Annotated in this window: 52 protein-coding genes (1 of these 52 only partly in view); 30 read left to right on the top strand and 22 right to left on the bottom strand. The window is 71.7% G+C overall.

Translation table 11 applies throughout. The features are described from left to right. From acpS to AAC134_RS11070, 6 genes are all read left to right on the top strand, one after another. Positions 1-165 carry the end of a holo-ACP synthase gene (acpS, locus tag AAC134_RS11095; protein ID WP_339949154.1) on the top strand. Its footprint begins 267 nt before the window's first position, so 165 of the gene's 432 nt are visible here — the last part of the coding sequence; its start codon lies beyond the left edge, outside the window; its stop codon occupies positions 163-165. A gap of 307 nt (positions 166-472) precedes the next feature. Continuing rightward, positions 473-1,237: a signal peptidase I gene (gene lepB, locus AAC134_RS11090; RefSeq protein ID WP_339949153.1), complete on the top strand. Its 765-nt coding sequence runs from the start codon at positions 473-475 to the stop codon at positions 1,235-1,237. Positions 1,238-1,301: 64 nt separating this feature from the next. Beyond that, a complete protein-coding gene (gene rnc, locus AAC134_RS11085) occupies positions 1,302-1,961 on the top strand; it encodes a ribonuclease III (RefSeq protein WP_339949169.1) in 660 nt (219 codons plus the stop codon). Continuing rightward, positions 1,958-3,007: a GTPase Era gene (era, locus tag AAC134_RS11080; protein WP_339949152.1), complete on the top strand. Its 1,050-nt coding sequence runs from the start codon at positions 1,958-1,960 to the stop codon at positions 3,005-3,007. The genes rnc and era overlap by 4 nt, the downstream gene beginning before the upstream one ends. 3 nt (positions 3,008-3,010) lie before the next feature. After that, positions 3,011-3,337 carry a DUF1491 family protein gene (locus AAC134_RS11075; protein ID WP_339949151.1) on the top strand — a complete coding sequence of 109 codons (327 nt, stop codon included), beginning with the start codon at positions 3,011-3,013 and terminating at the stop codon, positions 3,335-3,337. Then, positions 3,334-3,858 (top strand): hypothetical protein, encoded by a 525-nt coding sequence (locus AAC134_RS11070; RefSeq protein ID WP_339949150.1) that lies wholly within the window; start codon positions 3,334-3,336, stop codon positions 3,856-3,858. The genes AAC134_RS11075 and AAC134_RS11070 overlap by 4 nt, the downstream gene beginning before the upstream one ends. A gap of 190 nt (positions 3,859-4,048) precedes the next feature. Here AAC134_RS11070 and AAC134_RS11065 read toward each other — a convergent pair whose 3' ends face one another. Both AAC134_RS11065 and hemA read right to left on the bottom strand, forming a co-directional pair. Next, complete coding sequence (locus tag AAC134_RS11065; RefSeq protein ID WP_339949149.1) at positions 4,049-4,477, bottom strand: cytochrome C; 429 nt, start codon at positions 4,475-4,477, stop codon at positions 4,049-4,051. Positions 4,478-4,674: 197 nt separating this feature from the next. After that, complete coding sequence (hemA, locus tag AAC134_RS11060; protein WP_339949148.1) at positions 4,675-5,904, bottom strand: 5-aminolevulinate synthase; 1,230 nt, start codon at positions 5,902-5,904, stop codon at positions 4,675-4,677. Positions 5,905-6,439: 535 nt separating this feature from the next. Between hemA and AAC134_RS11055 the strand changes: the two genes are divergently transcribed. Beyond that, a complete protein-coding gene (locus tag AAC134_RS11055) occupies positions 6,440-6,736 on the top strand; it encodes a metalloregulator ArsR/SmtB family transcription factor (RefSeq protein WP_339949168.1) in 297 nt (98 codons plus the stop codon). Positions 6,737-7,008: 272 nt separating this feature from the next. Further along, positions 7,009-8,280 carry an AI-2E family transporter gene (locus tag AAC134_RS11050; RefSeq protein WP_339949147.1) on the top strand — a complete coding sequence of 424 codons (1,272 nt, stop codon included), beginning with the start codon at positions 7,009-7,011 and terminating at the stop codon, positions 8,278-8,280. Positions 8,281-8,331: 51 nt separating this feature from the next. Here the strand turns inward: AAC134_RS11050 and AAC134_RS11045 are convergent, their stop codons facing one another. The 6 genes from AAC134_RS11045 to AAC134_RS11020 all read right to left on the bottom strand — a co-directional run bounded on the left by AAC134_RS11045 (position 8,332) and on the right by AAC134_RS11020 (position 14,805). Continuing rightward, entirely contained in the window at positions 8,332-8,883 is a 552-nt protein-coding gene (locus tag AAC134_RS11045) for a 2OG-Fe(II) oxygenase (RefSeq protein ID WP_339949146.1), read from the bottom strand. A gap of 310 nt (positions 8,884-9,193) precedes the next feature. Then, positions 9,194-9,613 (bottom strand): CAP domain-containing protein, encoded by a 420-nt coding sequence (locus AAC134_RS11040; protein ID WP_339949145.1) that lies wholly within the window; start codon positions 9,611-9,613, stop codon positions 9,194-9,196. 170 nt (positions 9,614-9,783) lie between these two features. Further along, a complete protein-coding gene (locus AAC134_RS11035) occupies positions 9,784-10,536 on the bottom strand; it encodes a sulfite exporter TauE/SafE family protein (protein WP_339949144.1) in 753 nt (250 codons plus the stop codon). A 542-nt stretch (positions 10,537-11,078) separates the two neighbouring features. Then, positions 11,079-12,152, bottom strand: a complete 1,074-nt coding sequence (locus AAC134_RS11030; protein ID WP_339949143.1) for a DUF1513 domain-containing protein — start codon at positions 12,150-12,152, stop codon at positions 11,079-11,081. A gap of 11 nt (positions 12,153-12,163) precedes the next feature. Then, on the bottom strand, positions 12,164-13,267 hold the full coding sequence (locus tag AAC134_RS11025) for an imelysin family protein (protein ID WP_339949142.1): 1,104 nt from the start codon (positions 13,265-13,267) through the stop codon (positions 12,164-12,166). Then, on the bottom strand, positions 13,267-14,805 hold the full coding sequence (locus AAC134_RS11020; RefSeq protein WP_339949141.1) for a di-heme oxidoredictase family protein: 1,539 nt from the start codon (positions 14,803-14,805) through the stop codon (positions 13,267-13,269). Before AAC134_RS11020 ends, AAC134_RS11025 begins: the two co-directional genes overlap by 1 nt. Before the next feature lie 520 nt (positions 14,806-15,325). On the opposite strand from AAC134_RS11020, the gene AAC134_RS11015 reads away from it, so the two are divergent. Next, positions 15,326-16,669 carry a hypothetical protein gene (locus tag AAC134_RS11015; RefSeq protein ID WP_339949140.1) on the top strand — a complete coding sequence of 448 codons (1,344 nt, stop codon included), beginning with the start codon at positions 15,326-15,328 and terminating at the stop codon, positions 16,667-16,669. Between the two features lie 87 nt (positions 16,670-16,756). Here the strand turns inward: AAC134_RS11015 and AAC134_RS11010 are convergent, their stop codons facing one another. Next, the gene (locus AAC134_RS11010; protein ID WP_339949139.1) at positions 16,757-18,031 is read right to left on the bottom strand and encodes an imelysin family protein; all 1,275 of its coding nucleotides are present in this window, start codon (positions 18,029-18,031) and stop codon (positions 16,757-16,759) included. A gap of 333 nt (positions 18,032-18,364) precedes the next feature. Here AAC134_RS11010 and AAC134_RS11005 point away from each other — a divergent pair, with 333 nt between their 5' ends. From AAC134_RS11005 to AAC134_RS10970, 8 genes are all read left to right on the top strand, one after another. Further along, positions 18,365-19,543, top strand: coding sequence for a substrate-binding domain-containing protein (locus AAC134_RS11005; protein WP_339949138.1), 1,179 nt, complete (start codon positions 18,365-18,367; stop codon positions 19,541-19,543). 330 nt (positions 19,544-19,873) lie between these two features. Next, positions 19,874-20,638: an ABC transporter ATP-binding protein gene (locus tag AAC134_RS11000; protein WP_339949137.1), complete on the top strand. Its 765-nt coding sequence runs from the start codon at positions 19,874-19,876 to the stop codon at positions 20,636-20,638. Beyond that, positions 20,631-21,359, top strand: coding sequence for an ABC transporter ATP-binding protein (locus AAC134_RS10995; RefSeq protein WP_339949136.1), 729 nt, complete (start codon positions 20,631-20,633; stop codon positions 21,357-21,359). Before AAC134_RS11000 ends, AAC134_RS10995 begins: the two co-directional genes overlap by 8 nt. After that, a complete protein-coding gene (locus tag AAC134_RS10990; protein ID WP_339949135.1) occupies positions 21,356-22,390 on the top strand; it encodes a branched-chain amino acid ABC transporter permease in 1,035 nt (344 codons plus the stop codon). The genes AAC134_RS10995 and AAC134_RS10990 overlap by 4 nt, the downstream gene beginning before the upstream one ends. Before the next feature lie 7 nt (positions 22,391-22,397). Continuing rightward, on the top strand, positions 22,398-23,480 hold the full coding sequence (locus tag AAC134_RS10985) for a branched-chain amino acid ABC transporter permease (protein WP_339949134.1): 1,083 nt from the start codon (positions 22,398-22,400) through the stop codon (positions 23,478-23,480). 89 nt (positions 23,481-23,569) lie between these two features. Next, complete coding sequence (locus AAC134_RS10980; RefSeq protein ID WP_339949133.1) at positions 23,570-24,112, top strand: molybdopterin-dependent oxidoreductase; 543 nt, start codon at positions 23,570-23,572, stop codon at positions 24,110-24,112. A 437-nt stretch (positions 24,113-24,549) separates the two neighbouring features. Continuing rightward, entirely contained in the window at positions 24,550-26,739 is a 2,190-nt protein-coding gene (locus tag AAC134_RS10975) for an ATP-binding protein (RefSeq protein WP_339949132.1), read from the top strand. Then, a complete protein-coding gene (locus AAC134_RS10970; protein WP_339949131.1) occupies positions 26,736-27,158 on the top strand; it encodes a hypothetical protein in 423 nt (140 codons plus the stop codon). Before AAC134_RS10975 ends, AAC134_RS10970 begins: the two co-directional genes overlap by 4 nt. Positions 27,159-27,193: 35 nt before the next feature. Here the strand turns inward: AAC134_RS10970 and AAC134_RS10965 are convergent, their stop codons facing one another. After that, positions 27,194-27,727, bottom strand: a complete 534-nt coding sequence (locus tag AAC134_RS10965) for a MarR family transcriptional regulator (RefSeq protein ID WP_339949130.1) — start codon at positions 27,725-27,727, stop codon at positions 27,194-27,196. Positions 27,728-28,046: 319 nt separating this feature from the next. Here AAC134_RS10965 and ectA point away from each other — a divergent pair, with 319 nt between their 5' ends. The 4 genes from ectA to AAC134_RS10945 all read left to right on the top strand — a co-directional run bounded on the left by ectA (position 28,047) and on the right by AAC134_RS10945 (position 31,986). Then, positions 28,047-28,574 (top strand): diaminobutyrate acetyltransferase, encoded by a 528-nt coding sequence (ectA, locus tag AAC134_RS10960; RefSeq protein WP_339949129.1) that lies wholly within the window; start codon positions 28,047-28,049, stop codon positions 28,572-28,574. A 98-nt stretch (positions 28,575-28,672) separates the two neighbouring features. Beyond that, on the top strand, positions 28,673-29,980 hold the full coding sequence (gene ectB / locus AAC134_RS10955) for a diaminobutyrate--2-oxoglutarate transaminase (RefSeq protein ID WP_339949128.1): 1,308 nt from the start codon (positions 28,673-28,675) through the stop codon (positions 29,978-29,980). A gap of 10 nt (positions 29,981-29,990) precedes the next feature. After that, positions 29,991-30,389 (top strand): ectoine synthase, encoded by a 399-nt coding sequence (locus AAC134_RS10950; protein WP_339949127.1) that lies wholly within the window; start codon positions 29,991-29,993, stop codon positions 30,387-30,389. 100 nt (positions 30,390-30,489) lie between these two features. Next, entirely contained in the window at positions 30,490-31,986 is a 1,497-nt protein-coding gene (locus AAC134_RS10945) for an aspartate kinase (RefSeq protein ID WP_339949126.1), read from the top strand. 270 nt (positions 31,987-32,256) lie between these two features. On the opposite strand, the gene AAC134_RS10940 is transcribed toward AAC134_RS10945, so the two are convergent. The 9 genes from AAC134_RS10940 to AAC134_RS10900 form a co-directional block, all read right to left on the bottom strand. After that, positions 32,257-33,084: a metallophosphoesterase gene (locus tag AAC134_RS10940; protein WP_339949125.1), complete on the bottom strand. Its 828-nt coding sequence runs from the start codon at positions 33,082-33,084 to the stop codon at positions 32,257-32,259. 9 nt (positions 33,085-33,093) lie between these two features. Beyond that, on the bottom strand, positions 33,094-34,059 hold the full coding sequence (locus AAC134_RS10935; protein WP_339949124.1) for a diacylglycerol kinase family protein: 966 nt from the start codon (positions 34,057-34,059) through the stop codon (positions 33,094-33,096). Between the two features lie 180 nt (positions 34,060-34,239). Further along, positions 34,240-35,433 carry an ABC transporter substrate-binding protein gene (locus tag AAC134_RS10930; protein WP_339949123.1) on the bottom strand — a complete coding sequence of 398 codons (1,194 nt, stop codon included), beginning with the start codon at positions 35,431-35,433 and terminating at the stop codon, positions 34,240-34,242. Between the two features lie 190 nt (positions 35,434-35,623). Then, entirely contained in the window at positions 35,624-36,808 is a 1,185-nt protein-coding gene (locus AAC134_RS10925; RefSeq protein ID WP_339949122.1) for an ABC transporter substrate-binding protein, read from the bottom strand. Positions 36,809-37,021: 213 nt separating this feature from the next. After that, positions 37,022-38,215 carry an ABC transporter substrate-binding protein gene (locus tag AAC134_RS10920; RefSeq protein ID WP_339949121.1) on the bottom strand — a complete coding sequence of 398 codons (1,194 nt, stop codon included), beginning with the start codon at positions 38,213-38,215 and terminating at the stop codon, positions 37,022-37,024. Positions 38,216-38,499: 284 nt separating this feature from the next. Then, positions 38,500-39,537 carry a branched-chain amino acid ABC transporter permease gene (locus AAC134_RS10915; RefSeq protein WP_339949120.1) on the bottom strand — a complete coding sequence of 346 codons (1,038 nt, stop codon included), beginning with the start codon at positions 39,535-39,537 and terminating at the stop codon, positions 38,500-38,502. Positions 39,538-39,544: 7 nt separating this feature from the next. After that, entirely contained in the window at positions 39,545-40,423 is an 879-nt protein-coding gene (locus AAC134_RS10910; RefSeq protein ID WP_339949119.1) for a branched-chain amino acid ABC transporter permease, read from the bottom strand. A gap of 3 nt (positions 40,424-40,426) precedes the next feature. Then, complete coding sequence (locus AAC134_RS10905) at positions 40,427-41,140, bottom strand: ABC transporter ATP-binding protein (RefSeq protein ID WP_339949118.1); 714 nt, start codon at positions 41,138-41,140, stop codon at positions 40,427-40,429. Further along, positions 41,137-41,937 (bottom strand): ABC transporter ATP-binding protein, encoded by an 801-nt coding sequence (locus AAC134_RS10900; protein ID WP_339949117.1) that lies wholly within the window; start codon positions 41,935-41,937, stop codon positions 41,137-41,139. The genes AAC134_RS10905 and AAC134_RS10900 overlap by 4 nt, the downstream gene beginning before the upstream one ends. 467 nt (positions 41,938-42,404) lie before the next feature. On the opposite strand from AAC134_RS10900, the gene AAC134_RS10895 reads away from it, so the two are divergent. The 3 genes from AAC134_RS10895 (at position 42,405) to AAC134_RS10885 (ending at position 46,683) form a co-directional block, all read left to right on the top strand. Beyond that, the gene (locus AAC134_RS10895; protein ID WP_339949116.1) at positions 42,405-43,130 is read left to right on the top strand and encodes a helix-turn-helix domain-containing protein; all 726 of its coding nucleotides are present in this window, start codon (positions 42,405-42,407) and stop codon (positions 43,128-43,130) included. 156 nt (positions 43,131-43,286) lie between these two features. Beyond that, positions 43,287-44,438: an acyl-CoA dehydrogenase family protein gene (locus tag AAC134_RS10890; RefSeq protein ID WP_339949115.1), complete on the top strand. Its 1,152-nt coding sequence runs from the start codon at positions 43,287-43,289 to the stop codon at positions 44,436-44,438. Positions 44,439-44,709: 271 nt separating this feature from the next. After that, positions 44,710-46,683 carry a bifunctional 2',3'-cyclic-nucleotide 2'-phosphodiesterase/3'-nucleotidase gene (locus AAC134_RS10885; RefSeq protein ID WP_339949114.1) on the top strand — a complete coding sequence of 658 codons (1,974 nt, stop codon included), beginning with the start codon at positions 44,710-44,712 and terminating at the stop codon, positions 46,681-46,683. A 90-nt stretch (positions 46,684-46,773) separates the two neighbouring features. Here the strand turns inward: AAC134_RS10885 and AAC134_RS10880 are convergent, their stop codons facing one another. Beyond that, the gene (locus AAC134_RS10880) at positions 46,774-47,721 is read right to left on the bottom strand and encodes a leishmanolysin-related zinc metalloendopeptidase (RefSeq protein ID WP_339949113.1); all 948 of its coding nucleotides are present in this window, start codon (positions 47,719-47,721) and stop codon (positions 46,774-46,776) included. A 367-nt stretch (positions 47,722-48,088) separates the two neighbouring features. Here AAC134_RS10880 and AAC134_RS10875 point away from each other — a divergent pair, with 367 nt between their 5' ends. Further along, positions 48,089-48,634: a carboxymuconolactone decarboxylase family protein gene (locus AAC134_RS10875; protein ID WP_339949112.1), complete on the top strand. Its 546-nt coding sequence runs from the start codon at positions 48,089-48,091 to the stop codon at positions 48,632-48,634. A gap of 200 nt (positions 48,635-48,834) precedes the next feature. Here AAC134_RS10875 and AAC134_RS10870 read toward each other — a convergent pair whose 3' ends face one another. Continuing rightward, positions 48,835-49,227, bottom strand: a complete 393-nt coding sequence (locus AAC134_RS10870) for an HIT domain-containing protein (protein ID WP_339949111.1) — start codon at positions 49,225-49,227, stop codon at positions 48,835-48,837. Between the two features lie 322 nt (positions 49,228-49,549). Then, positions 49,550-51,388 carry an extracellular solute-binding protein gene (locus AAC134_RS10865; protein WP_339949110.1) on the bottom strand — a complete coding sequence of 613 codons (1,839 nt, stop codon included), beginning with the start codon at positions 51,386-51,388 and terminating at the stop codon, positions 49,550-49,552. A gap of 346 nt (positions 51,389-51,734) precedes the next feature. Between AAC134_RS10865 and AAC134_RS10860 the strand changes: the two genes are divergently transcribed. From AAC134_RS10860 to AAC134_RS10840, 5 genes are all read left to right on the top strand, one after another. Next, entirely contained in the window at positions 51,735-52,520 is a 786-nt protein-coding gene (locus AAC134_RS10860; RefSeq protein ID WP_339949109.1) for a 3-hydroxybutyrate dehydrogenase, read from the top strand. Between the two features lie 223 nt (positions 52,521-52,743). Then, a complete protein-coding gene (locus AAC134_RS10855; protein ID WP_339949108.1) occupies positions 52,744-53,805 on the top strand; it encodes a patatin-like phospholipase family protein in 1,062 nt (353 codons plus the stop codon). Between the two features lie 5 nt (positions 53,806-53,810). Next, a complete protein-coding gene (locus AAC134_RS10850; protein WP_339949107.1) occupies positions 53,811-54,515 on the top strand; it encodes a type 1 glutamine amidotransferase in 705 nt (234 codons plus the stop codon). Between the two features lie 84 nt (positions 54,516-54,599). Next, positions 54,600-55,322 carry a DsbA family oxidoreductase gene (locus AAC134_RS10845; protein WP_339949106.1) on the top strand — a complete coding sequence of 241 codons (723 nt, stop codon included), beginning with the start codon at positions 54,600-54,602 and terminating at the stop codon, positions 55,320-55,322. Positions 55,323-55,395: 73 nt separating this feature from the next. Next, positions 55,396-55,920, top strand: a complete 525-nt coding sequence (locus AAC134_RS10840; RefSeq protein WP_339949105.1) for a hypothetical protein — start codon at positions 55,396-55,398, stop codon at positions 55,918-55,920. The last annotated feature ends 246 nt before the right edge of the window (positions 55,921-56,166 follow it).

The following is a 56,166-nucleotide window of genomic DNA, read 5'->3' as shown; positions in this document are numbered from 1 at the left end:
CTGCTGGGCGGCGCGAGGGAGCGGTTCCTGTCCCTGGTCCCGACGGGGTGGGAGGGCCGCATCCACGTGACCATGACCGACGACATGCCCTACGCCCAGGCCTTCGTGGTGATCGAGGCCCTGCCCCCCGATCACCCGCCCCTGGCCTACCCCGCCCGCGGCTGAGCGCTCCCCCGCCCGCCCCGGCCATCGCCCCGACCCGCCGCGCGCCCCCTATCGCCGCGCGCCCCTATCGCCGCACCATGCCCGAACCCCTTCCTCCCGCACGCGCCCGCCTCCCCGCGCGGTCCCCCCGAGGCGTGTGTCCGAGGCGCCTCTCGCCCACGCCCTGGCCTCCCCGTTTCGTCGCCTTGACTTGGCCCGATCCCACGGCGACAACGGCGCGCCCCGCCGGCGCCGGTCCTGACCGGCCCTTCCGACGGGTCCCGGGCATCGGACGGACGTCGAAGGCATGGTGGGCAGGACGAAGCGCATGGCGAAAGCGCAGAAGAAGGACGGCCTCTGGGAGCTGGTCAAGACCGTCGTCTACGCGCTGCTGATCGCGGGCGTGTTCCGGTCGCTGCTGTTCCAACCGTTCTGGATCCCCTCGGGCTCGATGAAGTCGACGCTTCTGATCGGCGACTTCCTGTTCGTCTCGAAGTACGCCTACGGATACTCGTCCCACTCCTTCCCCTTCGGCCTCGCCCCGATCTCGGGGCGCATCTTCGCCTCCCAGCCCGAGCGCGGCGACGTCATCGTGTTCAAGCATCCCCGCTCGAACGAAGACTACGTCAAGCGCCTCATCGGCCTGCCCGGCGACACCATCCGCGTCCAGGACGGCATCCTCTACATCAACGGCGAGGCCGCCCCCCAGCGCCCCGACGGCGAGTTCCTCGAGCCGGTGATCCGCGGCCACTCCCTGCAGTGCAAGGACTACCCCCGCATCGACGGCGAGGTGATGTGCCTCAAGGAGCGCTTCATCGAGACGCTGCCGAACGGGCGCGAGCACATCGTGCTGAACGCCGACGACAATTCCTCTCCGCTGACCGACAACACCCGCGCGTTCAACGTCCCCGAGGGCCACTACTTCTTCATGGGCGACAACCGCGACAACTCCAACGACAGCCGCCAGTCCGTGGGCATGGTGCCCTTCGAGAACCTGGTGGGCCGCGCCGACCTGATCGCGCTCAGCTTCGGCGGCGAATTCTGGGAGGTCTGGAACTGGCGCGCCGACCGTTTCTTCGTCTCGATCGACTGATCGCACGCCCCGCGCCGGAGGCAGGACGGTGAGCCGTCGAGAGCTCGCCCGCCACGCCGCGGACCTGTCTGCGCGCCTGGGCGTGAACGTGCACGCCTCGATCACCCTCGAGGAGGCGCTGACCCACCCGTCCGCGTCGTCCTCGGTGCGCCCCGACAACCAGCGGCTGGAGTTCCTGGGCGACCGCGTCCTGGGCCTGGTCATCGCCCAGGCGGTGTTCGAGGCCTTCCCCGACGCCCCCGAAGGCCGCCTCGCCCCCCGCTTCAACGCGCTGGTGCGCAAGGAGACCTGCGCCGAGGTGGCCGAGACGCTGGACCTCGGCGGCATGCTGCGGCTCGGCCGCTCCGAGACGCTGGCCGGCGGACGCCGCCGCCCCGCCGTGCTGGGCGACGCGATGGAGGCGCTGATCGCGGCCATCTACCTCGACAACGGCATGGACGACGCCCGGACCGCGATCCTCGCGGCCTGGGGCGAGCGGATCGCCAAGGCCGAGCGCACCCGCGCCGACGCCAAGACCGCGGTGCAGGAGTGGGCCCAGGCCCGCGGCCTGACGCCGCCCGCCTACGTGGAACGCGGCCGCTCTGGCCCCGACCACGCCCCTGTCTTCACCATCGCGGCCCGCATGGCCGACGGCGCCGAGGCCGAGGGCGCCGCCTCCTCCAAGCGCGCCGCCCAGCAGGAAGCCGCCAAGGCCCTGCTCGCCCTTCTGGAATCCCGCGAATGACCCCCGAGTCGAACGACCCCTCCAACGATCCGACCCACGATCTATCCGGCTCGCCCGCCGGCGAGCCTCGGGGCGAGCCCTCGCCCGACCTTCCCGAGGCCCTGCTCCGCGAAGACGGGACCGCGCCGCATGAGGGCCCGACCCGCTGCGGCTTCGTCGCCCTGATCGGCGAGCCCAACGCCGGCAAGTCGACGCTGCTCAACCGCATGGTCGGCGCCAAGGTCTCGATCGTCACCCACAAGGTACAGACCACCCGCACCCGGATCCGGGGCCTGGCGCTGGAGGGCGCCTCGCAGATCGTGTTCATCGACACGCCCGGCCTGTTCCGCCCCCGCCGCCGGCTGGACCGCGCCATGGTCGCCGCCGCCTGGACCGGCGCCGACGACGCCGACGTCATCTGCCTGCTGGTCGAGGCCCACCGCGGCCTGACCGAGGGCGTCGAGGAGATCCTCAAGGCGCTGGACGAGCGCGCCCCCCGCGCCCCCGTGGCCCTGCTGATCAACAAGATCGACCGGGTCCGCCCCGAGGCGCTGCTGACCCTGGCCGAGACGCTCAACGCCCGCCGCGACTTCGCGCGCACCTTCATGATCTCGGCCGAGAAGGGCCAGGGCTGCGCCGACCTCAAGCGCTGGCTCGCCGCCGAGGTCCCCGTCGGCCCCTGGCACTACCCCGAGGACCAGATCGCCGACCTGCCGCTGCGCGTCATCGCCGCCGAATTCACCCGCGAGAAGCTGACCCAGCGCCTCCACCAGGAGCTGCCCTACCAGCTCACCGTCGAGACCGAGGCCTGGGAGGACCGCAAGGACGGCTCCACCGTGATCCGCCAGATCGTCTACGTGGGCCGTGAGGGCCATCGCGGCATCGTGCTGGGCAAGAAGGGCGAGACGATCAAGGCCGTCGGCTCGGCCGCCCGCGCCGACCTGCGCACCTTCCTCGACCGCGACGTGCACCTGTTTCTCGAGGTGAAGGTCCGCCCCGAGTGGGAGAACGAGCGCGAGCGCTACGATCAGATGGGCCTCGACTACGACGGCCGGAAGGGGCGCTAGGCGATGACCCCGCGGCTCACAGCCGGGTTCTGGGTTCACGCCTACCGGACGCGCCTCGAGATGGCGATGATCCCCTGCTACGTGACCCACCGCGGCGACGACACCGCCGGCGCCGTGTTGGTCAAGGTCGCCACCCTCGACGGAAACGCGACCGCCTATGAGCGTCGCACCACCCTCGAGGGCCGCGAATGGATGGTGCTGGCCGAAGGCCCCGAGCGCGACGTCGACGCCGCCGTCGCCCGCCAGCGCGGCTTCGACCCCGACCTGTGGGTGATCGAGCTCGAGGACGCCCGCGGCCGCACCCTGCTCGACGAGCCGGGCCTCGAATGACCCGGGCGCATCTCCTCCTGGCGCTGGCCCCGCTGGTCGCCCCCCTGTCCGCGGCCGCGGACTGCGTCGGCGAGACCCTCGTCTCCTGTCCCGTCGACGACCGCCGACGGCTCGAGGTCTGCCTCGATCCCGGCGCGCCCGCCTCCGAGCCCGCCTTCACCTACGCCTTCGGCCCGCCCGGCGCCCCCGAACTGACCCTGCGCGCGCCCCTGTCGGACGGCACGGTCACCCCCTGGAACGGCGTCGGCCGCAGCCTGTGGGAAAGCGTCGCCTTCAACAGCGGCGCCCATGTCTACGAAGTCTGGCACGCCTTTGACCGCCTGACGCCGGACGCCCCACTCGAGGCCGGCGTGAACGTCCTGCGCGGCGACGACCTGCTGGCCTCGCTGACCTGTCGCCCGGGCCCGGAGACGCAGATCGCCCCGATCTTCGCCCTGTCGGACGCGATGACCGACGCCGGCTGGCGCCGCGACCTCGACGCGGGCGTCTGGCGCCCGACCGACCAAGCCCCCGCCGACTGACCCGCCCCCCGCGCAGACGACAGCCCCGCACGAGACCTCGCCCCGCGCCGCCCGTGCATGAACCGCTCCGCGCCCGGTTTCCGCGCAACGGCGGCGCCGGGCGGCAGGGGGATCCCGGCGCAGCCGGGGGCGGGCGGGCCGACGGCGCCCGCAGGGCGCCGAGGTCCGATACGCCCCCGCGCGTCGATCCTTACGGCGAGACGGACGCCAGGTAGGCCGCCACATCCTCGCCGCCCTTGCGCAGCTTGAAGGTCATCGAGGACTTCGCCGACGGGTCGTCGAGATACGCCTGCAGGAACGCCCGCGGATCGACCACATACTCGGCGATCTCGGCCTCGGTCCAGGCCAGGCCCTTCTCGCCCGCCGCCGTCAGGTCCGCGCCATAGCGGAAGCCGTCCACGCTCCCCGCCTTGCGCCCGATCACGCCGTAAAGGTCAGGCCCCGTCCGGCCGCCCTTCTGGATCACCTCATCGCCGTTCGAGATCGCGTGGCAGGCCTTGCAGCGGGCGAACATCTTCTCCCCCGCCGCCGCGTCGCCGGCCAGCGCCGGCGCCGCGGCGCCCAGCCCGATGATCCCGAAAACCGTCCCGATGGCGGCCCACGTCGCGACCCGTTTCATGCCCTGCCTCCCTGGCTGTCTCGCGACGGCGCATCCTGCCCCGCCGCATCCGCCGCTTTCCGCGGTCGAACGCCCCGGTCGCGACCCTGCGCGCCGAGGCTTGAACTCTCCTGCCCACGCCCTCCGGCGCGCCAAGTGCCCCCGCCCTCCGGCGCGCCAAGGATCGCCGGCGCCCGGCGACCCCGCTCGCCCGGCCGTCAGGCCGCCGCGCGGGCCAGCGCGCACTGGCTCCACAGCGCATGCAGCGCCTGGGCGAGCTTCTCGATCTCGGTGTGCGTGTGCAGGGGCGAGGGCGTGAAGCGCAGCCGCTCGGTCCCCTTGGGCACCGTGGGATAGTTGATCGGCTGCACGTAGATGCCGTAGTCGTCCAGCAGGATGTCCGAGAGCATCTTGCACTTCACCGGGTCCTTCACCATCACCGGCACGATGTGCGAGGGATTGGGCATGTGCGGGATCCCCAGCTGGTCCAGCCGCGCCCGCAGCAGCGCCACGTTGCGCCGCTGGGCCAGCCGCTCGGCGTCGCTCGCCTTGAGATGCCGGATCGAGGCGCAGGCCCCCGCCGCCACCGCCGGCGGCAGCGCCGTGGTGAAGATGAAGCCCGAGGCGAAGCTGCGCACCCAGTCGCACATCGCGGCAGAGCCGGCGATGTAGCCGCCCATCACCCCGAACGCCTTGCCCAGCGTGCCCTCGATCAGGGTCACCCGGTCCATCAGCCCCTCGCGCTCGGCCACCCCGCCGCCGCGCGGGCCGTAGAGCCCGACCGCGTGCACCTCGTCGAGGTAGGTCATCGCGCCGTATTCCTCGGCGACGTCGCAGATCTCCCGGATCGGCGCGATGTCCCCGTCCATAGAATAGACGCTCTCGAAGGCCACCACCTTCGGCCGCCCCGGCTCGATCTCGGAGAGCTTGCGCGCCAGGTCCTCGACGTCGTTGTGCTTCCAGATCTTCCGCTCGGCGCGCGAGTGGCGCATCCCCTCGATCATCGAGGCGTGGTTGAGCGCGTCCGACACGATCACGCAGCCCGGCAGCCGCGCCCCCAGCGTGCCCAGGCTCGCCCAGTTCGAGACGTAGCCCGAGGTGAAGATCAGCGAGGCCTCCTTGCCGTGCAGGTCGGCGAGCTCGCGCTCCAGTTCGACATGATGCACGTTGGTGCCCGAGATGTTGCGGGTGCCGCCCGCGCCCGCGCCGCAGGTCTCGATCGCCTCGACCATGGCCGCGCGCACCGCCGGGTGCTGGCCCATGCCGAGATAGTCGTTCGAGCACCACACGGTCACGTCGTGGCGGTCGTCGTTGGCCGCCGCGCCCTCGCGCCGGCGCGTGGCGCGCGGGAACTCGCCCACGTGCCGTTCAAGGTTCGCAAAGACGCGATAGTTGCCTTCCGCGCGAAGGTCGTCCAGCTCGCCGCGGAAAAACGCCTCGTAGTCCATCCGCCGGTCCTCCGTTGCGCGAGAGGCCGCGGCGAGGCCGGCCCGCATGGCCCGGTCGCCCGACCCGATCCGCGCGCGTACGTCAGCGATCGTCATCGGGGCGCCACGTTTGCCATAGCCGGGGGCGCCGCGTCTTCCCCCAAAATGCGCGGCATTTGGATGCTGCGCCGCGCGGCCGTTCCCGCGCCCCGACCCGCCCTCCACCGGGCCCGGCCAGCGCGCCCAGGCGGCGCGCCCCGCCGGCGCCCGGTCGCGCCCCGCCCCGCCGCGCGGCCCGGGACTTCGCCTAACCTCTCGCCCTGCCGGGCGAATACCGCCTCGGCGCCGCTGGGTCGCCAATATCCCGCCGTCTTCGGACGCCACTCATGCAATTCGAGGATGCGTCCCGACCGCCTCTGTTCACCCCCGGACGCATCGAATATATTCATTGACGCTTGACCGCCGGGGTTTCCGGCGCGGGCAGAGACAGCGAGTGATCATGAAGAGCGCGCTCGACACCCGACCCGATCCCGGGGACGCCGCAGACCTGCATGGAATGGAAGCCCGCGCGGACGAGGCGACGGCCTTCCTCAAGGCGCTCGCCCACGAGGGCCGCCTGCGCATCCTCTGCGCCCTGGTCGAGGGGGAGAAGTCGGTCACCGAGCTCGAGCGGCTGTTGTCCGCGCGCCAGTCGGCCGTGTCGCAGCAGCTGGCGCGGCTGCGCCTTGAGGGTCTCGTGGACAACCGGCGCGAGGGGAAGATCATCTTCTACCGCATCGCCGACGATCGCGCCGGGCGCCTGCTGCAGGTCCTGCACGACATCTTCTGCGAGGACGACCGCGCCGAGGCCTGATCTCGCCGCCCGCCTCGCCCGAACGACCCGCGCTCGCCCGCCCGCCCCCCACCGGCGACGGGGCCGAGCGCGATCTGCCCGACCGCAGACCGCCTCGCGCAGTCTGACCGGCCCGAAGCCGCCGCGGCCCGCCGACCGCGGCGGCGTTTCCCATCCGGGGCCCCAGGGCGCCGGCCAGACGTCGCGTCGCCCGTCCCGCCCGACGACGCCCCGCACCGACCGCCCCCTCCGCCGCCTCGCCCGCGCGGCGCCGCCCGAGACGTACCGAGCCCATGTTCCGCCTAGGTCAGACCCTCGCCGCCGGCCCGTTCTTCGTGCTCGGCTTCACCGTGCTTGCCGTGTGGACCCTCGGGGCCACCAGCGAATACGCCGCCCCCGTCGCGCTGGCGATCCTGGCGTGGTTCCTGGTCAACGGGCTGACCACCGCGATGATGCGCATCGGCTTTGTCGGCCGGCTCCGCCGCAGCGTGGTGCGGGTGGCGGCGGTGGTGATCCTGTTCGCCGCCCTGCTGGCCGCCGTGCAGGGGGTGGTGCTGTCGGTCTCGGGGCTGACCGACGACCTGACGCTCTACGGCAACCCGCTGTTCCTGCGCTTCTGGTACTGGCTCAACGGCCAGGGCCTGAGCGATCACCTGACCCGCGAGGCGCTGTTCGAGCGCTTCGCCGGCGAGGGCGGGCTGACCGCGGTCCTCGACATGGCCCGCTCGGCCGTCTCGGACGCCTCGCTGATCTTCCTCTACACGCTGTTCCTGCTGACCGACGACCGCTACTTCCAGGCCAAGCTGCGCAACCTCGTCCAGGACGGCACCAACCTCGCCCGGCTGCGCGCGATCATGGACGAGATCGGTCACGAGACCGGCCGCTATCTGTGGCTGATGACGCTGGTCAGCGCCGGCGTGGGGGTGACCACCTCGGCCACCTGCTGGGCGCTGGGGATCGAGGGGGCGGCGCTGTGGGGCTTCACCGCCTTCGCGCTGAACTACATCCCCACCATCGGCTCGCTGCTGGGGGTGGCGGTGCCCACCGCCTTCGCGATGCTGATCACCGGCGATCCCGGCACGGTCCTGCTGATGGCCGCGTGCCTGGGCGTGATCCAGTTCCTCGCCGGCAACGTGGTGGTGCCGCGGCTGATGGGCGACCAGCTCAACCTCTCGACCTTCGTGATCCTCTTGTCGCTGGTCGCGTGGGGGGCGCTCTGGGGGGCCACGGGGATGTTCCTCGCGGTGCCGATCATGGTGGTCATGGTGATGATCTTCGCCAAGTTCGAGACCACCCGCCCGATCGCCATCCTGCTCTCCAAGACCGGCGAGGTTCCCCGGCCCGAGTGGCTCGCCCCCGACCGCGAGCTGCACGTCGACCCGGTCTCGGGCGAGGTGGTGCGGCGCGAGGTGGTGTTGCCCGCCTCGGGCGCCGACACCCGGAACTTCCACACCGGCGAGCCGAGCCACGGCGCGCCGCCCCCCTCGCAGAAGCCGAACGGCGAGAAGGACCAGGGGCGCGGCGGCTACGACGACGACGCCCACGCCTCCCGCCGCACGGGCTGAGGGCGCGGGCGGCGCAGGGGGCAGGGCGTCTGTCTGCCCCGCCCCCTCTGCTCAGCGGAACGTCGGGCCGTGCGCCCACAGCGTCAGCGACCAGCGTCGCCCGCGGGTGACCGGCGCCACCCGGTGCAGGGCGAAGGCCGGGAAGGCCACCGCCGCGCCCTGCGCCCGGTCGGCGACGCGGGGCCGGCCGTCGCCGTTGAGCTCGAGCTCTCCCCCCTCGTAATCGTCCGGCGCCGAGAGCTGCACCACCACGGTCAGCTTGCGCCGGCGCGCCAGCGGCCCCTCGCCCACGTCCGAGTGCCAGTCGAACCCGCCCTGCTCCGACCCGTCGTAGAGCGCCACCTGGGCGCGCTCCTCGAAGGACTCGACGGCGAAGTCGAAGGCGGCGCGGTTGGCCTCGGCAAAGGCGCGCGCGAGGCGGGAGGAAATCCAGTCGGTCTCGGGCAGATCCTCGATCCAGGCGATCCGCGCGCGGCGGATCTCGGACTGGCGGCGCCCCCCGACCAGGCGCGCCTCGGCGAGCGAGGCGTCATCGGCGAGGGCCACCACCTGGGCGCAGTCCTCGGGCGAGAACAGCGCGGGCAGCGCATGGGGCGTGAGCATGGGACTGGAACCGGACATGCGCCGGGAAGCGGCGCGCCCGGGCCGGTCTAGCGCAAGGGCGCCGGGGGTCTCGCCCGTTGGCGACGCGGAAGAGGTCGCGTTTCGCGCATCGCGCGGAGACGCGCTTCACTGGAAGCGCGCGGCGGCGCGCGTCACTGGAAGCGCGCGGAGGCGCGCGTCACTGGGAGCGCGTGGGGACGCGCGTCACGGATCACACGGGGGACGCGCGTTGCCTGGGGTTGCGCGCGGGGGTGTCGCAGGCCTCGCGCATCGGCCGGGCGTCGCGCGCGGGTTCGGCCAGACCCTGCGGTCAGGGCCCCGCCAGCGCCAGCGCGGCGACCACGTCGCCATCCGGACGGCAGGCGATCCCGAGGCCTGCGCGCGAGAGGTCCTCGGCCGCCAGGTTGCGCCGGTGCGCGGGGCTGCCCTCCCACAGCGCCAGCAGCGCCCGCGGATCGGCGAGGGGACCGGCCGCGAGGTTCTCGGCCGCCCGCCGCCAGGGCACGCCCGCCGCGCTCAACCGGTCGCCCACGCCGGCGCCGTCGGGGGCGCGATGGGCGAGGCGCCCCTCGGCCGCCAGCCGCTCGGCCCAGCGCTGGGCGGCGGTCTCGACGCCCGCATCGGGGCGCAGCCGCGCCAGGCCCCGCGCCGCGCGCCAGTCCCCCAGCGCCTGCGCGAACGCGTGGCGGTAGGCGGCGCGCGCGGGCCCCGCGTCCGGACAGCCGGCCACGGACGGTTCCGGGGGGGGAGCGGTCTCGGCAGGCGCAACGGGCGCGATTGGGGCGACTGGCGCGACGGGGGCGGAGGCCGTGGGCGGCGAGGTCGGTTGCGCCCCGCGCGGCGGCGGTGCGACCGCGCAGGCGGCCAGCGCCATCGCCGCCGCGGCCATCGCCGCCCGCCTCATCCCAGGCCCCGCACGATCAGCGCCGCGCCCGCAAGGCTCAGCACCGCCAGCACCCCGGCGCGGAAGGTCTTTTCCGGCAGCCGCCGCCGCAGCGCCGCGCCCGAGCGCACGCCCGCCACCGACAGCACGATCCCGCACAGCGAGATCGTCGCCGTCTCGACCGTCATGATCCCCAGCCGGGTCAGCGCCGCCCCCATCGCCAGCGTCGAGAGGGTGAACGAGAGATTGAGCGTGTGCAGGAACGTGCCGCGCGGCATCTCCAGCGACATCAGGAAGGGGGTGATCGGCAGCACCTGGCTCCCGGTCAGCCCGTTGATCACCCCGGTGACCAGCCCGACGCCGGGGGCGAGCGGCCGCTCGAGCTCCGGGCGCAGGCGCCAGTGGGGGGTGGCATAGGCGAAGGCGCACCAGGCGACCAGCGCGCAGCCCAGCGCCGCGCCGGCCATGTCGCCGTCGACCCGCCCCAGCAGCGCGGCGCCGGCCAGCACGCCCACCGGCGCCACGACCAGCATCGGCCAGAAGCGCCGGATCGCGGGCGCCATCGGCCCCGCCCCCAGCATCACCGTGACGTTGGAGGCGAGCGAGGGCGCCAGCACCAGCGGCAGGCTCGCCTTCAGCCCCAGCGACAGCGCCAGGATCGGCAGACAGGAGGTCGAGTACCCCAGCCCCGTGGCGCCCTTGACGAAGCCCGCGAACAGCATCGCGAAGACGATCACCGCCAGTTCGCCGCCGGTGTAGGAAAGCGTCATGCGGCCCCCTCGGCCCCTCGTCGCGCCAGGCCGCGCCGCGCGGCGAGGCCTCGGCCCTCATGCGCCGCGCCCGCCGCATTGTCCAGACCATCCCCGGCGGAGGCGTCCATCGCGGCAAGCCGGCGCCGCCTCCGCCGCCCCGGGCCCACGCGGTCGCTCAAGCGCGCTGCGCCGAGCGCCCCTCCGTCGCCCCCAGCGCCCGCTCGCGACATCAGTCCGTGCAGCCAGACGGCAGGCTCCATGCGCGCCCCGGGCCTGACCCGGGGCCTCGCGCGGCCGGCCCCCAGCGCACACCTGCTCCGGCAGCGCCCTGCCCCCGCCGCCCGCGCGACGCCCCTGGCGCCGCGGGGCGATCCTCTCTCCGGCAGAGGTCCGAGCCGCCCGTTGCAACGCGCGCCCTCGACATCCGCCCCGGGCGCCCCCGTGCGAGGCCGGGCGCCAAGCCGCCCTTTCTCCGCCCCGTGGCGGAGAAACCCGGCCGCCTGCGGCCGGGCGCGGGCCCTGGCCCGCGCGGGCGGCGCCCCTGCCCCCGGAGCGACGGCTCAGGCCGCCACGCGCACCAGGTGGTTGTCCCAGGCGAGGCCAGGCGTCTCGCGCCGGCGAACCTCCGCCCCATCGGAACCGATCCAGCGCAGCCAGCCCATGCCGTCCGACAGCAACAGCCCAGGCCCCGCCGGCGCGGCGCCGCAGACGTCGGGCTGCTCGATCTGCGCCGCGAAAGCCCCGCTGGCCACGTCGAACAGGTGCGCCACCCCGCCCCGCGGCGAGGTCACGACCGCCAGCCCGCCGTCGCCCGAAAAAGCGACCGAGCCGCCATACCCCTTCAGCCGCGCCTGCGCGTCCCCCGGCGCGCTCAGCGGCCGCAACGCCTCGCCCCGGCGGTGCAGGGCCAGCACGGCGGGGGCGCGGGCCGCCTCGCCCTCCCACTGCATCGCCGCCGCGATCGTGCCGTCGGCGCGCATCGCGATATGGCGCAGCGAGGCCTGGCGCGCCTCGGGCGCGACGGCTTCCAGCACCCGGCCGGCGTCAGGATCGAGATAGACGAGGTTCGGCCGCATCGAGCCGAGGTTCAGCTTCTGCCGCTCCATCGCCGGATCGGTGAAGATGCCGCCGTTGGCCACCGCCAGCACGCCATCGGCCATCTCGATCACGTCGTGCGGTCCCAGCCCCCCCGAGGGAACCTCGCCCAGCCGCCGCCAGTCCGCGGCGTCCCAGACCCCCAGGATGCCGCGCCCGCGCCCGTAGTCGTTCTCGGGCGTGTAGAGCCGCGCGCCGTCGGCCGAGATGCAGCCGTGGCCCATGAAATGCACGCCCTGGGGCGTCTCCAGCCGGGCGACCTCGCGGCCCTCGAGGCAGTCGACCACGAGGCCAAAGGTCCCTGGCCGCCGCGCGAAGGCCACCGCCAGCGGGCGCGAGGGGTGGACCGCCGCCGCATGACCCCGGTCGGGCAAGGGCAGGCGGAAGCGCTCCCCCCCGTCCGCGGCCAGCCCCACCAGCACGAACCCGCCCGAGGGCGTGCGCGCCGCGCCCAGGTGCGCCGGCGCGCCCGCCGCGCCCCAGCCCGAGCCCGAACCCAGGCTCTCAGGGGCGGCAGCTTCCCGGAAGTTCCCGTCCATCCCCGCCTCCCTCAGTCGCCGTCCAGCGCGTTGAACCCCGGCGAGATGCCCACCGCGGGCGCGGCCAGATGCTCGAACCGCTCGCGCGCCGTGGCCACCGAGGACTGCACCGCCTCGATGGCGAAGCGGCGGCCCGGGTCCTCGACCGCCTGGTCGAGCGGCGCGGGCGCGCGGCGGGTCATCTGCAGCGCCCGCTCCCAGCCCGAGCGCTGGTCCTTGAGCGCCTTGGCCTCCAGCGCCGGGGCGAAGCACTCGGCCAGCTGGCTCAGCGCCTGCAACGACAGTTCGACGTTGCGCAGGCTGCGGGCGGAGCGCCAGGCCTCGGCCTTGCGCGGCCAGGACCGCTCCCAGGTGCCCAGCGGCTCGCCCAGGCGCTTCTCCAGCGTCATCCGCGCGCCGCCCATCAGGGCGGTGTAGAAGGCGCGCGGCGGCTCCTCGACGCTGCGGTAGATGGCGCCTTCGCCGCGGGCGGCCCGGCGCATGTCGGGGGCGTGGCTGTCGCGCCAGTCGACCTGCAGCGCCTGCGCGGTGCGCGCCAGGTCCCCCGCGATCGCGGCCAGCAGACGGCAGGGGTAGCCTTTGGTCACGTCCGGCGCGCCCGCCTCGAAGATCAGCCGCTCGATCGCCATCAGGCCGCGGGCGGCGACCGAGACCTCGCGGAAGCCCTCCGGGTCGTCGACCACCGGGTCCTCGTCGGCCAGCAGCCCCTCGACCGCGCGGCGCACGAAGCCGCGGGGGTCGGGCCAGAACTCGATCGCCAGCGCCCGGCCCTCGGCCTCGGCCGGGCCGAAGCGCAGGTGGCTGATCCCCATCCAGTCGTCGAAGGCGCGGTGATAGGCGGCCCGCAGCACCGAGGGCCTGGCGCAGCCCTCGGCCGCCTCGGCGAGCGCGGCGGTCGCGATCGCGAAGCGCTTGTGCCCGGGCAGCACTTGCTTTTCGAGCGCCAGCTCGGTGATCTTGGCCAGCACCTCGGTCGAGGTCGCGGCCGAGGTGCGGCGCGAGCCCACGAAGGGCGAGGCGACCATCGCCGCCCCCAGCGCCATGAACCCGCGCCGGGCGGGGCCGCGCGGGGGGCGGGGCGCGCGGGGGGCGAGGTCGTCGCGGTCGTCGGACATCACAGGGACTCCAGGAAGCGCAGCAGGGCGGCGCGGTCGGCGGGCGGCATCGCGACCACGCGGTCGCGGGCGGGCTGCGCCTCGCCCCCATGCCACAGGATCGCCTCGAGCAGGGAGCGCGCGCGGCCGTCGTGCAGGAACTCGGTATGGCCGCTGACCGTCTGCGTCAGGCCGACGCCCCACAGCGGCGGGGTGCGCCATTCGCGCCCCGTGGCGCGGGCCTCGGGGCGGCGGTCGGCCAGGCCCTCGCCCATGTCGTGCAGCAGCAGGTCGGTGTAGGGCCAGATCAGCTGGAAGGACTGCTCGGGACGGTCCGAGAGGCGCTGGGTGACGAAGCGGGGGCGATGGCAGGCGGCGCAGCCGGCCGCGTGGAACGCGCGCTTGCCGGCCAGCACCTGCGGCGCGTCCCAGTCGCGCCGCGCGGGAACCGCGAGGTTGCGGGCGTAGAAGGTCACCAGACGCAAGGCCTCGGCGTCCGCCTCCAGGCCCCCGCGCTCGGGGTCGTCGCCGTGGGGGGCCTCTCGGCATTCGGTCTGGGCCGCCGTGCACTCGCCCCAGGGGTCGGGGTGCAGCGGGGTCGAGATGCCGATGTCGCCCGAAAAGGCGGCGGCCGACTGCTCCTCGACCGTGGCCTTGCCCGCCTTCAGGCCGAAGCGGCCGAGCAGCGGGCGCCGGTGGCGGGCCGACCAGACCACGTTGGCCCGCCCCGAGATGCCGTCGCCGTCGGCGTCCTGCGGATCGGCGTTGGCGAGGATATCCTCGACCGCGATCGCCTCCAGCAGCCCCAGGCCGATCATCTGGGGCGCGATGCGGGGCGAGAGCATCGCGCCCTCGGCGAGCGGTCCGTGACCCAGATCCTCGGCGCGCCAGTCCGGGCGGCGCAGCTCGGCGGTCTCGCCGCCCGAAAGCGCCACGGTCTCGGCCCGCCAGGTCACGCCCAGGCGGTACTCGGGCGTCATGCCGGGCAGCGCGAAGTCCTGCAGCTGCTCGCCATAGACCGGGTCGGGGAGGGTCGCGAGGTAGCCCTCGACCGCGCGCAGCCCCTCGGGCAGGTCGGCGGGCCCGGCGGGGACCGAGACGCGCAGGAAGATCGTGTTCGCCACGCCCGCCCCCGCCCCCGGCGCCGGCACGTGGCCGCGCCCGTCCTTGAGGTGGCAGCGCTGGCAGGAGCGGGCGTTGTAATAGGGCCCCAGCCCGTCCGAGGCCCGCGTGGACGAGGGCGCCGACACCCACAGCTTGCGGAACAGCCCGTTGCCGAGCTTGAAGTCCAGCTCCCGCTCGAACGGCATGTTGGCCGAGGATTGCGAAAAGGCGTCCCGGTTGACCTGCTTGCGCGAGGTGGCGCCGCCGCCGGGCATCGCCTCGAACGGCTCTGGCGCGGAGAAATCCGCGGGCGGGGCCAGCACGGCCTCGATCCGCTCGCGTTCTTCCCTGGTGCGGGGGATCACGGGCAGCGCGGGATCCTGCAGGGCCGCGGCCGGCAGCCCCCCGGCCGAGAGCGCGGGCCCAGCGGCGGCGGGGGCGACCCAGAGGATCATGGCGGCGAGGCCCGCTGCGCAGAGAGCCGCCGCCAGCGCGCCAGGGGCCGGGCGCCGGTGCGGGGTGGGACGGGGCAGCGGGCGGGAACGGGCGGCGAGGACCATGACGACTCGGCTCCGGATTCAGCCTGAGCGGTATGGTCGGAAGTTCCGGCGCCCCGCAAGGCGTCGGCCGGTCACAGCCGCGCGCGCGCCGGCCGAAACCGGGCAAGGGCCCGACGACGCGGGGCCGAGGCGGCAGCCGGCCCGAGGCCCGAGGCCATGGGCGAAACGAGGCGATGGCGAGTCCCAGACCCGGGGCCCAGACACAAGACCCGGGGCCCGGGGGCCAGACCGGTCAGGCGGCACGGAGCCGAGGCGACAGAGGACCGAGGCGACGCGGCGCCCATGCGACACAGGGGCAAGGCCGCGCCCGAGGCAGGCGACGCGCGGCGCCGGGCGCGCTAGGGTGCCGGCGTTCGCCCCTGCCGCCCCGATCCGGGGCGCGCGCCCCGTCCCGACGCCCCCTCTTCGCGAGACGATGCCGACGCCCCCTGCCCCTCCCCCCGCCGCCGCCCTCCGCGCCACTCCGCTTGCAGATGACCGCCTCGCGGCAGGCCGGCCCTCGGCGGGGCGCCCGGCAGTCGCCAAGTCGCCGGTCGACCGCCCCCTCGACGCCTCGACGCCCGCGCCGCGCCGGGGCCTTCGTCGGCGGCTGCGGGCGGCGGCGGCGTGCGGGGCGCTCGCCCTCGCGCTGGGCGCGCCGGACACCCCGGCGCGCGCCGACGAAGTCGCCGACGGTCTGCCGCGCACCGCCGTGCGGGTGGGCGAGGGCGGGGTGCTGCGCCTCTACGGTCATGTGAACCGGGGCTTCCTGGTCTATGACGACGGCGGCGCGCACAAGCTGTTCCCGCTGATCGACAACGGCAACTCCCAGTCGCGCGTCGGCCTGCACTACCTGCGCGCGGGCGAGACCACCTTCGAGGGGCGCGCCGAGATCGGCTACGCGCCCTACGCCTCCGACCGCGCCAGCTTCGCCGCCGACCGCCCCGCGCGCGACGACTTCGACCTGACCAAGAACAACATCCGCAAGCTCGAGGTCTCGGCCGCCCGGCCCGCGCTCGGCCAGCTCAGCCTCGGCCAGGGGTCGATGGCCACCGACGGGATCACCGAGATCGACTTCTCCGAGACCTCGGTGGTGGCCTATTCCTCGGTCGGCGCCTCGGCGGGCGGGCAGCTGTTCCGCGAGGACGGCAACGGGGGGGCGCTCACCGACATCCGCGTCGGCGACGCCTTCGCGAGCTTCGACGGCTCGCGCCGGGCGCGGCTGCGCTACGACACGCCCACGATCGCGGGGGCGTTCACGGCCTCGGTCTCCTACGGACACAACCTGCTCAGCGACGAGGCCTCGGTGCGCAAGGCCGAACTGGTCGACGTGGCCCTGCGCTTCGAGCGCAGGCAGGGCGGCTACTGGCTGGCGGCCGGCGGGGGCTGGTCGCGGCTGGGCGATGGCTCGCAGGTGGCGGCGGGGTCGGGCTCGGTCCTGCATGTCGCCTCGGGGCTGAACCTGACGCTGGCCGCGGGGGCGGCCGACGACACCAGCTCGCGCGTGCTCTACGGCAAGCTGGGACTGCGGCGGAACCTGGTCAGCTGGGGCGAGACGGCGGTTTCGGTCGACCTCTACACGGCGCGCGATCCCTACCTGGACGCGAGCGCGGGCATCGCCTCCTCGGCCAGCCGCTCGGTCGGGCTGGCCGCGGTGCAGAAGATCGACGCGGCGCGGGTCGAGGTCTGGGGCACGGTGCGGGTCTTCCGCTACTCCGACAATTCCGCCAGCTACGAGGACGGCCGCGCGGTCTTCGCCGGAGCGCGCTGGCGGTTCTGAAGGCCGGCGCGGGCCGGGACGAGACAGGCCGCCCCGCCGAAGCGGGACGGCCTGATCGGGTCGCCGCGGCCGGCGCCGCGCCGCGTCTTACTGGAAGACGGCGGTGGGGTCGTCGAGGCTGTCGGAGCCCTCGAACGCGATCGGCTGCAGGTGCAGCGCCGCGACCGCCCGCTCGATGGCGCGGGTCTGCTCGACAAGCGCGTCGACCGCGCCGCCGATCAGCGCCTCGCCGGGCTGCGAGCCGCGGGCCAGCATCTGGTCGTAGGAGAACCCGCCCTCGGCCGCGATCTTGATCTCGCCCAGCGCCTGGATCGAGCGGTCGAGCGCCTCGCGCAGCGCCGCGTCGGTCTTCGGGTCCGTCTCGGCCACCAGCTCGGACACCGAGGGGCCCGTCACCACCGAGCCGTCCACCCGCACATAGCGCCCGGTGTAGACGTTGCGCACGCCGATGCCGTCGTAGAAATGCGAGTTGTGGGTGTTGTCCGAGAAGCAGTCGTGCTCCTCCTCGGGATCGTTGAGCATCAGGCCCAGCTTCATCCGCTCGCCGGCCTGCTCGCCGTAGGAGAGGCTGCCCATGCCTGTCAGGATCGCCACCACGCCGGCGTCGGGATCGGCCATCAGCGCCTGGCGCGCCTCGCCCTCGGCCTCCCAGGCGGCGACGATCTCCTCGAGGTCCGAGATCAGCAGCGCGACGGCGGCGGTCAGGTATTCGCCGCGGCGGTCGCAGTGGCCGCCGGTGCAGGCCTCGCCCGTCGCGTAGTCGGTCCACGGGCGGGCGCCGGCGCCATGCTCGGTCCCGTTGAGGTCCTGGCCCCACAGCAGGAACTCGATCGCGTGGTAGCCGGTGGCGACGTTGGCCTCGATGCCCTCGGCCTCGTGCAGGGTGTCCGACAGCAGCTCGGGCGTGATCATCGTGGCGTCGACGGTGCGGCCGCCCAGCTCGAAGCTGGTCGAGGCGATGACGTTGATCCCGGCGTAGGGATTCTCGTCCGTGGCGCCCGAGCCCTCGACATAGTCGATCAGCCCCTCGTCCAGCGGCCAGGCGTTCACCCGCCCCTCCCAGTCGTCGACGACCGGATTGCCGAAGCGGAACGCCTCGGTCTGCTGGTAGGGCACGCGGGCCTGCAGCCAGGCGGCCTGCGCCGCGGCGAGCGCCTGGGGCGAGGCTTCCGAGGTCAGCGCCTCGATCGCCTGCTGCAGGCGTTTCGCGGTCGTCAGGCTGTCCTCGTAGCCGGCTCTGGCGATATCGGCGTAGGTGGCGAGCACCTCCGTCTTCTCGACCGCGAGCGCGGGGACGGCGGCGAGCAGCGTCAGCGGCGCTGCGGCGAACGCCAGGCGGACGGCGCGGGGGAGAGCGGACATCTGGGATCTCCTTGGGGGCGTCGGTCGGGATCGTGTCTCCCTGCTGGTTAGCTGAGTGAAACGCTCGGGAAAAGGGCCGCGTCGGATCCCCGACCGGAAAACTCGGTCTTGGCGCCGACGCCGCTCGTGCACGACGGCCGGGTTGCAGGGCCATTGTCCAGCGGTGCGCAAGAAAATTGCCGGTCGGGGCCAGCGCCGTGGCGTCGTCCGGCCTGCGACAACTTGACGAAGTCCCGGACGCCCCCCTAGCGTCCGGAGCTTGACGCCATTCAGCGCGTCGGGGCCGGTCCGGGAGGGGTCGCCGTCCCCGCCGCGCACAGGGAGGACTTTGCCATGAAACTTGTCGCCCGCCTCGCCGCGGCCGCGTCGCTTGCCGCGCTCGCCGCCGGCGCCGCCTCGGCCGAGATCAGGATCGCCCATGTCTACGGCAAGACCGGCCCGCTGGAGGCCTATGCCAAGCAGTCCCACACCGGGCTGATGATGGGGCTGGAATACGCCACCGACGGGACCATGGAGATCGACGGCGAGAAGATCGTCGTGATCGAGAAGGACACCCAGCTCAAGCCCGACCAGGGCAAGGCGCTGCTGGCCGAGGCCTATGGCGACGACGACGTGGCGCTGGCCGTGGGTCCGGTGTCCTCGGGCGTGGCGCTGGCGATGCTGCCGGTGGCCGAGGAATACGAGAAGATCCTGATCGTGGAGCCGGCGGTGGCGGACTCGATCACCGGCGAGAACTGGAACCGCTTCGTGTTCCGCACCGGGCGCAACAGCTCGCAGGACGCGATCTCGAACGCGGTGGCGCTGGGCAAGGAGGGGGTGAAGATCGCCACGCTGGCCCAGGACTACGCCTTCGGCCGCGACGGCGTGGCGGCGTTCAAGGAGGCGCTGGCCGACACGCCCGCCGAGCTGGTGCACGAGGAATACGTGCCCACCGACACCACCGACTTCACCGCGGCCGCCGAGCGGATCTTCAACGCGATGAAGGACATGGACGGCGAGAAGAAGCTGTTCGTGATCTGGGCGGGCGGCGGCAACCCGATGTCGAAGATCAACGCCATGGATCCCTCGCGCTTCGGGATCGAGATCGCGACGGGGGGCAACATCCTCGCCGCCATGCCCGCCTACAAGGAGTTCCCGGGCATGGAGGGCGCGACATATTACTACTACGAGATCCCCAAGAACCCGATCAACGACTGGCTGGTGAAAGAGCATGAGGCGCGCTTCGGCGCCCCGCCCGATTTCTTCACCGCCGGCGGCATGGCCGCGGGGCTCGCGGTCGTGGAGGCGATCCGCAAGGCGGGCTCGACCGACACCGAGGACCTGATCGCGGCCATGGAAGGCATGGAGTGGGAGACGCCCAAGGGCCGGATGATGTTCCGGGCCGAGGACCACCAGGCGCTGCAGTCGATGTATCACTTCAAGATCAAGGTCGACCCCGAGGTCGAATGGGCGATCCCCGAACTGGTCCGCGAGCTGACCATCGAGGACATGGACATCCCCGTCCGCAACTGAGACCGCACGCGCCGCGCGCCTCCCGACGCGCGCGGCGCCGACGCCCGCCGCCTGGCGCGCCCCGGGCTTGACCCGGGGCCTCTCGCGCCCCGCCGCGAACGGCCCGCGCGGAGGATCGCCCGACGGCCGTTCCAGGGGGTCCCTGGCGCCGGGCGCGGCGGCGAGCGACGGATCCGGGCCTGCGGCGTGGGTCCCGGCGTCCACCGGGCGGAGGCGGTCTCGCCGGCCCCCGCCCACCCACCCAGGCGGCGAGACCGCCTCCGCCCGGCCGGCCCGTGCAGCGCCCGGGGCCGGCCTTTTCGGCGCAGACCTTTGACGGCGGAGCCTCCCTTGACCGATCCCGTGCTCGAGACGAAGGACCTGACCATCCGCTTCGGCGGCCATGTCGCGGTGGACCATGTCTCCTGCGCCTTCAAGGCGGGGGAGCTGACCGCCATCGTCGGCCCCAACGGCGCGGGCAAGACCACCTATTTCAACCTGATCTCCGGCCAGCTTCCCGGCTCGGCCGGCCAGGTGCTGCTGGAGGGGCGGGACGTCACCCGCGCCTCGGCCTCCTCGCGCACGCATCTCGGCCTGGGGCGGGCCTTCCAGCTGACCAACCTGTTCCCCTCCCTCACGGTGCGCGAGAACGTGCGGCTGGTCGCCCAGTCCCGCGCCCGCAAGGGGCTCGACCTGTTCACCATGGCCTCCCGCCACGCCGAGCTGATCGAGGCCGCCGACCATGCGCTCGAGCGGGTGCGCCTGACGCGGCTCGCCGACCAGACGGTCTCGGCGCTGTCGCACGGCGACCAGCGCAAGCTGGAGGTGGCGCTGCTGATCGCCCTGCAACCCCGCGTCTACATGTTCGACGAGCCCACCGCCGGCATGTCGATGGACGAGGCGCCCGTGGTCCTCGATCTGATCGCCGATCTGAAGGCCGAGGGCGGCCACGCGATCCTGCTGGTCGAGCACAAGATGGACGTGATCCGCACGCTCGCCGACCGGATCATCGTCCTGCACAACGGGGCGCTCGCGGCCGACGGGGAGCCGGCCGCGGTGATGGCCTCGGCCGTCGTGCAGGAGGCCTATCTCGGCAAGGAGATCGCCGATGTCTGAGCCTCTGCTGCGCCTCGAGGGCGTGTTCGCCGACATCGAGCAGTACCACATCCTGCAGGGCGTGGACCTCGAGGCGCCCGCCGGCCAGGTCACCATGCTGCTCGGCCGCAACGGCGCGGGCAAGACCACCACCCTGCGCACCATCATGGGCCTGTGGCGCGCCCGGCAGGGGCGCATCCTGCTCGAGGGGCGGGACATCGCCGCCCTCCCCACCCCCGTCATCGCGCGGGCGGGCGTGTCGCTGGTGCCCGAGAACATGGGCGTCTTCTCCGACCTCACGGTCGAGGAGAACATGGTGCTGGCCGCCGTCTCCGGGCCGCTCGACGCGGCGCGGCTGGAGTGGATCTTCTCGGTCTTCCCGCCGCTGAAGACCTTCTGGAAGCTGCCGGCGGGCAATCTCTCGGGCGGACAGAAGCAGATGCTCTCGGTCGCGCGCGCGGTGTGCGAGGAACGCCGCCTCTACCTGATCGACGAACCCTCCAAGGGCCTCGCCCCCGCCATCGTCGGCACGCTGGTCCGGGCGCTGAAGGATCTGAAGGCGGCCGGCGCGACCATCCTGCTGGTGGAGCAGAATTTCTCGATGGCCCGGGCGCTTGGCGACCACGCCGCGGTGATGGACGACGGAAAGATCGTGTGGTCGGGCGCGATGGCGACGCTGTCGGCCGACGCCGCCCTGCAGGAGAAACTGATGGGCCTCAGCATGGAAGGGGGCCACGGATGACCGAGATCGCGCCCGAACACCGGCCGACCTTCTCGAAGGCCTCGCTGGGGGACCGGCTCTCGCCCCACGCGCCGGTGCTGCTGCTGCTGGCGCTGGCGGCCCTGGGGTGGCTGGCGATCGACCAGAATTCCTCGTGGCTGACGCTGACCGTGTCGGGGCTCGCGATGGGCATGATGATCTTCACCATGGCCGCGGGCATGACGCTGGTCTTCGGGCTGATGGACGTGATCAACTTCGGCCACGGCGCGTTCGTCTCGGTCGGCGCCTTCGTGGGCGTCACCGCGCTGATGCTGATGCCCGGCATGACGGCCGAGGCCTCGATCTGGCTCAACGGCTTCGCGATCCTGCTGGCGGTGGCCTGCGCGATGCTCGCCACCGGCGTGATGGGCTACGCGTTCGAGCGGGTGATCGTGCGCCCCGTCTACGGCGCCCACCTCAAGCAGATCCTGGTCACCATGGGCGGGCTGATCGTGGTCGAGCAGCTGATCTACGTGATCTGGGGCCCGGTCGAGATCTTCATCGAGCGTCCCGCCGCCTTCCAGGGCGCCGTGACCTTCGCCGGCGCCGCGCTCGAGAAATACCGCCTGGTCGCCGTGGCGCTCGGCCTGATCGTGTTCCTCGCCCTGCGCCTGACCCTCAAGCGCACCCGCATCGGCCTGATCGTGCGCGCGGGCGTCGAGAACGGCGAGATGGTGCAGGCCCTGGGCTACCGCATCGAGCGCGTCTTCATCGGCGTCTTCGTGGCGGGCTCGGCGCTGGCCGGCCTCGGCGGCGTGATGTGGGGCCTCTACGAGCAGGTGATCACCGCCCACATGGGGCAGGAGACGATGATCCTGGTGTTCATCGTGATCATCATCGGGGGCCTCGGCTCGGTCGAGGGCTGCTTCATCGCCGCGCTGATGGTGGGGCTGTTGCAGAACTATGTGGCCTTCCTTGCGCCCAAGGTCGCGCTGATCTCGAACATCGGCCTGATGGCCGCGATCCTGATGTGGCGCCCGCAGGGGATGACCCCCGTGGTCAAGGCGAAGTGAGGGGCCGATGCTGAGCCGCGTTCTCTCGGGCGACCTGCCCCGCTCCCGCGCGCTGTCGCTGGTGCTGCTGGTCATCTTCGTGGGGCTGGCGCTGGCGCCGTTCCTGTTCCCCGGCACCCGCAGCCTCGAGACCGCGGCGCGCATCTCGGTGTTCATTGCGCTCGCGGCCTCCTACGACCTGATGCTGGGCTACGCGGGGATCGTCAGCTTCGCGCACACGATGTTCTTCGGCATGGGCGCCTACGGCGTGGCGCTCGCCTGCGAGAACATGGAGCGGGGCTTCTTGCCGGTCGTGGTCGGCACGCTCGCCGGCGCGCTCGCCGCCGCCGTTGTGGCGCTGGCGATCGGCCTGTTCAGCCTGCGGGTGCGGGCGATCTTCTTTGCCATGATCACGCTTGCGGTCGCCTCGGCCGTGGCGGTGCTGGTCAGCCAGCTCAGCGCGCTGACCGGGGGCGAGGACGGCCTGTCGTTCTCGATCCCGCGGGAGCTGACGCCGGCTTACAAGTTCGCGGACGTCCGCATCCTCGGCGTCGCGATGAACGGGAAATTGCTGAACTATTACCTCGTCTTCGGCGGCTCCCTGCTGATCTTCCTCGTCCTGTTGCGGGTGGTGAACTCCCCCTTCGGGCGGGTCCTGCAGGCGATCCGCGAGAACGACTTCCGCGCCGAGGCGATCGGCTACCGCGTCGTCGCCTATCGCACCATCGCCACCTGCCTGTCGGCGGCCTGCGCGGCGCTGGCGGGCTCGCTGTTCGCGATCTGGCTGCGCTATGTCGGCCCCGGCACGGCGATGGGCTTCGAGATCATGATCGACGTGCTGCTGATGGTGGTGATCGGGGGCATGGGCACTCTCTATGGCGCGGCCATCGGGGCGACGCTGCTGGTGCTGGCGCAGAACTATCTGCAGGCGGTCATGGCCGGCGCCGCCGAGGCGACCGCGGGTCTGCCGCTGGTCCCCGACCTGATGAACCCCGACCGCTGGCTGCTGTGGCTGGGGCTGCTGTTCATCGCCTCGATCTACTTCTTCCCCGCGGGCGTGGTCGGCCGCCTGCGCCAGGGACGAGCGGGGTCCGGCGTAACCAAGCCTTAGCGGATTCCGGGCCAGAACCCGGGCGAGGGCGCCGGCCGCACGCGGGGCGGCGCCCTCGCCCGCGTCCGCAGTCCCGGAGCCTTCGCCAGATGCCGAGCCCCCTGCCCTCCCGCCTTTCCGCCTTCGCCGTGTGGGCGGCCTGCCTTCTCGCGCCCGCCGGGGTGATCGCCACGGCCGGCGTCGCCGCGCTCGGGGCGCCGCCCGCAGCGGCCTCCTCGCTGGACCTCGCGGTCCGGGTCAATGGCCAGGGGGCGGAGCAGGCGACCTCGATCTCGCTCGCCGACCTCGCCGCCATGCCCCAGACGCAGGTCCGCGCCGTCACCCCCTGGACCGAGGGCGTGGTGGTGTTCGAAGGCGTGCCCTTCGCCGACCTCGCCGCCCGCGTCGGCGTGTCGGAGGGGCCCGTGGCCCTGACCGCGCTGAACGCCTACCAGATCACGCTCGACGCGGCCCAAGTGATCGCCAGCGGCGGGGTGCTGGCGCTGAAGATGGACGGCAAGACCATGTCGGTGCGCGACAAGGGCCCGATCTGGCTGGTGTTCCCCTCCGAGGCGCGCCCCGAGCTCGCCGCCACCGACAACACCCACATGTGGATCTGGCAGGTCAATGCGATTGATTTTGGCCCGCGCTAGGCGCTGGCTGGCGATCCTGGCCCGCGCCAGGCGCGGGGCTGCGGTCTTGACCCGCGTCGACCGCGGGCTCGCGGCCTCGTCAAAGGCCCGGCGCTGGCTGACCACCTCCGACCGCGGTCGGCGCTGGCTGGACCTGCTGCCGATCCCGGTGGCGGCGGCGGCCGTCGCGATCTTCGGGGTGATGTCCTGGTCGGCCAGCGTCGATTTCCGCGCCACCCAGAAACTCGAGGAAAGCCGCGCGGCCATCGTCGAGGGCGCGGTCTCCTGGCTCTCGCACCAGGCCGAGAACGAGATGCTGCGCCTCGCCGACCGCATCGCCCGCACGCAACGCGCAGATCCGGCCTTGGCCCCGGACGCGCCGCTCCCCCCCCGACCCGGGCCCCCACGCGCCGGGCCCGCCCGCCATCCCCGACGCCATCGCCCTGCAGTACGACATCATGTGGAGCCGGCTCGACCTGCTGACGACCGAGAGCTTCCTCTCCCGCGTCCGGGTCGCCCGCGACGGGCAGGCGCATGTCGCGAACCTCGCCGCGCTGATGGCCGACCTCGAGGCGCTGGACGCGCGGCTCGGGCTCGCCCCGTCCGGCCCCCCGCCCCTGGCGCCGCCCCCGGGCACGCAGGCCGCGCTCGCGGCCATGCAGGACTTTGTCCACGCCTGGGTCGAGCCGGTGCGCCGCATGGGCCGCGCCGTCTACGACGACGAACTGCGCCTGCGCCCGCAGCTGTTCCAGGCGCTGAGCGAACTGCGCGAGCGCAAGCGCCGCCAGCAGATCCGCTTCGCGCTGCTGGTGCTGGCCACGGGCCTCGCCACGGCGCTGGCGCTGCGCTTCGTGCTGCGCCTCGCCAGACGACTGCTGGCGGCCCGCGCCCGCTTCGACGCGGCGCTCGGCGCCTCGTCGAACGGCATTGCCTTCTTCGACGAGGGCGGACGGCTGCGCCAGTGCAACGAGGGATTCCACGCCCTGCACGCGGTCGGCGGCGTCGCCTGGGCCGAGGGGCTGACCGCGCGCGAACATTTCGCCGCCGTCGCCGCCCACGCCCCCGAGGCGCAGGGCCGCGAGGCCGCCTGGGCCGAGGCCGAGGCCGCGCCCTACGGCTCGGCGCGCGAGCGTCGCCTTCAGGTGCGCGCCGACGGCCGCAAGCTGCTGGTCGAGAGCGGTCGGCGCACCGCGGGGGGCTACATGATCACCGTCGCCGACGTCACCGACCTGGTCGCCGCCCGCGACCGGGCCGAGGCGCTGTCGGCCGAGCGTTCGGAGATGCTGGCGGTCATCGGCCACGAACTGCGCACCCCGATCGCCGCCCTCGTCGGCGCGCTGGAGCTCGCCGGCGACGACGCGCCCGAGGATCCCTCAGACGACCCTTCCGCCGCGGACCGACCTGCCGGAGGCGCCCTGCCCCCTGCCGAGGACGAGGCGCGCGCCCGACGCCGTCACCTCTCCAACGCGCGCCAGGCGGCCGAGGTGATCGCCACCATGTCCGAGGACGTGTTCGAGTTCGCCGCCGTCACCGGCGGCACGCTCGAGAGCAAGACCCAGGATTTCGAGCTTCATGACCTGTTCGACGCCGTGTGCGTGGCCACCGCGCCGCGGGCGCAGGCCCGCGGGCTCGCCTTCCGCTCGGATCTCTCGGCCCTGCGCGGCGCCTGGGTGCGCGCCGACCGGGTGCGCCTGCGCCAGGTGGCCGAGAACCTGCTGACCAATGCGCTGAAGTTCACCCGCGAGGGGCACGTCGCCTTGCGCGCCTTCCTCTCGGAGCCTGACCCCGAAGGCCGCCGCCGCCTGCTGGTCGAGGTCGAGGACACTGGCCCCGGCGTCCCCCCCGAGGCGCGCGCCCTGATCTTCGAGCCGTTCCGCCAGCACTGGGGCGCCGCCCGCCGCCGCGCCGGCCCCGGAGCAGGGCAAGGCCCGGGGGACAGCGGCCCCGGCGGACCCGAGCCCACCGCCTGGTCGCCGCCCGCCCCGCTGCTGGCGCCGCCCGCCGCCGCCCCCGGCCGCAGCCCCTCGGCCGAACGGCGCACCGCGACGCGCGGGCTGGGCCTGGGGCTGGCGATCTGCCGGCGGATCCTGGCCGGCATGGGAGGCGAGATCGAGCATCGCGCGCGTCCCGGCGGCGGCTCGATCTTCTGGTTCTCGACGCGGGTCGCGCCGGCGTCCCCCCCGGGCCGGCGCGCGCGCCCGGCGATGGCCGCGATGGACGGGGGCGGCGTCTCGGTGCTGCTGGTCGAGGACGATCCGCTGCTGGCCGAGGTGACGCTCGCCCAGCTCCGCCGCGCCGGCTTTGCGGCCGAACACGCCGCCACAGCCGCAAGCGCCGCCGCGATGGGCGTGGCGAAGGCCTACGATCTGGTGCTTCTGGACCTGCAGCTTCCCGACGGCACCGGGGCCGACGTGGCCCGCGCCCTGCGCGCCGCGCCCGGCGGCTCGCGCGACAGCCTGGTGGTGGCGCTGACCGCCTACGCCGACGAAGACGTGGTGGCCGAGGTCCGCGCGCAGGGCATCGACCACATCCTGTCCAAGCCGCTGTCGCCCGACCGCATCGCCGCGATCCTGCGCGGCCGCGAGGACGCCCCGCGGGCCGCCGCCGATCCGGACCGCGACCCCAACCCCAAGGAGGCCGTGCCATGACGCTCGAACCCAGGGACGAGCCCGCGGGCGGGCCGCCAGTCCCCGAACGCGCCCCGCCCGCCTCCCGGATGACGCCAGAACCGATGGACGAGGCGCGGCTTGCGGACCTGCTGGCGGTGATGGATCCTGATCGGCTGGGCGCCCATGTCGCGGGACTGCGCGCCGCGCTCGACGGGCTGGCGGGCGCCGGCGCGCCGCCTCTGCCCGAGGCTGCCGAGACGGACGCCTGGACCGGGCTTGGCCGACGCGCGCATGCCGCGGCCGGTCACGCCCAGCTGCTGGGGTTCCCGGGACTCGGGCGGCTGCTCAACGCGCTCGAGGCGTCGGCGAAGCAGGCGGATGCGCGCGCGGCGGGCCTGGCGCTGGCGGCGCTGCGGGCGCAGCTCGATGCCGGCGCGCCGCGGCTGCCGCCGCTCTGAGCGGCGCGGGCCGACACGGCCCCAGGGCGACGCGCTCAGTTGCGCCCGTTGCGCCCCCGGCGTTCGGCGCGCGGATCGGGATGCGGCTCGGCCACGTCGCCCGCGTGCAGCAGCGGCGCGACCTCGCCCGAGCGGGACTCGTCGGCCGCCTCCATCAGCGCGGCCACACGCTCGAGCGAGGCGACCAGCATAGACTGCTCCCAGTCCGCCAGCCGGTCGAATTTCTCGGCAAAGCGCGACTGCAGCGGGTCGGGCGCGGCCTCGAGCGCGGACTGCCCCGCGGGCGTCAGCGACAGCCAGAACTGGCGACGGTCGGTCTCGCCGCGCCGGCGGCGGACGAAGCCGCGCGCCTCGAGCTTCTCGATCAGGGCGGTGGCGGTGGCCTGGGCGACGCCCACCGCCTGGGCGATGGTCTTGGGGGTCGCCTCGGCGCGCTCGGCGAGGTGGTCGAGCACCATCAGCTGGGGCGTGGTCAGCCCCGTCTCCCGCGCCAGCGCACGCGCCGAGCCCTCCGTCGCGCGGAGGATCCGGCGCAGCGCCACCAACGAGTGCTTCACGCGGTCCTGCATGGGCGTAGCGGTTCCAGGGACAGGCGGCAGCGCCGCCGCGGCGAGAGATCTCGCGGCATCATATTCGAAGGAGCGTTCAGTTAAAGCCATGACCTGAATTTCGTTCAGGCGCCGAAGGATTTCCACCCCCTCAGCCCAAATTAAATTTACGAAATGAAGTTTACTGGCGCGAAAGTGCGCAGCGCAAAGGACCGCAAGTCATTGATCCACAAAGCACGAATTCGGGTGAGCCCCAGGAATGGGCAAAAACTCCTTCGGGGTTGAAATTTCTCGGCAGGCCCGTATCTTTCAATCAACCGAAACGACCAACGATGGACCCATGCCCCGCGACACTCTCCAGACCGATCTTCCGACCTTCCGCATCCCGACCGCCGAGGACGGGGCTGCCGTGTGGGACCTGATCCGGAACTGCGAGCCGCTGGACCGCAACTCGCTCTACTGCAACCTTCTGCAGTGCGATCACTTCGCCGACACCTGTGTGCTGGTGGAGCGGGACGGCGAGGCGCTGGGCTGGATCTCGGCCTATATCCCCCCGCAGGAGCCTGACACGCTGTTCGTGTGGCAAGTGGCGGTTTCCGAGAACGCCCGCGGCATGGGTCTGGCCGGCAAGATGCTCCAGGAGCTTCTCGACCGCGACGTCTGCCAGGACGTCACCCGGCTGAAGACCACCATCACCCGCTCGAACGACGCGAGCTGGGCGCTGTTCCGCCGCTTCGCCGACCGTCAGGACGCCGGCCTGAAGCGCGAGCCCCACTTCAAGCGCGACGACCACTTCGAGGGCCGTCACGACACGGAATACATGGTCACCATCGGCCCGTTCGGAGCGCTCGCGGCCGCCGCCGCCTGAAGCTCCGAAGACCGACCGGGATCCGCGGCGTCCTCACCGATCGCGCGGGTCCCGGAAGGGCCACGAACCCAGACCATAGCAGATACGGGAGGTTTCCCATGACCCCGACCGGCACCCCGGCCGAGACGGCCGATTTCAGCATCTACACCCGCCGCGAGTCCGAGGCGCGCAGCTACTGCCGCTCGTTCCCCACGTCCTTCGTGTCGGCGCGCAACGCGCGGATGACCGACGCCGAGGGCCGCGAGTACATCGACTTCCTCGCCGGCTGCTCCTCGCTGAACTACGGGCACAACGACCCGGACATGAAACAGGCGCTGATCGAGCATCTGACCGCGGACGGCATCGGCCACGCGCTCGACTTCCACACCGGGCCCAAGCAGGCGTTCCTCGAGACGTTCGAGCGGCTGATCCTCAAGCCCCGCGGCATGGACCACAAGGTGATGATGACCGGCCCGACCGGCACCAACGCCGTCGAGGCCGCGATGAAGCTCGCGCGCAAGACCACGGGGCGCGAGAACATCGTCGCCTTCACCAACGGCTTCCACGGCATGACGCTGGGCGCGCTGGCCGCGACCGGCAACGCCGGCAAGCGCAACGGCGCGGGCATGGCGCTCTCGGGCGTCACCCGCCTGCCCTATGAGGGCGCGTTCGGCGAAGGCGTCGACACGCTCGCCCAGATCGAGGCGATGCTGGAGAATCCCTCCTCCGGCCTCGACCACCCGGCCGCGTTCCTGCTGGAGCCGGTGCAGGGCGAGGGCGGCCTGAACGCCGTCTCGGGCGAGTGGCTGCGCGGCCTCGACCGCATCGCCAAGAAGCACGGCATCCTGCTGATCCTGGACGACATCCAGGCGGGCTGCGGGCGCACCGGCACCTTCTTCTCTTTCGAGGAGATGGGCGTCGAGCCGGACATGATCCCGCTCGCCAAGTCCTTCTCGGGCATGGGCCTGCCCTTCGCGGCGCTGCTGCTGAAGCCGGAGCTGGACGTGTGGAAGCCCGCCGAGCACAACGGCACCTTCCGCGGCAACACCCACGCCTTCATCACCGCCCGCGTGGCGCTGGAGAAGTTCTGGTCCGACGACGCCTTCTCCAACGAGGTGAAGGAAAAGGCCGAGATCCTGAACCATCGCCTGTCGGCCATCGCCGGCATGATCCCCGAGGCCTTCGTGAAGGGCCGGGGCATGATGCAGGGCGTGGACGTCGGCTCGGGCGAGCTCGCCGAGGCGATCTGCGCCGATTGCTTCAAGGCCGGCCTGATCATCGAGACCTCGGGCGCCCACGACGAAGTGGTCAAGGTGCTCTGCCCGCTTACCATTGAGCGCGAGACCCTGACCCAGGGGCTCGACATTCTCGAGGCCGCCGTGGCCGCCCGCGCGTCGGGCGCCGCCACGAAGCTGGCCGCCGAATAAGGAGACACCGATGATCGTCCGCGACCTGAACGAGTGCATGGGGACCGAGCGCGAGGCCGCCGCCGAGCAGTGGCGCTCGATCCGCCTGCTGCTGGCCGACGACAAGATGGGCTTCAGCTTCCACATCACCATCATCGAGGCCGGTTCGGAGCACACGTTCCACTACAAGAACCACTTCGAGAGCGTCTACTGCGTGTCGGGCGAAGGCTCGATCGAGGACCTGGCCACCGGCGAGGTCCACCCGATCAAGCCGGGCGTGATGTACGCGCTGAACCTGCACGACAAGCACACGCTGCGCTGCAAGACCGAATGCGTCTTCGCCTGCACCTTCAATCCGCCCGTCACGGGGAAAGAGGTCCATCGCGCAGATGGCTCCTACGCCCCGGCCGAGGAAGAGTCGGCCGCCTGAGGCTCCCGCGCCTGTCCGCAGGCGCGCCAAGGACAGCGCCCGCCCCCTCCGGGCGGGCGCGTACCGATCCCCAGGCGACCCCAAAAGAACAGGGACTTCCGTGACCTGCAACGATAACGCCCCGCTTCGCGAGCACACCGTCGAGAAAATCGGCGGCACCTCGATGAGCCGCACCTGCGAGCTTCTCGACGGCCTGTTCATCGGCGACCGGGAAGAGGATGCGCTCTACAACCGGGTCTTCGTCGTCTCGGCCTACAGCGGCATCACCAACCTGCTGCTCGAGCACAAGAAGTCGGGCGAGCCCGGCGTCTATGCGCTGTTCGCCAACGCCGATCACGACCACGGCTGGTCCGATGGCCTGAACCGCGTCATGAAGGCCATGACCGACGCCCATCACGAGATCCTCGACGACAAGGCCGACGTCCGCGCCGCCGACGACTTCGTGCGCGAGCGGATCGAGGGCGCGCGCTCGGTGCTGATCGACCTCCAGCGCCTGTGCTCCTACGGCCATTTCCAGCTCGACAGCCACCTGCTGACGGTGCGCGAGCTGATCTCGGGCCTGGGCGAGGCGCATTCCGCCTTCGTCACCGCCACGCTGCTGCGCCGCCACGGGGTCAACGCCCGCTTCGTCGACCTGACCGGCTGGCGCGACGAGACCCATCCCAGCCTCGACCAGCGCATCGACCTCGGCTTCGAGGACATCGACCTGGCCCGCGAGCTGCCGATCGTCACCGGCTACGCCCAGTGCCGCGAGGGCCTGATGCGCGAGTTCGACCGCGGCTATTCCGAGGTCACCTTCTCGCGCATCGCCGCCCGCACCCGCGCGCGCGAGGCGATCGTGCACAAGGAGTTCCACCTCTCCTCGGCCGATCCCAAGGTCGTGGGCGCGGACGCGGTGCGCAAGCTTGGCCGCACCAACTACGACGTGGCCGACCAGCTCTCGAACCTGGGGATGGAGGCGATCCACCCCCGCGCGGCCAAGACCCTGCGTCAGGCCGGCATCCCGCTGCGCGTCACCAACGCGTTCGAGCCCGACGATCCCGGCACCCTGATCGACGCCGAGTACGGCGGCGAGACCCGGGTGGAGATGGTCACCGGCCTGCCCGTGCTCGCGCTCGAGGTGTTCGAGCAGGACATGGTCGGCGTGAAGGGCTACGACGCCCGGATCCTCGAGAGCCTGACCCGCCACCGCGTGCGGATCGTCTCCAAGAGCTCCAACGCCAACACCATCACCCACTACGTGGACGCCTCGCTGAAGCTGGTGAAGCGGGTGGAGGCGGACCTCGCCGAGACCTGCCCCGGCGCCCGGGTGCGCGCCCGCAAGATGGCGCTGGTCTCGGCCATCGGCCGCAATCTCGAGGGGCTTTCGGTCGCCCGCCGCGGCCTGACCGCGCTCGAGGCGCGCCAGGTCAAGGTGCTGGCGGTGCAGGACAACGGCCGCGCCGTGGACGTGCAGTGGCTGGTGCCGGCCGAGCAGGCCGACGACGCCGTGCGCGCCCTGCACGAGGAGCTGGTCTCCTCGGCCGAGGAGATCGCGCGCCCCGAGCTCGACGCCGAGCCGCTGCAGACCACCGCGGCCTCCTTGCGCGCCGCCTGACCCGGCCCGCAGCCGTCCCTGCCCAAGGCCGCCCGCGCCCCCCGCGCGGGCGGCTTTCTCATGCCCGGCCCCGCAGACGCCCGCCGTCTACGGGGTTGGCGGGCGGGCGTTGCGGGCCGCAGGCCCGCGAGTCCCGTCCCGCCCCCCGTCCCCCGCACGAAAGAACCGCCCGCGCGCCAGGCGCGGGCGGTTCTTTCGGCTGGTCTCCAGCGGGGGCGGCGGGCGGGCGATGCGGGCCCGCAGGGACCGCGAGAGCCGTCCCGTCGCCCCTCAGGCCTCTTCTGCGAGCGCCGGCGCCGCCACGCCCCCGTCGACCTCGACCCAAAGCCCCTCGCGCTTGGCGAAGGCGACCCCGGCGAGCCGCAGGAAATCCTCCCCGCCCTCGCCGACCGCATGCCGCTCGATCTCGACCCGGCCCTTGCTCAGCGTCAGCAGGTTGAAGTCGTTCTCCTCCCCCCGCGTGCGCAGGGACAGCGAGGTTCCCGCCTGCACCTGCAGCATCCGTCCGCCCAGGATCGGCATCGCCCGCCAAGTGTGCATGTGCCCGCACAGAACCAGCTCGGCCCCCGCCTCGGCCAGCCGCCGGGCGTGGTCCTCGGCGTCGCGCAGCGGGGCCTTGGGATCGTCGGGCAACTGTTCCAGCGGGTGATGCAGCGCCAGCACCGTCAGACCCTCGCGCGGGGGTTCGGCCAGGGCCTTGCAGGCGCGCGCCATGTCGCCGGGATCCAGCCGGCCGCGCTGCCACTCGACCCGGCTGGCGCTGTTGGCCCCGACCACCCGAACCCCCTTCATCCGCGTCGTCGGCGCCACGTCGAGCGCGATGTACCGCCGATAGCGCCGCCAGGGGCTGACCAGCCGCCGCGCCACGTTCTCGAGCGGCGCGTCATGGTTGCCCGGCACGCAGATCACCGGCCCCGGCAGCCGCTCGACAAAGTCGCGCGCCATCCGCCACTGGCTCGAGCGCGAGCGCTGGGTCATGTCGCCGGTGATCACGGTCAGGTCGGGCGCGAGGCGCGTCACCGCTTCCACGAGACGGTCGGCGACTTTCGGGGGAACGCGGCCAAAGTGAAGGTCGGACAGGTGAGCCAGTCTCAGCATAAAACCAGCTTACCCTTCCCGCGCGGGCGCGAGAACCTCCAGCGCGTCGTCCTTGCGCAGGAAGTGGAACGGCCCCGACATCTTCGAGCGCTCTCCGTCGCGCGCCACCAGGCGGCGGCCGCGGCGGGTCTCGACCAGGATGTCCTTGCCATACAGCATCTCGAAGTCGCGCCCCGGCTTCAGCGCCTTCAGCCCCAGCGCCGCAGCCAGCCGGATCAGGTCGAACGCCTCGCGGTCGGGGGCGAGGAACAGCGCGAACTCGCCGTCGCGCACCCGCTCCGCGGCCTCGTGGAAATCGAACTGCTCGAGCTGGAAGGCGTTGTTGGCGATGAAGGCGAGCGGCGTCTTCACGCGCGTCACCTCCCCGTCCACCGTCACCTTGGCGTCGAGCGGCGCGCGGAACTCGGCCAGCGCCGTGACCACCGACCAGTGCGCCGCGAGCTGGGAGCGTCCGAAGCGGCGGTAGACGCTCTCGCGCGTCTCGAGGATCTTGGCATAGGCGCCCAGACTGGCGTTGTTGAGGAACACCCGCCCGTTCACCTCGCCCAGCGGCAGCGGACGCGTCTCGCCCGCGGCCAGCACCGCGACCGCCTCCTCGGGCGTCTCGGGCAGCCCCAGGCTGCGGGCGACGTAGTTGAACGTGCCCAGCGGGATCACCCCCAGCCGCGCGCCCGAGCCTGCGATCGCGCCGGCGACCGCGTTGATGGTCCCGTCCCCGCCGCCGGCGACGACCGTGCCGAAGCCCTCGTCGGCGGCCTCGCGCGCGGCGCCCTCCAGGTCGCGGCCCTTCTTGATCAGGCGCAGGCGGGCGGGGATGCCGTGGCGGGCGAACTCCCGCTCCAGGGTTGCCGCCAGCGACTCCGCCCGCCGTCGGCCAGAGCCCGCGTTGAGGATCACGCAGGTCTCGTCGGCCCGCGCGCGCGGCGGGGCGCCGGGCGCCGGGTCGGCGGGCTCGAGATCGGGGACGCTGGACATAAACGGGCTCCTGACGGGCGCGTGGGTTCGGGTCGACGTGAGGCTATGGTCCCCTATGTGGCGCCTTATCCGGCCGGGCCTAGGCGGAATTCGGCCGATTTGCAGGCGCCGGGCAAAAACGGCCGCCCCCGCGAAGGGGCGGCCGCGCTTTCCCGTCCGGAGAGGGCCGGCGCGAAGGGCTCAGGAGGACTCGGCGTGCACCACCTCGCCGAAACGCTCCCAGCTCTCGCCGTTGAAGCGCATCAGCTGCATCGCCTCGATCGGAGCGTGATCGGTGGGCGAGGTGTTGATGGTGATCCCCGGCAGCAGCATCGGCACGCGCAGCTCCTTGAGCGAGGCGGCCTGCCTGACGATGTTCTCCCGGCTCAGGTCGTCGCCCGCACGGCGCAGCGTCTCGACCAGCGTGATCGCCGAGGCGTAGCCGAAGACGGTGAAGGACGAGGTCTGGTCCCCGTCGGGATACCACTCGTTCATGAAGGCGCGCCACTCGGCCACCTCGGCGTTGTCGGCCCACTGCGGGTCGTCCACCTCCATCAGGTAGCCCGCCGAGATCAGGCCCTTGGAGGCCTCCAGCCCCGCCGGCTCCAGCACCGAGCCCACCGAGATCGAGACGTTGTTGAGGAAGCGCTCGGCCTCCCAGCCGATCTCGACCGACTTCTTGATCGCCTGGGCGGCAAACTTCGGGGTGGCCACGATGAAGAACACGTTGGCGCCCGTCGACTTGAGGTTGATGACCTCCGAATCCACCGTCGGCTGGGCCACCTCGTAGGGCGCCTCGGCGACGATCAGGTCCTCTCGCCCCGCGAGCCCGCGCTTGAGCCCGGTCAGATAGTCCTTCCCGTAGTCGTCGTTCTGGTAGAGCACGGCGATCTTTGGGTTCTCGATGTTGGCCAGGATCCACTGGGCGTAGATCGCGCCCTCGGTCGGGTAGTTGGGCTGCCAGCCCGACGTCCAGGGGAAGTTCTCGGGATCGTTCCACTTCGAGGCGCCGGTGGCCACGAACAGGTGTGGGATCTTCTTGGCGTTCACGTACTTGTGGATCGCGGTGTTGGTCGGCGTGCCCAGCGTGCCGTGCAGGATGTCGACCTCATCCTGCTCGACCAGGCGACGGATCTGCTCGACCGTCTTGGGCGGCGAATAGCCGTCGTCGTAGCTGATCCACTCGATCTGGCGGCCGTTCACGCCGCCCTCGGCGTTGACCTTGTTGAGATAGGCCTCGATCGTGCGCCCGATCTGGCCATAGGCCGATGCGGGGCCCGAGTAGGGATTGGTGTTGCCCACCTTGATCGTCTCGTCGGCGGCCAGCGCGGCGCCTGAGCCGCCAGCGGCGGCCAGGGCCGCGACCGCGGCGCCCATCAGAGTGCGTCGGTTCAACATCGTCGCTTCCTCCCGTCCGCGCCTGTTGGATGGTCGCCTTAGGGTTCGCGCCCCTTAGTTGTCGGGGCCCCAGACGCCGCGGGGCCCGATCCGGCGCGGTGCGGATCGGGCCCCGTTGCTTGCTTCCGCCCAAGGAGGAAGCTCGGGCGCCGCCGCCCGCGAAGGGCGGCGGCGTCTGGAGGTCGGCTCAGCTCGACTCGGCGTGGATGACCTCGCCGAAGAACTCCCAGCTCTCGCCGTTGAAGCGCATCAGCTGCATCGCCTCGATCGGGGCGAAGTCGGTCTCCGAGGTCTTCACCTGGATGCCGGGCAGCAGGATCGGCACCCGCACGTCGAGCGAGGTCGCCGCGGCCTGGATCTCCTCGCGGCCCGCGTCGGGACCGGCCTTCTCGAGCGCCTCGACCATGGTGATGGCGATGGCGTAGCCGAAGGTGGTGAAAGACGAGGTCTGGTCGCCGTCGGGATAGTACTCATCCATGAACGCGCGCCAGACGGCCATCTCCTCGTCGTCCTTCCACTGCGGGTCGGTCGACTCCTTCATGTAGCCCGCCGAGATCAGACCCTTGGAGGCCTCGAGCCCCGCCGGCTGCAGCACGCCGCCGACCGAGACCGAGACGTTGTTGAGGAAGCGCTCGGCCTCCCAGCCAATCTCGTCGGACTTCTTGATCGCCTGGGCGGCGAACTTCGGGGTGGCGACGATGAAGAACACGTTCGCGCCCGAGGCCTTCAGCGAAATCACCTCGGAATCCACGGTCGGCTGCGCGACCTCGTAGGGGGTCTCGGCGACGATCAGGCTGTCAGCCTTGTCGCCCAGGCCCATCTTCATGCCGTGGAGGTAATCTTTGCCGTAGTCATCGTTCTGGTAGAGGATCGCGATCTTGGGATCCTCGATGTTGTCCATGATGTACTTGGCGTAGATCGCGCCCTCGGTCGGGTAGTTCGGCTGCCACCCGGTCGTCATCGGGAAGCCCGAGGGGTCGTTCCACTTCGACGCGCCGGTCGAGACGAACAGGTGCGGCACCTTCTTGGCGTTCACATACTTGTGGATCGCCGTGTTGGTGGGCGTGCCGAGCGTGGCGAACAGGATGTCCACCTCGTCCTGCTCCACCAGGCGGCGGACCTGCTCCACCGTCTTGGGCGGGGAATAGCCGTCGTCGTAGCTGATCCACTCGATCTGCCGGCCGGCCACGCCGCCCTCGGCGTTCACCTTGTTGAAGTAGGCCTCGATCGTCTTGCCGATCGTGCCGTAGGCCGAGGCCGGGCCCGAGTACGGCATCGTGTTGCCGATCTTGATGGCGTCCTGCGCCGCCGCAGGGGCGGCGATCAGCGCCGAGGCCGCAGCCGCGGCCATCCAGGTCTTGCGTCCGAACATTCGGAACCTCCCATTCGCGCTTTTCGTTACGTAAACCTTAGGGTATGCGAGCCTTAGCTTTTCACCCCCAGGACGGTTCGGGGCCTGATCCGGCGCGCGCGGATCAGGCCCCGATGGTCATCCCGCCCCGTCGCGACGGGGCGGGATCGCTGTTTGCGCCGGGCGGGGCCGCGATCTTCGCCGCGTGCGTCCCGCCCGTTCAGCGCCGCCGGGTCACGAGGACTCGGCGTGGATGATCTCCCCGAACAGCTCCCAGGTCTCGCCGTTGAAGCGCTGCAGCTGCATCGCTTCGATCGGCGCGAAGTCGGTCGGGCCGGTGGTCATGGTGATGCCGGGCAGCAGCATCGGGTTCTCGACATGGTCCATCGAGGTGGCGGCCTTCAGGATCGCCTGCGCGTCCGCGCCCTCGCCGGCCTGCTTCAGCACGTGCTCCATGGTCTTGGCCACGCCGTAGCCGAAGACCGTGAAGGACGAGGCCTGGTCCCCGTCGGGGTAGTACTCGTCCATGAACGCGCGCCACTCCTCCATCGCGGGGTCGTCGGCCCACTGCGGGTCCGTCGCCTCCTTGAGGTAGGCCGCCGAGATCACGCCCTTGGACGCCTCGAAGCCCGCGGGCTTCAGGACCGCGCCCACCGAGACCGAGACGTTGGACAGGAAGCGCTCGGCCTCCCAGCCGATCTCGGCCGACTTCTTGATCGCCTGGGCGGCGAACTTCGGGGTCGCCACGATGAAGAACACGTTGGCGCCCGAGGCCTTCAGCGACAGCACCTCGGAGTCGATCGTGGGCTGGGCGACCTCATAGGGGGCCTCGGCCACGATCAGGCTGTCGGCGGCCTCGCCCAGCGCCTCCTTCATGCCGATCAGGTAGTCTTTCCCGAAGTCGTCGTTCTGCCAGAGGATGGCGATCTTCGGGTTCTCGACGTTCTCCTGGATCCACTTGGCGTAAATCGCGCCCTCGGTCTGGTAGCTCGGCTGCCAGCCGGTGGTCATCGGGAACTTGTCGGGCATGTTCCACTTGGCCGCGCCGGTGGCGAGGAACAGGTGGGGCACCTTCTTGGCGTTGACGTATTTCTGGATCGCCGTGTTCGACGGCGTGCCGAGGTTCTGGAACAGGACGTCCACCTCGTCCTGCTCGATCAGGCGGCGCACCTGCTCGACCGCCTTGGGGGGCGAGTAGGCGTCGTCGTAGGTGATGAACTCGATTTCACGGCCGGCCACGCCGCCTTCGGCGTTGAGCTTGTTGAAATAGGCCTCGATCGTGTTGCCGATCTGACCGTAGGCCGAGGCCGGGCCGGAATAGGGCATGGTGTTGCCGATCTTGATGGCCTCCTGCGCGGCGGCAGGGCCCGCGGCGGACAGGACGAGGACCGAAGCGGCCGCCATCATCATGGAACGTCGATTGAGCATTGAGAACGGGTCTCCCTAAGGGGGGCTGATAACGACGACGGCCCTTCTGGCGAGGCCGTTGGGACCGCCTGGATCGGCGGTCCGGCGAGGGGCGCTCCCTGTGCGCCGCGGCCCTTCTGTCGGAGCCGCTCCGCTTCGCCCCGGGGCCGCGGGGGGCTCTCCCTCCCGCCCTCGGCCCGGATGGTCGGGGGGCTCGCCCCCGGGTCCGGCCCCGCCCGATCTCCCTTCGGCGCGGGTCCGGCGGGGGGCCGCGGCGCGCGCGGCCCCCCGGATCGCTCACGGCTTCAGCGGCCGACCTTCTGGGCCAGCGCGCGCAGCAGGCCGCCCGCGCCCTGGGGCGCCAGGTAGATCACCGCGATCAGGAAGAAGCCGTAGAAGGCCCCCGCGAGGCCCTTCGAGATCTCCTCGGCCACGTTGGGGATGAAGACCACGAAGGCCGCGCCGATCAGCGCGCCGGGCAGCCAGCCCACGCCGCCGATCACCAGGCCCACCAGGATCAGCACCGACAGCGCGAAGGTAAAGCTGTCGGGCGCCACGAACTGGATCACGATGGCGCCCAGGCACCCCGCGATGCCGGTGAACATGGCCGAGATCCCGAAGGCGGTCGCCTTGTAGACCGAGGTGTTCACCCCCATCGAGCGGGCCGCGATCGGGTTGTCGCGGATCGCCATCAGCGCCCGCCCGGTGCGCGAGCGCACCAGGTTGCGCGCCAGCCAGTAGAGGAACAGCCCCACCACCAGGGTGAAGAAGTAGAGCCACTGGTCGGCGTTGATCACCGCGTCCAGCCCGAAGGGCGCGTCCGGCTTGATGATCACGATGCCCTGCACGCCGCCCGTCCAGTGCTCGAACGGGCTGAGCTTGATGAACTGGGGCGTCGCCACCGCCAGCGCGAAGGTGGCGAGCGCGAGGTATATGCCCTCGAGCCTCAGCGCCGGCAGGCCGAACAGGAAGCCGACCACGAAGCACAGGATGCCCGCCACCGGCAGCGTCCAGACGTAGCCGATCCCCATGTTCTCCATCATGATCGCCGCCGTGTAGGCGCCGACCGCATAGAAGGCGCCGTGGCCCAGCGAGAACTGGCCGTTGATGCCCGTCAGCAGGTTCAGGCCCAGGATGGCGATGGCGTAGACCATCAGCATCGTCATCTGGAACACGAAGAAGTTCTTCGAGAAGAACGGCAGCAGGATCGCCCCGATCAGCACGATCAGGAACACGGCCTGACCGAGGGTGGACCGCCCCCCCGCCGCGGCGGCCCGTCCCTTGGGGACGGGAGCCGCCTTCTTGGGTCCGGCGGCCGCGCCGCCCATGGTGTCGTCGCTCATCGCCATGTCAGACCCTCTGCACCACGCGGCGGCCCAGCAGGCCCGCGGGTTTCACCAGCAGCACCGCGACGATCAGGAACAGCGCGATGGGCAGTTTCAGTTCCCCGCCGATGACGGGGATGTAGGTGCCGGCCAGGTTCTCGACGACGCCGACGATGAAGCCGCCGATCACCGCGCCCAGCGGGCTGGTCAGCCCGCCCAGAACCGCGCCCGCGAACCCGTAGAGCAGGATCGAGAGCATCATGTTCGGCTCGAGGAACACCACCGGGGCGATCAGCATGCCCGCGACCGCGCCGATGGCCGAGGCCATGCCCCAGCCGAGCGCCGTCATCATCGACACGCGAATGCCCACCAGCCGCGCGCTCTCGGGGTTCGCCGCCGCCGCCCGCATGGCGAGGCCGACGCGGGTGAAGGTGAAGAAGCTCCACAGCAGCAGCAGGACGACGAGCGTCACGCCGATCATGCCCGCCTGGTGCTTGCCGATCATCGCGCCTTCCCACAGCGGCCCGTCCCCGAAGGGCGAGGGCACGGCCTTGATGGTGAAGTCCCAGATGAAGCCGGCGAAGCTGTTGAAGATCGCGAACAGCGCGATGAAGATCACGATGTGGCTCAGCACCGGCGCGTTCTCGATCGGCTTGAACACGATCCGCTCGATGGCGAAGCCGCCCACGAAGCTGATCAGGATCACCAGCGGGAACACCACGAAATAGGGCAGGCCCCACTGCAGCAGCTGCCAGGCGATGTAGGTCGAGAACATCGCCATCTCGCCCTGGGCGAAGTTCAGGTGGTGGATCGCCTGGTAGATCATCACGACCGCCAGGGCCACGCAGGCATAGATCGCCCCCGTGGCGACGCCCGCGACAACCTGTTGAAGGAACAGTTCCATCGCTCAGTACCCCAGGTAGGCGGCGCGCACGCCTTCGTCTTCGCGGATCGCCTTCGCTTCGCCCGCCATCACGATCCCGCCCGTCTCGATCAGATAGGCGTGGTCGGCGATGCCCAGCGCCAGCGAGGCGTTCTGTTCGACCACCAGCATCGACACCCCCGACTCCTTCTTCACGTTGGCGAGGATCTCGAAGATCTGCTTGGTGATCATCGGCGCGAGGCCGAAGCTCGGCTCGTCGAGCAGCATCAGCCGCGGACGCAGCATCAGGGCGCGGGCGATGGCCAGCATCTGCTGCTCGCCGCCCGACAGCGTCCCCGCCTGCTGGGCCCGCCGCTCCTTCAGCCGCGGGAAGAAGTGGTAGCACCGCTCGATGTCGGCCGAGATGTCCTTGCCCATCGGCCGGGTCATTGCGCCCAGCTGCAGGTTCTCCTCGGTGGTCAGCGTGGTGAAGGTGCCGCGGCCCTCGGGCACGTGGGCGATGCCCCGGCGCACGATCGCCTCGGTCGAGAGCCGGTCGATGCGGTCGCCGTCATACCAGATCTCGCCCTTGCGGCGGATCATGCCGCAGATGGCGCGCAGGGTCGTGGTCTTGCCGGCGCCGTTGGCGCCCAGCAGCGTGGCCACGCCGCCCTGCTCGACCTCGAAATTGATGCCGCGAAGAACCTTGAGGTCGCCGTAGGAGGCCTCGAGCCCCTTCACTTCCAGGATCGGGCTCATTCGTCGCCTCCCAGGTAGGCTGCGATCACTTCGGGGTTCTTCTGGACCTCCTCGGGGGTGCCCTCGGCGATCTTGCGGCCGAAGTTCAGCACCACCACCCGGTCCGAGACCGACATCACCAGCGCCATGTGATGCTCCACCAGCAGGACGGTGACGCCCCGCTCGTCGCGCACCATGCGGATCAGCTTGCCCAGTTCCTCGACCTCGTCGTGGTTGAGGCCGCCCGCAGGCTCGTCGAGCAGCAGCAGCTTGGGCTCGGTCGCCATGGCGCGGGCCATCTCGACCCGCTTCTGGGTGCCGAACGGCAGGCCCGCGACCGGCAGGTCCGCGACCTCGTTCAGCTCCAGCCAGTCGATCAGCTCCTGCACGCGGACGTCGATGTCGCGCTCGCCCTTGCGCACCCAGGGCAGACGCAGCGAGTCCGAGACCGGGTCCGACTTCGAGGCCGAGTGCGCGCCGACGCGGATGTTGTCGCGCACGCTCAGGTTCGAGAAGCTCGCCACGTTCTGGAAGGTGCGCCCGATGCCGAGCCCCGCGATCTTGTGGGCGGGCTGGCCCAGGATCGTGGTCCCCTTGTAGCGGATGTCGCCGTCGTTGGGCGTGTAGAGCCGGCTGAGGCAGTTGAAGAGCGTGGTCTTGCCGGCGCCGTTGGGCCCGATCAGGCCCAGGATCTCGCCCTCGTGGATATCGAACTCGATCCCGTCCAGCGCCACGATGCCGCCGAAGCGGACGGTCACGTTCTCGACCGCGATCACCGGCGTGGCGCCGGCCGCGGCGGGCCGCATGGGCGCGTTCATCGAGCCCCTCCGTAAAGATGGGCCGGCGCGCGCACGCTGGCGTTGAATAGAGGTATGGACCGGATGCCCGGCGCAGCCGAGATCCGTCCGCCCGAGGCGGTCATGCCGTTCATGTCTCCTCCCTGACGTCGCGTGGTTGCGCGATCTTGTTGGACTTCCCAGCAGTCCAACAGATTTGCCGACGCATATCAAGCGCCTGAATAACCGGCGATTCCAGCGGTTTCACAGGGGCTTCATGAAAATGTCAGGCTTGCTGACCACTCGTTCAACAGATTGAAGTTGATGGGCTTCCGAATTCTTTTTGGCGCCGCAGCAATTACTTTTCGGCGCCGCACTCGGCCTTGCGCCCGGTCGCCGACCTGAGGTCAACTCATGGGCGAACTGAGTCGCATCTCAAGAATCATGAGTCGGACTCATCCCCGCCCGCGCCTTTCGCCCCCCTGCCCGCCGACCGCCCGGAGCCCTGCGTGACCAGACGACCCCAGAGCACCCGCCGCCAGCGGGTCGAGGAGATGGAGCGCCAGATCGTGGACGCCGCCCTCGACGCCTTCTCGATCCACGGGTTCGAGAATGCGCGGGTCGCCGACATCGCCCGCGCCGCCGGCGTGGCCGAGGGGACCGTCTACCTGTATTTCCGCGGCAAGGACGCGCTGTTCGACGCCGTGCAGCGCCGCTTCTACGCCCGCCTCACGCGCGAGGCGCAGGCCGGGGTCGCCCGGCTTGCAGGCGCCCAGCCCCGGCTGGCCTTCCTGGCCGAGCACTGGCTGTCGGCGGTGGCCCCCGCCTGGAAGATCTTCGCCCGCCTGACCTACCAGATCGGTTTCATCGAGGAATACCGCTCCTCGGACGCCTACCGGATGCATCACGGCTACACCGAGGTCTTCGACCACGTGGCGCGCGAGGGGGCGACGTCGGGCGAGCTGCGCGAGGATCTCGCCCCCTCGATGATGCGGGCGATGTTCTACGGCGGGCTCGGCTACGCCTGCCGGGCGGCGCTGACCAAGGGCGTGCCGGTCGCCGAGATCCCCGCGGCCACCGCCGGCCCGGTGGTCGACGCGTTCCTGGCGGGCCTCGGCCGCGCGCCCGCCGCGCGCGAGGCCGGCGACGACGACGCCGCCGCCCTGCGCGAGGCCGCCGCGCGGCTGGAACAGGCGGCCGCGCGCCTGGAAGGCGCCCTCGCCCGCCAGGCCTGACCGCCCCCTGCCCGCCCTCCCCGCGCAACCGGCCGCCGGCCGGCGGACTCCGCTTGCCCGTCGGTTAGTTAAGGAGTTAGTTAAACGGGCCGCACCGCCCGCAACGCCGGGCTGAACCAGACGGCCAACAAGGATCATCCGGGGAGGAATCGGCCCATGCGGCTGACCGAAGAGCATCGCGCCATCCGCGACACGATGACGAGATTCGTCGAGACCGAGGTCAACCCCCGCGCCGACGAATGGGAGGAGGCCGGCGTCTGGCCCGCCCACGAAATCCTTGGAAAACTTGGCGATCTGGGCCTGCTGGGCATCAACAAGCCCGAGGCGTTCGGCGGCCAGGGCCTCGATTATTCCTACCACGCCTGCTTCCTCGAGGCGCTGGGCGCCGCGCGCTGCAACGGCGTGAACATGGGCGTCTCGGTGCAGACCGACATGGCCACGCCCGCGGTCGCGCGCTTCGGCTCCGACGCCTTGCGCCGCAACTGGCTGCGCCCGGTGATCGAGGGCAAGATGGTCGCCTCGATCGCGGTCAGCGAGCCGCAGGCGGGCTCCGACGTCTCCCAGATCGCCACCCAGGCGGTGGCCGACGGCGGCGACTACGTGATCACCGGCACCAAGATGTGGATCACCAACGCCACCCAGGCCGACTGGCTGTGCCTGCTCGCCAACACCTCCGACGGGTCGAAGCATTCCAACAAGTCGCTGATCCTGGTGCCGATGGACGCCAGCGGGATCGAGGTCTCCAAACCCCTGCAGAAGCTGGGGATGCGCGCCTCGGACACCGCCCAGATCTTCTTCGACGGCGTGCGGGTCCCCAAGTCCCATCTGATCGGCCAGGAAGGCCGCGGCTTCCAGATGCAGATGCAGCAGTTCCAGGAGGAGCGCCTCTCGGCCTGCTTCGTGAAGTGCCGCACCCTCGAGATGTGCATCGAGGACACCATCGCCTACACCTCCGAGCGTCGCGTCTTCGGCAAGCCCGTGCTCGACAACCAGTCGGTCCATTTCAAGCTCGCCGAACTGCAGACCGAGGTCGAGGCCCTGCGCGCCATGGCCTGGCGCGCGCTCGAGCTGATGCTGGAGGGAGAGGACGTCACCACCCTCGCCTCGATGGCCAAGCTGAAGGCGGGGCGGCTCGCGCGCGCGGTCCCCGACGCGTGCCTGCAATATTTCGGCGGCCAGGGCTTCATGTGGGAGAATTTCGTCTCACGCTGCTACCGCGACCTGCGCCTGACCTCGATCGGCGGCGGGGCCGACGAGGTCATGCTGCAGATCATCGCCAAGCGGATGGGCGCCTACCCGCGCAACTGACGCCGAGGACGAAGGCCGAACCGGGGCGGCGGCTGGTGCGCCGACGCCCCGAGGGGGCCCGGCGCGCCGCCGCTCACCGGCGCCCGGGTCTCCGCGCGGCGCGCGGTTCCTGTCGCCGCGCGCCGCGGACCATTTCGCAGAACCGTCGCGGCCCCGTCATGCGCCTGCGACATCGGCGGATGACGGTCCGCGCCCGCGGGCGCATGATTGCGCCCGCAAACCACGGCGCGCGCCTCGTCGCCCGCCCCCCAACGTCAGGGAGTGTCCCCCCATGCCCCGCCCCATCGATCTCGGCCGCCGCCGCCTGCTGCAGGCCGGCGCCGCCGCCGGCGCGCTGATCGCGCTGCACCCGTTCTCGGCCCGCGCCGCCGCCGGCCAGGCGCACCTGCGGGTGATGTCGACCACCGACCTGCACGTGCACGTGTTCCCCTACGACTACTACGCCGACAAGCCCAACGACTCGATGGGCCTCTCGCGCACCGCCGCCCTGATCGAGGGGATCCGGGCCGAGGCCGCCAACGCGATCCTCGTCGACAACGGCGACTTCCTGCAGGGCAATCCTATGGGCGACTACATCGCCTATGAACGCGGCATGAAGGAGGGCGACGTCCACCCCGTGATCGCGGCGATGAACACGCTGGGCTACGCCTGCTCGACGCTGGGCAACCATGAGTTCAACTACGGCCTGAGCTTCATGGACAAGGTGCTGGCCGGCGCGAACTTCCCGTTCGTGTGCGCCAACGTCGCCCGCGGCCAGCTCGCCGCCCAGCCCCGCGCCGACGACCTCTGGCTGCCCCCCTACGTGATCGTGGACGCCCAGGTCACCGACGGCGCCGGCGAAACGCATGCGCTCAAGCTCGGCCTGATCGGCTTCACGCCCCCCCAGATCATGTCCTGGGACAAGCGCCACCTCGAGGGCAACGTCGAGACCCGCGACATCGTCGAGGCCGCCCGCGCCTGGGTCCCCCGGATCCGCGAAGAAGGCGCCGACCTGGTGATCGCGCTCGCCCACACCGGCATCGGCTCGGACGCCTACGCGCCGATGATGGAGAACGCGGCCATCCCGCTCGCCGCGGTCGAGGGGATCGACGCCATCGTCACCGGCCACAGCCACCTCGACTTCCCCGGGCCCAAGTACGAGGGCGTCGCGGGACTCGACGTCGGCAAGGGCACGATCGCGGGCAAGCCCGGGGTGATGGCCGGCTTCTGGGGCTCCCACATGGGCCTGATCGACCTGATGATCGAGCGCGAGGGCGGCCAGTGGCGCGTGGTCTCGGCCCAGACCGAGGCCCGCCCGATCTACGAGCGGGTCGAGCGCAACAACGTCCCCCTGGTCGAGAGCGTCGCCGCCGTCGAGGAGGCCGCGCGCGCCGACCACGAGGCGACGCTCGCCTACGTGCGCCGCGCGGTCGGCGAGACCTCGGCGCCGCTGCACTCCTACTTCGCGCTGGTGGCCGACGATCCTTCGGTCCAGATCGTCTCGAACGCCCAGACCTGGTACATCGGGCAGATGCTGGCGGGCTCCGAGCATGCGGACCTGCCGATCCTCTCCGCCGCCGCCCCCTTCAAGGCCGGCGGCCGCGGCGGGCCGGAGTACTACACCGAGGTCAAGACCGGCCCCATCGCCATCAAGAACGTCGCCGACCTCTACCTCTATCCCAACACCGCGCGCGCCATGCTGATCACGGGCGCCGACGTGAAGGAGTGGCTGGAGATGTCGGCGGGCATCTTCAACCAGGTCGAGCCGGGGGCCAGCGACGCGCCCCTGATCAACCCGGGCTTCCCCTCCTACAACTTCGACGTGATTGACGGGGTCAGCTACCGGATCGACCTCTCGCAGCCGGCGAAATACGACCGCGACGGGGCGGTGGTCAGCCCAGAGGCCAGCCGCATCGTCGACCTTGAATTCGAGGGCGCCCCGATCGATCCGCAGGCCAGATTCGTCATCGCCACCAACAACTATCGCGCCGGCGGCGGCGGCAACTTCCCTGGCGTGACCGAAGACAAGGTCGTGTTCGTCGCTCCCGACACCAACCGCGACGTGATCGTGCGCTACATCGTCGATCAGGGCACGATCAACCCCTCGGCCGACGCCAACTGGTCCTTCGCGCCGATGGCGGGAACCACGGTGGTCTTCGACACCGGCCCCGGCGGACGCGACTACGCCGGCGCAGTCGAAGGCGTGCGCATCGAGCCCGCCGGCGAGGGCGCGGACGGGTTCGCCCGCTACCGCATCACCCTTTGACCCAGAACGCGAAGCGGCCGCCCCCGGGGGCGGCCGCTGTCCGTCGTTCCGGCTTGCGCGCGGGCTCGGCCCCGCGCACGGACCCCGCGATCAGGCCGCGCGCCGCCGCCGCCTGACGACCCCCAGCCCCAGCAGCGCCGAGGCCAACAGCCCCCCCGCCGCGGGAACCGGCACCGCCGACACCGGCGGCTCGTAATAGTAGAGGGGCCCGGCGTTGAGCGCCGCCACCGTGTCGCCCAGCGCGTAGCCGATGTCCTGCAGGCTGAAGATCGAGGTCTGCGAGAGGAACGACGAGGTCCCGATGAAGCCGGTCATCAGCTCCTCGTCATAGGTCGACCCGCCCGCATTGTCGCCGAAGAACTCCTGATCCCAGTGCGAGCCGGCGGTGCCGCTCCCGCCCGTGTCCTCCAGCGGGATGAAGCTTGCGCCCGGAACGTATTCCATCTCGTAGGCCGAGAGGCCCGAGGCCCCGATATACTCCCCCGCCGAGGCCAGAACCCCGTTCGCGCTCCAGTAGAAGCCGCCGAAGCCGAGCGCGTGCATCATCTCGTGAAGCATCACGTCCTCGAGGATGTTGTTGGTCTTCATCAGCGTCAGGTCGGCCGCGTCGATCTGCATGACGCCGTAGGTCGGCATCACGAAGTCGAAGTCGGTGACCGCCGTCAGCCCGCCGGCCTGGGCCAGCGTGTTGCCGGCGCCGTCGAGCTCGAGCACCTGCACGACGATGTCGTAGCCGGGCGCGGGCAGGCCGGGGAAGGCCGAGTTCTCGATGTAGTGGGCGAAGGACTCGTTGATGTAGCCGCTGATCAGGCCGGACAGCGTGGTGGCGGCGCCCGTCAGCGCCGAGAACAGGTCGACGTCGCCCGAGGCGAAGGCCCCCGTCGCATCGTCGTTGAGCAGATTGAGCCCGAACGAGCCGTATCCGTCCAGCCGCAGCCCGTCGTAGCCGACGTCCGAATTGATGGTGTAGGCCGCGGCCGGCGCGGCGAAGCCGAGGCCCGCGACAAGCGCGGCCACGGCGAAACGAGCATGAGACATGACACCCCCCCAAGGGATTGAAACGCGTCCGCAAGGGGCGGCAACCGCTCCCGGACGGGTTCACGATAGCTTACCCTACCGGAAGCCGCCAGCGATCCCTTGCCCCGCCGCCCCGCCCGGCGCCCCGACGGACGCCGCCTCCGGCGCCCCGCGTCGACGCGGCGTCCGGCGCCCCTTCCGAAACCCCGGATCTCCCCGCCAGTTCGCTCCCCGATGCGCCCGCCCGATCCATGTTTCGAGGGTGCGCGCACGGTTCGCCTTCCCCCTCCGGCCCCCGGTCCATCCCCGCTTCGCTGGCGATGGACGCGGGGCGCGCGGCGGGCCATGGTCGGGGTCCTCACACAAGACACGATCAGGGAGACCGCCCTTGGCCCGCCTCGCCCCGCCCGAGCCCTCGCAGATGTCCGACGCTCAGAAAGAGGTGGCGCAGACCATCCTTTCGGGCCCTCGCGGCGCCATCATCGGCCCGCTGGGCTTCTGGCTGCACCGCCCCGGCCTCGCCGCGCCGGCCCAGGAGCTGGGCGCCTACTGCCGCTTCGGCTCCTCGTTGCCCCCGCGCCTGTCCGAGATCGCGATCTGCACCGTGGCCCGCGTCTGGAGCGCCCAGTTCGAGTGGTACGCCCACAAGCGCATGGCGCTCGACGCGGGCGTCTCCGAGGCGGTTCTGGACGCGATCCGCGACGGCGCTCCCCCGCCCTTCGCCGACGAACAGGAGGCGATCTGCCACGAATTCAGCCTCGCCGCCCAGCGTGACCGCACCGTTGCGCCCGAGCTTTATGAGCGGACGCTGGCGATCCTGGGCCGCGACGGGCTTGTCGATCTGGTGGGGATCAACGGCTACTACGCGATGGTCTCGCTGACGCTGAACGTGTTCGAGGCCGACCTGCCTGAAGGCGTCGACCCCGAGATGTGAGGCCCCGGGGGCCGCGCGGCTTGCGCCCCTGGGCGGGGCTGCGCGCCTGACCGGGAATGGCGCCCGCTCCCCCGCCGATGCGCCGGAGCGAACCCGCGCGCGAGGCCCCGGCTCTAGGCCGGGGCGCCTCCGGGCCGCGACCCCGGGCCGCCGCTGCAGGTCGTGCAGGAGCGCGGCATGCGCCCCTGACCGACCTTGCGTCACTTGCGGCGGGAGGGGACCGAGATCATCCGGCCCAGGAACTCGCCGCCGAAGATGTGGATGTGCAGGTGCGGCACCTCCTGGTGCGCGTCGGGCCCGGCGTTCGAAAGGATGCGGCTGCCGCCCTCGGTCTGCGCCGGCGCCACGCCCACGGCCTTGGCCGCCTCGCCCACCGCGCGGGTAAAGTCGACGATCTCGGTGTCCGAAGCCGCGGCCGCGAAGTGGTCGTAGGTCACGTAGGGGCCCTTGGGGATGACCAGCACGTGGACCTCGGCCTGCGGGTGGATGTCGTGGAAGGCGAGGCTGTGCTCGGTCTCCAGCACCTTCTTGCAGGGGATCTCGCCGCGAAGGATCTTCGCGAAGATGTTCTGGTCGTCGTAGGCGTAGCTCATCGGGCGTTTCCTGGGGCCGGGGTCGGGGCGATCGGGCCAAGGGTTAGCGCAGCCGCCCGCCCCCCGTCCATCGCCCCTGCGCCGAGGGCGGGCCCGCGCCCCCGCCCGCAGCCCTCGCGGCTTGGAACGCAGAGTTGACAGCTGTCAACTTTGCTCGCCCCCTGGGCGATCGCCGGCAACCTGGCCCGCCCGCTCGCCGGCCCCTCGCGCCCACAGGCCCTGGCGCGACGCAGCCAAGCCCGCCCGCAGGGCGCCTGCAGTCCGCTCCGTCACGCTCGTCGGGTCGGCGGCGCGCCCCGGGAGCAGGGCGCGCCGTCCGGGGTCACTCGCGCCACCACACGTCCGGCAGCCAGCCCGGCCAGTCGCCGTAGAGGGGCAGCCGCTCGGGGTGACGCAGGTCGGCGCGGTAGGCGATCCGGCTCTCGGGCGCGTACCACAGCGGGACGAACCAGAAGCCGGTGGTCAGCACCCGGTCGAGCGCGCGCACCGCCGCCGCGTGGTCCTGCGGCGTCGTCGCGGCCAGGATCGCCTCGAGGGCGGCCTCGACCGCGGGGCTGTCGATGCCGGGGTAGTTGCGCGTGCCCGGCTGGGTCGCGCCGGCCCGGCCCCAGTAGAAGCGCTGCTCGGCGCCGGGGCTCAGGCTCATCGCCCAGGTGTTGACGATCATGTCGAAGTCATACTCCGAGCGTCGCGCCTCGTACTGCGCCCCGTCGACCAGCCGCGCCGAGGCCTCGATGCCGAGCGGCCGGAGCTGGCGGGCAAAGACCTCTGCCGCCGTCTCCCAGGCAGAGCCGCCGAGCAGGATCTCGAAGCGGAAGGGCGCGCCCTGCGCGTCGACCAGGACGCCGTTCTCGACCGACCAGCCGGCCTCGGCCAGCAGCTTGGCGGCCTGGCGCAGGTTGCGCCGGTTGCGGCCCTCGCCATCGGTCTGCGGCCAGGCGAAGCCCTCGTCGAGCGCGCCCTGGGGGAGCGTGTCGGCGAAGGGGGCGAGGATCTCGCGCTCGCGCCCCTCGGCCGGGCCCTCGAAGCCCAGGACCGAGCCGCCGAAGGGGCTGCGGACCCGCGCGAAGGCGCCGCGGTTGAGGGTCTGGTTCACCCATTCGAAGTCGAAGGCCAGCGCCAGCGCCTCGCGCACGCGGATGTCCTCGAAGACGGCGCGGCGGGTGTTGAACACGAAGCCGATCATCCCCGAGGGGCGGCCCGAGGGGATCGTCTCCTGCACGATCTCGCCCCGCTGGGCGGCGGGGAAGGCGTAGCCGTCCGCCCAGCGCGCCGGATCGCCCTCGCGCACCAGGTCGAGTTCGCCGGCGCGGAACGCCTCGAACAGGGCCGAGCCGTCCTTGAACCACTCATGCCGGATGGTCTCGAAGTTGAAGCGGCCGCGGTTGGCGGGAAGGTCCGCGCCCCACCAGTCGGGGTCCTTGCGGAACACCACCCGGCGGCCGGGCTCGACGTCCTCGACCGTGTAGGGGCCCGAGGCGACCGGCGGGACCAGCGAGCTGTCGGCGAAGTCGCGCCCGGCGTAGTGGGCCTCCTGCAGGATCGGGCGCAGGGCAAGGATCATCGCAAGCTCGGCGTCGGGCTCGACGAAGTCGAAACGGACCGAGCGCTCGCCCGTCCGCTGCCACCCCGCGACCCGGTTCCAGGTGGAGCGGAAGCCGGGCAGGCCCTTCTCGGCCAGCACCTCCATCGACCAGATCACATCCTCGACGGTCACCGGCGCGCCGTCGGAGAAGCGGGCCCGGGGGTCGAGCGTGAACTCCACCCAGGCGCGGTCCTCGGGCACGGTCACGGACTCGGCCAGCGAGGGGTAGAGCGCGAAAGGCTCGTCGATCGAGCGCACCATCAGCGATTCGATCATCAGCCCGCGCACCGCCCAGACCGAGCGGCCCTTGAGGATGTAGGGGTTGAGCGAGTCGAATCCCCCGATCTCGCCCAGCACGATCCGCCCGCCCTGGGGCGCGTCGGGATTGGCGTAGGGCAGATGATCGAAGTCCGCGGGCAGTTCCGGCGCGCCGAGCATCGCAAGACCCTGCGTGGGCTCTGCCGCCGACACGCTGCATGTGGCGCCGAGCGCCAGATGCAGCCCCGCCAGCGCCGCCACCGCCAGACCGCGCGCCCCCCGGCGGAGTTCGCGCGAAACCGCCGCGAATTGCGTCAAACGACGGAGGTCGCGAAACTTTCGCTTGCCGAGCGGCGTCGCTGTTCCGTATCCTCCCCCCACTGCTCGATAGGTTTCTTGCCTGTATGAAACCTGCCTCAACACTGGACGCCCTCCTCGGAGGGCGTCTTTTTTTTGCGCCCCCCAGACTGCTGGTTCCGACAACGCCCCTGCGCGCCGCATTCCTGCGTCGCATCGGCGCGCGCCGCTCGATTTCGCACCTGCGAAGACATAGTGTCCTGGCGCCGGCGCGATGCGGCCGGTCGGCGGGCGGGACCCCGAAAGACCCCTGCCCGACCCGGCCGCGACGCTGCGCACCCTAATTCTCGCAGGAGCGAAACGCGACATGTCTCTCACCGGAAAAACCGCCGTGGTGACGGGGTCCAACTCGGGCATCGGGCTCGGCATCGCCGAATGCCTCGCCGCCCGCGGCGCCCGGGTCGTGATCAATTCCTTCTCCGATTCCGACGAGGACCATGCGCTCGCCGAGAAGATCGCGAAGGAACACGGCGTGGACGTGGCCTACATTCAGGCCGACATGAGCAAGGGCGACCAGTGCCGGGCCCTGGTGACCAAGGCCGAGGCGAAGTTCGGCGGCGTCGACATTCTCGTGAACAACGCCGGCATCCAGCACGTGGCCCCGATCGAGGATTTCCCGGTCGCGAAATGGGACGCGATCATCGCCATCAACATGTCCTCGGCCTTCCACACCACCGCCGCGGCCCTGCCGATCATGCGCAAGGGCGGCTGGGGTCGAGTGATCAACATCGCCTCGGCCCACGGGCTGACCGCCTCGCCCTACAAGGGCGCCTACGTGACCGCCAAGCACGGCGTGGTGGGCTTCACCAAGGTCACCGCGCTCGAGACCGCGCGCGAGCCGATCACCTGCAACGCCATCTGTCCGGGCTATGTGCTGACCCCGCTGGTCGAGGCGCAGATCCCCGACACGATGAAGCAGTACGGGATGGGCCGCGAGGAGGTGATCGAGAAGGTCCTGCTCGAGCGTCAGCCCTCCAAGGAGTTCGCGACCGTCGAGCAGCTGGGCGGCACGGTGGCCTTCCTGTGCTCGGAGGACGCGGCCCAGATCACCGGCACCACGATCTCGGTCGACGGCGGCTGGACGGCCCTGTAACCGCGCACCGGCGTCGCCCCGACCGGGGCGCGACAGCCAGAGCGCGTCGCCCCGACCGGGGCGCGATGGTCAGGGCGCGTCGCCTCGTCCGGGGCGACGCAGCGTCCGCCTATTGAATTCGCGCCCCGGGCGGGCCTACCTCGGCGCCCCGGAGCGTCGGCGAATCCCCGGGCGGGCGCCCGCCCGCCCGGGGCCCGGCGCGGACGAGCGAACGGAGGCGGCCATGGCCCGTCGCAAGACCAAGACCATCAACCTCGCCCTGCAGGGCGGCGGCGCGCACGGGGCCTTCACCTGGGGCGTGCTCGACCGGCTGCTGGAGGAGGAGGCGCTGGAGTTCGAGGGGATCACCGCGACCTCGGCCGGCGCAATGAACGCGGCCGCGATGAAGACCGGGCTGCTGAACGGGGGGCGCGAGGCGGCGCGGGCCTCGCTCGACCGGTTCTGGGGCTCGATCGCGCGGTATTCCTCGGGGCTGCCCAACCCGCTGCTGGAGTGGGTGCGCGCCTTCGACCCGACCACCGAGAACCTTGCCGACGCGATCGAGGCGGGGTCCTCGTGGGGGTTCGGCGACAGCCTGACGCGCATGTTCTCGCCCTACGACCTCAACCCGTTCAACATCAACCCGCTGCGCAACCTGCTGATCGAGCAGCTGCATTTCGACACGATCTGCAACGCCGAGCCGCCGCATCTGTTCATCGGCGCCACCAACGTGCGCACCGGCAAGGCGCGGGTGTTCCAGGGCGAGGAGATCGGGACCGAGGCGATCCTCGCCTCGACCTGCCTGCCCTCGGTGTTCCAGGCGGTCGAGATCGACGACCCCGAGACCGGCCGTCGCGAGGCCTACTGGGACGGCGGCTTCACCGGCAACCCGCCGCTGTGGCCGCTGTTCTACGGCACCAAGGCGCGCGACCTGCTGATCGTGCATATCAACCCCATCGTGCGCGACGAGCTGCCCCGCACCGCGCGCGACATCCTCAACCGCACCAACGAGATCAGCTTCAACGCCGCCCTGCTGGGGGAGCTTCGCGCGATCACCTTCGTGCGCCGCCTGCTGGCCGAGGGGGTGATCCCGGAGGGGGCGATGAAGGACGTGCTGGTGCACTCGATCTCGGACGACGAGACCATGGGCAAGCTGGGGGTGGCGACAAAGATGAACGCCGACTGGACGCTGGTGCGCAACCTCAAAGACCTCGGGCGCACGGCCGCCGAGAGCTTCCTCAAGGAGCATTGGTCGGATCTGGGCAAGCAGGCCAGCGTCGACCTGCGCTCGCTCTACGCGGGGTGAAGGCGATGGCGCGCCGGATCCTGATCCTCGAGCACATGGACCACGCGACGCCCGACGCGGGGCTGTCGCATCTGCGCGCGCGGGGGGCGCAGGCGCGGGTCGTCCACGCCTGGAAGGGCGAGGCGCTGCCGGGGCTCGAGAAGGTCGACGGGCTGCTGGTGATGGGCGGGCCGCAGATGGTCACCGACCTCGCGAGCCAGCCCTGGATGCAGCAGGAGATGGCGTTGATGCGCGGGGCGCTCGACCGCGGCCTGCCGATGCTGTGCGTGTGCCTGGGCGCGCAGATGCTGGCCCACGCGCTGGGCGCGCAGGTCGCCCCCGATCCGGCCGGGCGCATCGCCTGGGGCTTTCACGAGGTGCGGCCCCTGCCCGCCCCCCAAGACCAGATCCCCGAAAACCCGATTCCCGAGGGGCTGACGGTGCTGTCGGGCAATTTTCAGGGGTTCTCGCGCCCGCCGGGGGCCGAGATGCTGGCGACCGCCGAGGGGCCCTGGGCCAACCAGGCGTTCCGCGTGGGCGCCGCGCTCGCCACCCAGTTCCACCCGGAGGTGACGCGCCCGATCCTCGACACCTGGCAGGCCGAGCTCGGGGCCCATCTTCATCGGCCGGGCGCCGCGAGCCTCGCCCGGCAGGACGCCGATTTCGTCCGCCACGACCCGGCGCTGAAGGCCTGGTATCGCGGGCTGCTGGACCGTCATTTCGGGCTTTAGCCGGCGACCGCGCGCTGACGCGTGCGTCAGGACGCCGTGAAAGCTGGAATTGACCTTGGGCCCGCGGCTACCCACATTGCGGCCATGATCACGCTCGACATCATCTCCGACCCGATCTGCCCGTGGTGCTACATCGGCAAGGCGAAACTCGACGATGCGCTGGCGAGCATGCCGGACCATCCGTTCGACATCCGCTGGCGGCCGTTCCGCCTGAATCCCGACATGCCCCCCGAGGGCATGGACCGGCGCAGCTATCTCGAGGGCAAGTTCGGCGGCAAGGAGAAGGCGCGGCAGGTCTACGACCAGATCGCGCAGGCCGCAGAGGCCGCGGGGCTCGACATCGATTTCTCCCGCATCGCCCGGACCCCCTCGACGGTGGACGCGCACCGGCTGATCCGCTGGGCGCGGACCGAGGGCGCGCAGGGCCGCGTGGTGGACGCGCTGTTCCACGCCTATTTCGAGGACGGGCTCGACATCTCCGACCGCTCGGTGCTGCTCGACATCGCCGAGGCGGCCGAGCTGGACCGCGGGGTGGTGGCCGCCCTGCTCGAGTCGGACGCCGACCGGGTCGAGGTGATCGAGGAGGACGAGGCCGCGCGCGAGATCGGCGTGGGCGGCGTGCCGACCTTCCTCGTGGGCGGCAAGTACGTGATCCAGGGGGCGCAGGAGCCCGACCTGTGGATGCGCGTGATCGAGGAGATCCGCGGCATCGAGGCCGTGCAGGCCGAGGATGCCGCCGAGGACGCCGACGAGCTCGACGACGCCGAAAGGGACCGAGCGGAGAACGACTGGCCCGGCCCCGCCTGAGGGTGGGGCGGGCTGTGGCCGCAGGGGCCGGCGAAGGACGCCGGCCGCGCGGCGGAACGCGGAGGACGGCTTGATGGACGGCCTGGCGAACATCCTCGAGGCGATCGGTCAGGATCCGCTGACCCGCTGGCTGCTTCTGGCCATGGCGCTGCGCACCGGCTGGTCGCTGATCTGCTGGCGGCGCTGCCCCTCGTCCCACAGGCGCGTGAGCGAAGACGCGCTCGAGGCGATCGAGGCGCGGCGACAGGCGCTGTGGCGCCACTCGGCCCGGTTCCTGGTCGTGATGCTGACGGGAATCGTGCTGGCGGTCGCCGGGCTCTACAAGCTCTCGCAGGCGGGCGACGGGGCGCCGCTGGCGCTGCTGATGCTGGTGGGCGGGATGTACCTGTTCATGACCGAGCCGGTTCGCCGCTCGATCGCCGACGGCGAAGAGCGGGTTCACGCCACCGGCCTGCGCGGCGACCCCGAGGCGCACCAGGCCGCGCTCGCGATGCTGCACGGCAACCACACCTATCTGGTCGCGATCGAGGTGATGGCGACCCTGGCCCTGGGGCTGGCGGTGCTGGCGCTGAGCGGCTCGATGGGGATCGCCTACTGAGGGCGGGCGCGCAGTCTGCTTGTCGGAGCATGAGAGGAACACCCTGGGCGCCTTGTTGGGCCCGGGGAGTCTTCGTTTGAGCAAACGGAAAGCAGGCGCCCTGCGGGCGGGCTTGGCTGCGTCCCGTGTGGGGTGAGGGGTGCGCCTCGGTGGGGAGGGCGGGAGCCTCTGGCGGGCTCCTGACTCACCAAAGAACAGGCGCTTTGCGAGGCGGGTTCGACGGGGGCTGTTCGGCGTGGCGCCTGG

The sequence above is a fragment of the uncultured Albimonas sp. genome, assembly GCF_963977235.1.
In the GTDB taxonomy this organism is placed as follows: Bacteria; Pseudomonadota; Alphaproteobacteria; order Rhodobacterales; family Rhodobacteraceae; genus Albimonas.
This window is presented reverse-complemented; position numbering and strand designations above follow the sequence as displayed.

Bases quoted from the DNA above. Each gene is read 5' to 3' on its own strand.
- AAC134_RS10855 (WP_339949108.1), top strand. From the start codon at position 52,744: ATGGCCCGTCGCAAGACCAAGACCATCAACCTCGCCCTGCAGGGCGGC.
- AAC134_RS10840 (WP_339949105.1), top strand. From the start codon at position 55,396: ATGGACGGCCTGGCGAACATCCTCGAGGCGATCGGTCAGGATCCGCTG.
- AAC134_RS10850 (WP_339949107.1), top strand. From the start codon at position 53,811: ATGGCGCGCCGGATCCTGATCCTCGAGCACATGGACCACGCGACGCCC.
- AAC134_RS10920 (WP_339949121.1), bottom strand. From the start codon at position 38,215: ATGCTCAATCGACGTTCCATGATGATGGCGGCCGCTTCGGTCCTCGTC.
- AAC134_RS11070 (WP_339949150.1), top strand. From the start codon at position 3,334: ATGACCCGGGCGCATCTCCTCCTGGCGCTGGCCCCGCTGGTCGCCCCC.
- AAC134_RS10925 (WP_339949122.1), bottom strand. From the start codon at position 36,808: ATGTTCGGACGCAAGACCTGGATGGCCGCGGCTGCGGCCTCGGCGCTG.
- AAC134_RS11045 (WP_339949146.1), bottom strand. From the start codon at position 8,883: ATGCTCACGCCCCATGCGCTGCCCGCGCTGTTCTCGCCCGAGGACTGC.
- AAC134_RS10950 (WP_339949127.1), top strand. From the start codon at position 29,991: ATGATCGTCCGCGACCTGAACGAGTGCATGGGGACCGAGCGCGAGGCC.
- AAC134_RS10995 (WP_339949136.1), top strand. From the start codon at position 20,631: ATGTCTGAGCCTCTGCTGCGCCTCGAGGGCGTGTTCGCCGACATCGAG.
- AAC134_RS10980 (WP_339949133.1), top strand. From the start codon at position 23,570: ATGCCGAGCCCCCTGCCCTCCCGCCTTTCCGCCTTCGCCGTGTGGGCG.
- AAC134_RS10990 (WP_339949135.1), top strand. From the start codon at position 21,356: ATGACCGAGATCGCGCCCGAACACCGGCCGACCTTCTCGAAGGCCTCG.
- AAC134_RS10975 (WP_339949132.1), top strand. From the start codon at position 24,550: ATGTGGAGCCGGCTCGACCTGCTGACGACCGAGAGCTTCCTCTCCCGC.
- AAC134_RS11065 (WP_339949149.1), bottom strand. From the start codon at position 4,477: ATGAAACGGGTCGCGACGTGGGCCGCCATCGGGACGGTTTTCGGGATC.
- AAC134_RS11005 (WP_339949138.1), top strand. From the start codon at position 18,365: ATGAAACTTGTCGCCCGCCTCGCCGCGGCCGCGTCGCTTGCCGCGCTC.
- AAC134_RS10900 (WP_339949117.1), bottom strand. From the start codon at position 41,937: ATGAACGCGCCCATGCGGCCCGCCGCGGCCGGCGCCACGCCGGTGATC.
- AAC134_RS10985 (WP_339949134.1), top strand. From the start codon at position 22,398: ATGCTGAGCCGCGTTCTCTCGGGCGACCTGCCCCGCTCCCGCGCGCTG.
- AAC134_RS11035 (WP_339949144.1), bottom strand. From the start codon at position 10,536: ATGACGCTTTCCTACACCGGCGGCGAACTGGCGGTGATCGTCTTCGCG.
- AAC134_RS10885 (WP_339949114.1), top strand. From the start codon at position 44,710: ATGCCCCGCCCCATCGATCTCGGCCGCCGCCGCCTGCTGCAGGCCGGC.
- AAC134_RS11010 (WP_339949139.1), bottom strand. From the start codon at position 18,031: ATGTCCGCTCTCCCCCGCGCCGTCCGCCTGGCGTTCGCCGCAGCGCCG.
- AAC134_RS10970 (WP_339949131.1), top strand. From the start codon at position 26,736: ATGACGCTCGAACCCAGGGACGAGCCCGCGGGCGGGCCGCCAGTCCCC.
- AAC134_RS10905 (WP_339949118.1), bottom strand. From the start codon at position 41,140: ATGAGCCCGATCCTGGAAGTGAAGGGGCTCGAGGCCTCCTACGGCGAC.
- hemA (WP_339949148.1), bottom strand. From the start codon at position 5,904: ATGGACTACGAGGCGTTTTTCCGCGGCGAGCTGGACGACCTTCGCGCG.
- AAC134_RS10910 (WP_339949119.1), bottom strand. From the start codon at position 40,423: ATGGAACTGTTCCTTCAACAGGTTGTCGCGGGCGTCGCCACGGGGGCG.
- ectB (WP_339949128.1), top strand. From the start codon at position 28,673: ATGACCCCGACCGGCACCCCGGCCGAGACGGCCGATTTCAGCATCTAC.
- AAC134_RS10880 (WP_339949113.1), bottom strand. From the start codon at position 47,721: ATGTCTCATGCTCGTTTCGCCGTGGCCGCGCTTGTCGCGGGCCTCGGC.
- era (WP_339949152.1), top strand. From the start codon at position 1,958: ATGACCCCCGAGTCGAACGACCCCTCCAACGATCCGACCCACGATCTA.
- AAC134_RS10890 (WP_339949115.1), top strand. From the start codon at position 43,287: ATGCGGCTGACCGAAGAGCATCGCGCCATCCGCGACACGATGACGAGA.
- AAC134_RS11020 (WP_339949141.1), bottom strand. From the start codon at position 14,805: ATGATCCTCTGGGTCGCCCCCGCCGCCGCTGGGCCCGCGCTCTCGGCC.
- AAC134_RS10965 (WP_339949130.1), bottom strand. From the start codon at position 27,727: ATGCAGGACCGCGTGAAGCACTCGTTGGTGGCGCTGCGCCGGATCCTC.
- lepB (WP_339949153.1), top strand. From the start codon at position 473: ATGGCGAAAGCGCAGAAGAAGGACGGCCTCTGGGAGCTGGTCAAGACC.
- AAC134_RS10845 (WP_339949106.1), top strand. From the start codon at position 54,600: ATGATCACGCTCGACATCATCTCCGACCCGATCTGCCCGTGGTGCTAC.
- AAC134_RS10860 (WP_339949109.1), top strand. From the start codon at position 51,735: ATGTCTCTCACCGGAAAAACCGCCGTGGTGACGGGGTCCAACTCGGGC.
- AAC134_RS10915 (WP_339949120.1), bottom strand. From the start codon at position 39,537: ATGAGCGACGACACCATGGGCGGCGCGGCCGCCGGACCCAAGAAGGCG.
- AAC134_RS11050 (WP_339949147.1), top strand. From the start codon at position 7,009: ATGTTCCGCCTAGGTCAGACCCTCGCCGCCGGCCCGTTCTTCGTGCTC.
- ectA (WP_339949129.1), top strand. From the start codon at position 28,047: ATGCCCCGCGACACTCTCCAGACCGATCTTCCGACCTTCCGCATCCCG.
- AAC134_RS10870 (WP_339949111.1), bottom strand. From the start codon at position 49,227: ATGAGCTACGCCTACGACGACCAGAACATCTTCGCGAAGATCCTTCGC.
- AAC134_RS11075 (WP_339949151.1), top strand. From the start codon at position 3,011: ATGACCCCGCGGCTCACAGCCGGGTTCTGGGTTCACGCCTACCGGACG.
- AAC134_RS10935 (WP_339949124.1), bottom strand. From the start codon at position 34,059: ATGTCCAGCGTCCCCGATCTCGAGCCCGCCGACCCGGCGCCCGGCGCC.
- AAC134_RS11015 (WP_339949140.1), top strand. From the start codon at position 15,326: ATGCCGACGCCCCCTGCCCCTCCCCCCGCCGCCGCCCTCCGCGCCACT.
- AAC134_RS11030 (WP_339949143.1), bottom strand. From the start codon at position 12,152: ATGGACGGGAACTTCCGGGAAGCTGCCGCCCCTGAGAGCCTGGGTTCG.
- AAC134_RS11055 (WP_339949168.1), top strand. From the start codon at position 6,440: ATGGAAGCCCGCGCGGACGAGGCGACGGCCTTCCTCAAGGCGCTCGCC.
- AAC134_RS10940 (WP_339949125.1), bottom strand. From the start codon at position 33,084: ATGCTGAGACTGGCTCACCTGTCCGACCTTCACTTTGGCCGCGTTCCC.
- AAC134_RS11025 (WP_339949142.1), bottom strand. From the start codon at position 13,267: ATGTCCGACGACCGCGACGACCTCGCCCCCCGCGCGCCCCGCCCCCCG.